This window comes from Clostridium sp. 1001283B150225_161107_B6 (assembly GCF_015556325.1).
Classification (GTDB): domain Bacteria; phylum Bacillota; class Clostridia; order Lachnospirales; family Lachnospiraceae; genus Enterocloster.
In genome coordinates this window covers 173,015-229,806 of sequence record NZ_JADNMD010000009.1, presented here as the reverse complement: position 1 = coordinate 229,806, position 56,792 = coordinate 173,015, and the positions used below count along the sequence as shown (strand labels likewise).

At 50.1% G+C, this 56,792-nt stretch carries 59 protein-coding genes and 1 pseudogene (2 of these 60 running past the window's edge); 25 read left to right on the top strand and 35 right to left on the bottom strand.

The genetic code is table 11. From position 1 onward, the window contains the following. The 5 genes from I2H39_RS20020 to I2H39_RS28925 form a co-directional block, all read left to right on the top strand. A protein-coding gene (locus tag I2H39_RS20020) for a glycoside hydrolase family 88 protein (protein WP_138311496.1) crosses the window boundary here: on the top strand, positions 1 to 1,055 show its 3' portion. It extends 76 nt beyond the left edge of the window; only the last 1,055 of its 1,131 coding nucleotides appear in the window; its start codon lies off the left edge, out of view; its stop codon occupies positions 1,053 to 1,055. Between the two features lie 98 nt (positions 1,056 to 1,153). Further along, the gene (locus I2H39_RS20015) at positions 1,154 to 2,002 is read left to right on the top strand and encodes an alpha/beta hydrolase (protein ID WP_195627363.1); all 849 of its coding nucleotides are present in this window, start codon (positions 1,154 to 1,156) and stop codon (positions 2,000 to 2,002) included. Between the two features lies 1 nt (position 2,003). After that, positions 2,004 to 2,753, top strand: a complete 750-nt coding sequence (locus I2H39_RS20010; RefSeq protein ID WP_002576844.1) for a DeoR/GlpR family DNA-binding transcription regulator — start codon at positions 2,004 to 2,006, stop codon at positions 2,751 to 2,753. 204 nt (positions 2,754 to 2,957) lie between these two features. Beyond that, positions 2,958 to 3,611: a fructose-6-phosphate aldolase gene (gene fsa, locus I2H39_RS20005; RefSeq protein WP_002569030.1), complete on the top strand. Its 654-nt coding sequence runs from the start codon at positions 2,958 to 2,960 to the stop codon at positions 3,609 to 3,611. After that, positions 3,601 to 3,816 carry a hypothetical protein gene (locus tag I2H39_RS28925; protein ID WP_171042730.1) on the top strand — a complete coding sequence of 72 codons (216 nt, stop codon included), beginning with the start codon at positions 3,601 to 3,603 and terminating at the stop codon, positions 3,814 to 3,816. Before fsa ends, I2H39_RS28925 begins: the two co-directional genes overlap by 11 nt. A gap of 9 nt (positions 3,817 to 3,825) precedes the next feature. Here the strand turns inward: I2H39_RS28925 and I2H39_RS20000 are convergent, their stop codons facing one another. The 5 genes from I2H39_RS20000 to I2H39_RS19980 all read right to left on the bottom strand — a co-directional run bounded on the left by I2H39_RS20000 (position 3,826) and on the right by I2H39_RS19980 (position 8,008). Continuing rightward, positions 3,826 to 4,077 carry a transposase gene (locus tag I2H39_RS20000; protein WP_227147533.1) on the bottom strand — a complete coding sequence of 84 codons (252 nt, stop codon included), beginning with the start codon at positions 4,075 to 4,077 and terminating at the stop codon, positions 3,826 to 3,828. 68 nt (positions 4,078 to 4,145) lie between these two features. Then, positions 4,146 to 5,129, bottom strand: a complete 984-nt coding sequence (locus tag I2H39_RS19995; RefSeq protein WP_138311498.1) for a D-2-hydroxyacid dehydrogenase — start codon at positions 5,127 to 5,129, stop codon at positions 4,146 to 4,148. Between the two features lie 57 nt (positions 5,130 to 5,186). Next, positions 5,187 to 6,494 (bottom strand): FAD-dependent oxidoreductase, encoded by a 1,308-nt coding sequence (locus I2H39_RS19990; RefSeq protein ID WP_138311499.1) that lies wholly within the window; start codon positions 6,492 to 6,494, stop codon positions 5,187 to 5,189. Between the two features lies 1 nt (position 6,495). Next, positions 6,496 to 7,128: an MBL fold metallo-hydrolase gene (locus I2H39_RS19985; RefSeq protein ID WP_178332005.1), complete on the bottom strand. Its 633-nt coding sequence runs from the start codon at positions 7,126 to 7,128 to the stop codon at positions 6,496 to 6,498. Between the two features lie 16 nt (positions 7,129 to 7,144). Next, positions 7,145 to 8,008, bottom strand: a complete 864-nt coding sequence (locus I2H39_RS19980) for an aldo/keto reductase (RefSeq protein WP_138311501.1) — start codon at positions 8,006 to 8,008, stop codon at positions 7,145 to 7,147. A 91-nt stretch (positions 8,009 to 8,099) separates the two neighbouring features. On the opposite strand from I2H39_RS19980, the gene I2H39_RS19975 reads away from it, so the two are divergent. After that, positions 8,100 to 9,032, top strand: coding sequence for a LysR family transcriptional regulator (locus I2H39_RS19975; protein WP_138311502.1), 933 nt, complete (start codon positions 8,100 to 8,102; stop codon positions 9,030 to 9,032). Positions 9,033 to 9,067: 35 nt separating this feature from the next. On the opposite strand, the gene I2H39_RS19970 is transcribed toward I2H39_RS19975, so the two are convergent. The 12 genes from I2H39_RS19970 to I2H39_RS19920 form a co-directional block, all read right to left on the bottom strand. Next, on the bottom strand, positions 9,068 to 9,895 hold the full coding sequence (locus tag I2H39_RS19970; protein ID WP_195627362.1) for a carbohydrate ABC transporter permease: 828 nt from the start codon (positions 9,893 to 9,895) through the stop codon (positions 9,068 to 9,070). Positions 9,896 to 9,898: 3 nt separating this feature from the next. Next, positions 9,899 to 10,582: a sugar ABC transporter permease gene (locus tag I2H39_RS19965; RefSeq protein WP_207740032.1), complete on the bottom strand. Its 684-nt coding sequence runs from the start codon at positions 10,580 to 10,582 to the stop codon at positions 9,899 to 9,901. Positions 10,583 to 10,628: 46 nt separating this feature from the next. Further along, complete coding sequence (locus tag I2H39_RS28920; RefSeq protein WP_207746901.1) at positions 10,629 to 10,808, bottom strand: hypothetical protein; 180 nt, start codon at positions 10,806 to 10,808, stop codon at positions 10,629 to 10,631. A 50-nt stretch (positions 10,809 to 10,858) separates the two neighbouring features. Continuing rightward, positions 10,859 to 12,205, bottom strand: a complete 1,347-nt coding sequence (locus I2H39_RS19960; RefSeq protein WP_195627361.1) for an ABC transporter substrate-binding protein — start codon at positions 12,203 to 12,205, stop codon at positions 10,859 to 10,861. Positions 12,206 to 12,693: 488 nt separating this feature from the next. Beyond that, the gene (locus I2H39_RS19955; RefSeq protein ID WP_243281827.1) at positions 12,694 to 13,416 is read right to left on the bottom strand and encodes a DeoR/GlpR family DNA-binding transcription regulator; all 723 of its coding nucleotides are present in this window, start codon (positions 13,414 to 13,416) and stop codon (positions 12,694 to 12,696) included. Positions 13,417 to 13,544: 128 nt separating this feature from the next. Further along, the gene (locus tag I2H39_RS19950) at positions 13,545 to 14,480 is read right to left on the bottom strand and encodes a ribokinase (RefSeq protein ID WP_195627360.1); all 936 of its coding nucleotides are present in this window, start codon (positions 14,478 to 14,480) and stop codon (positions 13,545 to 13,547) included. 21 nt (positions 14,481 to 14,501) lie between these two features. Next, positions 14,502 to 15,476 (bottom strand): ABC transporter permease, encoded by a 975-nt coding sequence (locus I2H39_RS19945; RefSeq protein ID WP_138311508.1) that lies wholly within the window; start codon positions 15,474 to 15,476, stop codon positions 14,502 to 14,504. Positions 15,477 to 15,478: 2 nt separating this feature from the next. Then, positions 15,479 to 16,966 (bottom strand): sugar ABC transporter ATP-binding protein, encoded by a 1,488-nt coding sequence (locus tag I2H39_RS19940; protein WP_138311509.1) that lies wholly within the window; start codon positions 16,964 to 16,966, stop codon positions 15,479 to 15,481. A 74-nt stretch (positions 16,967 to 17,040) separates the two neighbouring features. Continuing rightward, positions 17,041 to 18,132: a substrate-binding domain-containing protein gene (locus tag I2H39_RS19935; RefSeq protein ID WP_138311510.1), complete on the bottom strand. Its 1,092-nt coding sequence runs from the start codon at positions 18,130 to 18,132 to the stop codon at positions 17,041 to 17,043. A gap of 35 nt (positions 18,133 to 18,167) precedes the next feature. Beyond that, positions 18,168 to 19,088, bottom strand: coding sequence for a sugar phosphate isomerase/epimerase family protein (locus tag I2H39_RS19930; RefSeq protein ID WP_138311511.1), 921 nt, complete (start codon positions 19,086 to 19,088; stop codon positions 18,168 to 18,170). A gap of 185 nt (positions 19,089 to 19,273) precedes the next feature. After that, on the bottom strand, positions 19,274 to 19,438 hold the full coding sequence (locus I2H39_RS19925) for a hypothetical protein (RefSeq protein ID WP_195627359.1): 165 nt from the start codon (positions 19,436 to 19,438) through the stop codon (positions 19,274 to 19,276). A gap of 26 nt (positions 19,439 to 19,464) precedes the next feature. Then, complete coding sequence (locus I2H39_RS19920) at positions 19,465 to 19,827, bottom strand: hypothetical protein (RefSeq protein ID WP_227147536.1); 363 nt, start codon at positions 19,825 to 19,827, stop codon at positions 19,465 to 19,467. 304 nt (positions 19,828 to 20,131) lie between these two features. Here I2H39_RS19920 and I2H39_RS19915 point away from each other — a divergent pair, with 304 nt between their 5' ends. From I2H39_RS19915 to I2H39_RS29300, 4 genes are all read left to right on the top strand, one after another. Beyond that, the gene (locus I2H39_RS19915) at positions 20,132 to 20,650 is read left to right on the top strand and encodes a hypothetical protein (RefSeq protein WP_138311513.1); all 519 of its coding nucleotides are present in this window, start codon (positions 20,132 to 20,134) and stop codon (positions 20,648 to 20,650) included. 53 nt (positions 20,651 to 20,703) lie between these two features. Continuing rightward, on the top strand, positions 20,704 to 21,225 hold the full coding sequence (locus I2H39_RS19910) for a hypothetical protein (protein WP_195627358.1): 522 nt from the start codon (positions 20,704 to 20,706) through the stop codon (positions 21,223 to 21,225). Positions 21,226 to 21,364: 139 nt separating this feature from the next. Further along, positions 21,365 to 21,739, top strand: coding sequence for a BlaI/MecI/CopY family transcriptional regulator (locus I2H39_RS19905; protein ID WP_138311136.1), 375 nt, complete (start codon positions 21,365 to 21,367; stop codon positions 21,737 to 21,739). Next, positions 21,732 to 23,126, top strand: a complete 1,395-nt coding sequence (locus I2H39_RS29300) for a M56 family metallopeptidase (RefSeq protein WP_227147539.1) — start codon at positions 21,732 to 21,734, stop codon at positions 23,124 to 23,126. Before I2H39_RS19905 ends, I2H39_RS29300 begins: the two co-directional genes overlap by 8 nt. A gap of 102 nt (positions 23,127 to 23,228) precedes the next feature. Here I2H39_RS29300 and phoU read toward each other — a convergent pair whose 3' ends face one another. The 10 genes and pseudogenes from phoU to I2H39_RS19850 form a co-directional block, all read right to left on the bottom strand. Further along, on the bottom strand, positions 23,229 to 23,891 hold the full coding sequence (gene phoU / locus I2H39_RS19890; RefSeq protein WP_138311137.1) for a phosphate signaling complex protein PhoU: 663 nt from the start codon (positions 23,889 to 23,891) through the stop codon (positions 23,229 to 23,231). Positions 23,892 to 23,912: 21 nt separating this feature from the next. Next, positions 23,913 to 24,710 carry a phosphate ABC transporter ATP-binding protein PstB gene (pstB, locus tag I2H39_RS19885; protein ID WP_138311138.1) on the bottom strand — a complete coding sequence of 266 codons (798 nt, stop codon included), beginning with the start codon at positions 24,708 to 24,710 and terminating at the stop codon, positions 23,913 to 23,915. A gap of 3 nt (positions 24,711 to 24,713) precedes the next feature. Further along, entirely contained in the window at positions 24,714 to 25,619 is a 906-nt protein-coding gene (gene pstA, locus I2H39_RS19880) for a phosphate ABC transporter permease PstA (protein WP_195627357.1), read from the bottom strand. Continuing rightward, positions 25,609 to 26,547: a phosphate ABC transporter permease subunit PstC gene (gene pstC, locus I2H39_RS19875; protein ID WP_138311140.1), complete on the bottom strand. Its 939-nt coding sequence runs from the start codon at positions 26,545 to 26,547 to the stop codon at positions 25,609 to 25,611. The genes pstA and pstC overlap by 11 nt, the downstream gene beginning before the upstream one ends. 27 nt (positions 26,548 to 26,574) lie before the next feature. Further along, the gene (locus I2H39_RS19870) at positions 26,575 to 27,552 is read right to left on the bottom strand and encodes a phosphate ABC transporter substrate-binding protein (RefSeq protein ID WP_138311195.1); all 978 of its coding nucleotides are present in this window, start codon (positions 27,550 to 27,552) and stop codon (positions 26,575 to 26,577) included. Continuing rightward, entirely contained in the window at positions 27,552 to 27,791 is a 240-nt protein-coding gene (locus I2H39_RS28915; protein WP_207746900.1) for a hypothetical protein, read from the bottom strand. The genes I2H39_RS19870 and I2H39_RS28915 overlap by 1 nt, the downstream gene beginning before the upstream one ends. A 42-nt stretch (positions 27,792 to 27,833) precedes the next feature. Then, positions 27,834 to 28,940, bottom strand: coding sequence for an aminoglycoside phosphotransferase family protein (locus I2H39_RS19865; protein WP_195627356.1), 1,107 nt, complete (start codon positions 28,938 to 28,940; stop codon positions 27,834 to 27,836). Positions 28,941 to 28,948: 8 nt separating this feature from the next. Then, positions 28,949 to 29,872, bottom strand: coding sequence for a sugar phosphate nucleotidyltransferase (locus tag I2H39_RS19860; RefSeq protein ID WP_195627355.1), 924 nt, complete (start codon positions 29,870 to 29,872; stop codon positions 28,949 to 28,951). Positions 29,873 to 29,901: 29 nt separating this feature from the next. After that, positions 29,902 to 29,988 (bottom strand): annotated as a pseudogene (locus I2H39_RS19855) (carbohydrate ABC transporter permease); the annotation flags it as partial. Between the two features lie 65 nt (positions 29,989 to 30,053). Beyond that, on the bottom strand, positions 30,054 to 30,470 hold the full coding sequence (locus tag I2H39_RS19850) for a hypothetical protein (RefSeq protein ID WP_195627354.1): 417 nt from the start codon (positions 30,468 to 30,470) through the stop codon (positions 30,054 to 30,056). A gap of 586 nt (positions 30,471 to 31,056) precedes the next feature. Between I2H39_RS19850 and abc-f the strand changes: the two genes are divergently transcribed. The 6 genes from abc-f to I2H39_RS19820 all read left to right on the top strand — a co-directional run bounded on the left by abc-f (position 31,057) and on the right by I2H39_RS19820 (position 38,965). Next, positions 31,057 to 32,487 (top strand): ribosomal protection-like ABC-F family protein, encoded by a 1,431-nt coding sequence (gene abc-f / locus I2H39_RS19845; RefSeq protein WP_138311144.1) that lies wholly within the window; start codon positions 31,057 to 31,059, stop codon positions 32,485 to 32,487. A 107-nt stretch (positions 32,488 to 32,594) separates the two neighbouring features. Then, on the top strand, positions 32,595 to 33,494 hold the full coding sequence (modA, locus tag I2H39_RS19840) for a molybdate ABC transporter substrate-binding protein (protein ID WP_138311145.1): 900 nt from the start codon (positions 32,595 to 32,597) through the stop codon (positions 33,492 to 33,494). Beyond that, positions 33,478 to 34,311: an ABC transporter permease gene (locus I2H39_RS19835; RefSeq protein WP_330641130.1), complete on the top strand. Its 834-nt coding sequence runs from the start codon at positions 33,478 to 33,480 to the stop codon at positions 34,309 to 34,311. Before modA ends, I2H39_RS19835 begins: the two co-directional genes overlap by 17 nt. After that, the gene (locus tag I2H39_RS19830; protein ID WP_195627353.1) at positions 34,308 to 35,021 is read left to right on the top strand and encodes an ATP-binding cassette domain-containing protein; all 714 of its coding nucleotides are present in this window, start codon (positions 34,308 to 34,310) and stop codon (positions 35,019 to 35,021) included. The genes I2H39_RS19835 and I2H39_RS19830 overlap by 4 nt, the downstream gene beginning before the upstream one ends. 77 nt (positions 35,022 to 35,098) lie before the next feature. Beyond that, positions 35,099 to 35,872, top strand: a complete 774-nt coding sequence (locus I2H39_RS19825; RefSeq protein ID WP_195627352.1) for a hypothetical protein — start codon at positions 35,099 to 35,101, stop codon at positions 35,870 to 35,872. Positions 35,873 to 36,025: 153 nt separating this feature from the next. Next, on the top strand, positions 36,026 to 38,965 hold the full coding sequence (locus tag I2H39_RS19820) for a peptidase M16 (RefSeq protein WP_195627351.1): 2,940 nt from the start codon (positions 36,026 to 36,028) through the stop codon (positions 38,963 to 38,965). Positions 38,966 to 39,061: 96 nt separating this feature from the next. Here I2H39_RS19820 and I2H39_RS19815 read toward each other — a convergent pair whose 3' ends face one another. From I2H39_RS19815 to I2H39_RS19795, 5 genes are all read right to left on the bottom strand, one after another. Next, positions 39,062 to 40,414, bottom strand: a complete 1,353-nt coding sequence (locus I2H39_RS19815; protein ID WP_195627350.1) for a sodium-dependent transporter — start codon at positions 40,412 to 40,414, stop codon at positions 39,062 to 39,064. A 140-nt stretch (positions 40,415 to 40,554) separates the two neighbouring features. Continuing rightward, entirely contained in the window at positions 40,555 to 41,181 is a 627-nt protein-coding gene (locus I2H39_RS19810) for a PHP domain-containing protein (RefSeq protein WP_138311151.1), read from the bottom strand. A gap of 11 nt (positions 41,182 to 41,192) precedes the next feature. Next, entirely contained in the window at positions 41,193 to 41,930 is a 738-nt protein-coding gene (locus I2H39_RS19805; protein WP_240305746.1) for an ABC transporter ATP-binding protein, read from the bottom strand. A 10-nt stretch (positions 41,931 to 41,940) separates the two neighbouring features. Further along, a complete protein-coding gene (locus I2H39_RS19800; RefSeq protein ID WP_243281826.1) occupies positions 41,941 to 43,608 on the bottom strand; it encodes an iron ABC transporter permease in 1,668 nt (555 codons plus the stop codon). Between the two features lie 58 nt (positions 43,609 to 43,666). Further along, positions 43,667 to 44,806 carry an ABC transporter substrate-binding protein gene (locus I2H39_RS19795; RefSeq protein WP_195627348.1) on the bottom strand — a complete coding sequence of 380 codons (1,140 nt, stop codon included), beginning with the start codon at positions 44,804 to 44,806 and terminating at the stop codon, positions 43,667 to 43,669. 331 nt (positions 44,807 to 45,137) lie between these two features. Between I2H39_RS19795 and I2H39_RS19790 the strand changes: the two genes are divergently transcribed. Next, complete coding sequence (locus I2H39_RS19790) at positions 45,138 to 46,526, top strand: sodium-dependent transporter (protein WP_138311155.1); 1,389 nt, start codon at positions 45,138 to 45,140, stop codon at positions 46,524 to 46,526. Between the two features lie 17 nt (positions 46,527 to 46,543). Here I2H39_RS19790 and I2H39_RS19785 read toward each other — a convergent pair whose 3' ends face one another. Further along, positions 46,544 to 47,371 carry a hypothetical protein gene (locus tag I2H39_RS19785; RefSeq protein WP_195627347.1) on the bottom strand — a complete coding sequence of 276 codons (828 nt, stop codon included), beginning with the start codon at positions 47,369 to 47,371 and terminating at the stop codon, positions 46,544 to 46,546. A gap of 278 nt (positions 47,372 to 47,649) precedes the next feature. On the opposite strand from I2H39_RS19785, the gene I2H39_RS19780 reads away from it, so the two are divergent. From I2H39_RS19780 to I2H39_RS19765, 4 genes are read left to right on the top strand one after another with little or no spacing between them, the layout of a single operon-like run. Further along, positions 47,650 to 48,144 carry an NAD(P)H-dependent oxidoreductase subunit E gene (locus I2H39_RS19780; protein WP_138311164.1) on the top strand — a complete coding sequence of 165 codons (495 nt, stop codon included), beginning with the start codon at positions 47,650 to 47,652 and terminating at the stop codon, positions 48,142 to 48,144. An 18-nt stretch (positions 48,145 to 48,162) separates the two neighbouring features. Then, positions 48,163 to 49,488 (top strand): NADH-ubiquinone oxidoreductase-F iron-sulfur binding region domain-containing protein, encoded by a 1,326-nt coding sequence (locus I2H39_RS19775; protein WP_138311165.1) that lies wholly within the window; start codon positions 48,163 to 48,165, stop codon positions 49,486 to 49,488. Further along, on the top strand, positions 49,473 to 52,190 hold the full coding sequence (gene fdhF / locus I2H39_RS19770; RefSeq protein WP_195627346.1) for a formate dehydrogenase subunit alpha: 2,718 nt from the start codon (positions 49,473 to 49,475) through the stop codon (positions 52,188 to 52,190). Before I2H39_RS19775 ends, fdhF begins: the two co-directional genes overlap by 16 nt. A gap of 13 nt (positions 52,191 to 52,203) precedes the next feature. Further along, positions 52,204 to 52,926, top strand: coding sequence for a formate dehydrogenase accessory sulfurtransferase FdhD (locus I2H39_RS19765; RefSeq protein WP_207746898.1), 723 nt, complete (start codon positions 52,204 to 52,206; stop codon positions 52,924 to 52,926). On the opposite strand, the gene I2H39_RS19760 is transcribed toward I2H39_RS19765, so the two are convergent. After that, positions 52,910 to 53,917: an AEC family transporter gene (locus tag I2H39_RS19760; RefSeq protein ID WP_195627345.1), complete on the bottom strand. Its 1,008-nt coding sequence runs from the start codon at positions 53,915 to 53,917 to the stop codon at positions 52,910 to 52,912. The two genes, I2H39_RS19765 and I2H39_RS19760, sit on opposite strands and share 17 nt — an antisense overlap. A 409-nt stretch (positions 53,918 to 54,326) precedes the next feature. On the opposite strand from I2H39_RS19760, the gene I2H39_RS19755 reads away from it, so the two are divergent. The 4 genes from I2H39_RS19755 to I2H39_RS19740 are packed head-to-tail and all read left to right on the top strand — an operon-like array spanning position 54,327 to position 56,549. After that, positions 54,327 to 54,647 (top strand): PadR family transcriptional regulator, encoded by a 321-nt coding sequence (locus I2H39_RS19755; protein ID WP_195627344.1) that lies wholly within the window; start codon positions 54,327 to 54,329, stop codon positions 54,645 to 54,647. Beyond that, complete coding sequence (locus I2H39_RS19750) at positions 54,644 to 55,444, top strand: DUF1700 domain-containing protein (protein ID WP_195627343.1); 801 nt, start codon at positions 54,644 to 54,646, stop codon at positions 55,442 to 55,444. The genes I2H39_RS19755 and I2H39_RS19750 overlap by 4 nt, the downstream gene beginning before the upstream one ends. A 5-nt stretch (positions 55,445 to 55,449) precedes the next feature. Continuing rightward, positions 55,450 to 56,334, top strand: a complete 885-nt coding sequence (locus tag I2H39_RS19745) for a hypothetical protein (RefSeq protein ID WP_195627342.1) — start codon at positions 55,450 to 55,452, stop codon at positions 56,332 to 56,334. A gap of 29 nt (positions 56,335 to 56,363) precedes the next feature. Then, positions 56,364 to 56,549, top strand: coding sequence for a PspC domain-containing protein (locus I2H39_RS19740; protein WP_138311170.1), 186 nt, complete (start codon positions 56,364 to 56,366; stop codon positions 56,547 to 56,549). A 24-nt stretch (positions 56,550 to 56,573) separates the two neighbouring features. Here the strand turns inward: I2H39_RS19740 and I2H39_RS19735 are convergent, their stop codons facing one another. Next, positions 56,574 to 56,792 carry the end of a sensor histidine kinase gene (locus I2H39_RS19735; RefSeq protein ID WP_138311171.1) on the bottom strand. It continues 1,131 nt past the right edge of the window, so the window shows 219 of its 1,350 coding nt (coding positions 1,132-1,350); its start codon lies off the right edge, out of view — the gene reads right to left on this strand; its stop codon occupies positions 56,574 to 56,576.

Here is a 56,792-nt window from a genome sequence, read left to right as displayed (position 1 = left end):
AAATCCGGGAGGGTTCAGACTCCACCTGGAACTATATTGACGGCTGCATGATTAAAGCCATCCTGGAGCTCTACCTTATGACAAGGAACAAACGGTATCTGGACTTTGCAGACACCTTCATTGATTACTTTGTAAGGGAGGACGGTTCCATTAAATCCTATGACCCCAAGGAATACAACCTGGATAATGTAAATGCAGGAAAAACCCTCTTTGACCTTTACAAGCTGACAGGAAAGGAAAAGTACAGAAGGGCTATGGATACTGTATACAGCCAGTTAAAGGAACAGCCCCGCACCTCCACCGGAAACTTCTGGCACAAGAAAATCTATCCCAACCAGATATGGCTGGACGGGCTCTACATGGCCCAGCCCTTCTATATGCAGTATGAGGTGGAGTATGATAACTGTAAAAACTGCGATGATTCCTACCAGCAGTTTCTGCAGGTATATAAACGGATGAGGGACCCGCTGAACGGGCTGTACTACCACGCCTACGACGATTCACGCCAGATGTTCTGGTGCGATAAGGTAACCGGTTTGTCGGAGAACTTCTGGCTCCGGGCCATGGGCTGGTACGCCATGGCGCTCATTGACACCATGGAGGTCATGCCGGACTCCATGTCCGCACAGAAGGAACGGCTGAACGTCATTTACAGGGAGCTGATTGACGCCATGCTTCCTTACCAGGACCAGGCCACCGGCATGTGGTACCAGGTTGTGAACCGCGGGGGCATCGCCCCTAATTACCTGGAGGAATCCGGCTCCGCCATATTTGCCTACGCCATCATGAAAAGCGTGCGTCTCCGGTACCTTCCCGGAGAATACTTTAAATACGGCCAAAAAGCATTTGAAGGCATCTGCAGCACATACCTTTCCGAAAAAGACGGCAGACTCCAGCTGGGCGGCATCTGCCTGGTTGCCGGGCTGGGCAACACGGACATGCGGGAGGGCACCTTTGAATATTATATGAGGGAGCCGGTTGTGGAAAATGAGGCCAAAGGAATCGCACCCCTTATCCTGGCCTACATTGAGACCATGTTCCGCTGTCAGCCATAAACAGACCGTAAAAGTGATTGAACCCAAGGGCTGTTTTCAGTATAATAATACTGGAAACAGTCTTTTTCGCATTTTTCTGTTTCCGGAAAGGCAAATATATGAATATAAAACATTTTGATATTATAGTCACGGAGCAGGAATGCGGCCACGAAAGGGCCTCCCATGAGCCGGCGGACCTGACTGCCTATCTGCTGGACAGCCTGCCCCACAAACCGGAACTTCTCCGTCCGGCCGTCATCATATGCGCCGGAGGCGGGTACGGCTTCGTGTCCCCCAGGGAAGACCAGCCAATTGCCATGGAATTCCTGGCAGCGGGATGTCAGGTGTTTTCCCTGCACTACAGCGTTGCTCCGGACACGTTTCCCGTGGCCCTCATGGAGCTGGCCAAATCCGTGGCCTTTGTAAAAAGCCATGCCAGGGAATGGAATATTGACACGGAGCAGGTTATGGTGTGCGGTTTTTCTGCAGGAGGCCATCTGGCCGGCTGCCTGGGTATGATGTGGAACCGCGAATTCCTCTGCAGGCCCCTGAATATTGCTCCGGAGGATATACAGCCAAAAGGGATGATTCTGTGCTATCCGGTTGTCACGTCCGGAGAATTCGGGCACCAGCGCTCCTTTGAACAGCTTCTGGGCAGCAGGGCCGGCGACCCTGAACTCAGAAGCCTGGTTTCCCTGGAGCTTCAGGCAGGCCCCCAGACGCCCAGGACCTTCCTGTGGCACACCTGGACCGACCAGTCCGTGCCCGTGGAAAACTCCCTTTTGCTGGCCCGGGCCCTGCGAAAAGCCGGCGTCAGTCTGGAGATGCACCTTTACCCCCATGGACGCCACGGGCTGTCCCTGGCCACGGATGAGGTTTCCGACTCCACAGGCGACTGCCTTGTGCCCCATTGTCAGGGCTGGATGGAACTGGTAAAAGAATGGATAAAAGAAAAGGACAGGGAATGATATGTTAAAAGAAGAACGGCAGGCATTAATCTTAAACAAGCTCCACTCCTCCGGCAAGGTCGTGGTTAGCAGGCTGGCGGTGGAACTGAATGTATCTGAGGATACCATCCGCCGCGACCTGCTTGACCTGGACCAGAAAGGCCAGGTCAAACGGGTATTCGGCGGCGCCATTCCCATGGAGCGCCCGGTCATCAACTTCTTTGACCGCGAGACAACAGACGTGGAATTAAAGCAGCGCCTGGCGCTGAAGGCCCTGGACTTTCTGGAAAAAGACCAGCTGGTGGCCATTGACGGCAGCAGTACCAACCTGCAGTTTGCCAAGAACATCCCCAACGGCCTGAAGCTGACCGTGCTGACCAACAGCTATTCCATTGCCCATGCCTGTTCCATGAAGGACCAGGTGGACGTGATTGTCCTGGGAGGAAGGCTGTTAAAGGAATCCATGACCAATGTGGGGGAAACAGCAGCCAGCCAGGCAGCGCTTTACCACCCGGACCTGTGCTTTATGGGCGTATACGCAATCCATCCCGAATACGGCATGACCATCCCATATCCGGATGAGGTCAGCATAAAGAGACAGCTGATTCAGTCCTCCCGGAGGGTCATTGCCCTGGTAAACCCCATCAAGCTGAACACCGTGTCCAGGTACCATGTGTGCGGCATCGAAGCCTTTACCACCCTGATTACAGATAACGACGTGTCCGGGGAAATGGCTGTGGATTACAGGAATAAGGGGCTGGATTTCCTATAGGACTGCGATTTTTTGCGTTACTTTTGCGGTATTTTCTTCTCACTCCAGCACCTTTCTGTGTGCTTTTTAATAAAAATCGCATATTAACGCACTTTTTTGCAATATTTTGCTTGACATAGCATGTATATGCGCTATAATACACTTAGAGATAAAAAGGAAACGGGCAGGAGAGCCTGTCCCACACATTTTAGGAGGGTATTTACTATGAAATTTTTTGTGGACACAGCTAATGTTGAGGATATTAAGAAAGCCAATGATATGGGCGTCATCTGCGGCGTTACCACCAATCCATCCCTGATTGCAAAAGAGGGCAGGAACTTCGCCGAAGTCATCAAGGAAATCACCGATATTGTGGACGGACCTATCAGCGGTGAGGTTAAGGCCACCACAGTAGATGCAGAGGGCATGATTAAGGAAGGCCGTGAGATTGCAGCCATCCATCCCAACATGGTAGTTAAGATTCCCATGACAGTAGAAGGCTTAAAGGCTGTAAAGGTACTTCACGCAGAGGGTATCAAGACCAATGTTACCCTGGTGTTCACATCTGCACAGGCCCTTTTAGCTGCACGGGCAGGCGCATCCTATGTATCCCCGTTCCTTGGCCGTCTGGACGACATCTCCATGCCCGGCATTGACCTGATTTACGACATCACCGAGATTTTCCAGATGCACAACATTGAAACCGAAATTATTGCCGCCAGCGTGCGCAACCCGATTCACGTTATTGACTGCGCCAAGGCCGGTGCCGACATTGCAACCGTTCCTTACAAGGTTCTGGAGCAGATGACAAAGCATCCTCTGACCGACCAGGGCATTGCCAAATTCCAGGCTGATTATAAGGCTGTGTTTGGGGAATAAAAGGAATTGGGACAGTGCGAGGTTTGCAGATGGCGTGGGTGCATCCGTCCGTGAGCCAAACAGGGGCGGAGGAGCCGGAATAACTAAGATACATTCCACTCACCCGCTGCGTACTATGGCATCTGCATCGTTCATATTCCAAATCAAAAAAGAAAAACGGTATGCCAGGATTGACGGCATACCGATAGAGATAAAGGGGCTGTAAAATAAGTCCCTAATTAGGAACCGCCAGAACCGGAAAATGCCAGTTCTGGCGGTTCTTGGTTTTCTTATCACCACAAGGTTCGCATTCATAGAGTTCTTCCGTTCTCCCATATTGGTTCTTATAAACAGGCCGCTTGCATTTGAAGCAGAACCTCTTTCCGTTCGGGCAGAGCAGGCTTCCAGCGTCATCGGCAACTGGATATCCGGGAAAATGTCCATATATTTCACGGAACTTCTCCATCAGTGGTACAAAGCATTCCATGTCTGATACCCCTGGCAGGGCTGCACTGAAGTTTGACGCGCTCCCTGCCGGTCATTCTGCTTATTTCTTTATTGCTGCGGATGGTTCACTACACGAATCGGCTTCCCCTCTAAAAAAGCTCTTACATTCTCTGCGCACATCTCCATTATTCTCTGTCTGCTCTCCTTTGAAGCCCAGGAAATATGAGGTGTTATCAAGCAGTTCGGCGCTTTAAGAAGCGGATTATCCGCTCTGACAGGCTCTGTTGAAACAACATCCACCGCCGCAGCTGCTACCTTCCCCCTGGTCAGCGCCTCAGCCAGATCTTTTTCCACAATCAGCCCGCCTCTAGAATTATTGATAATGATGACCCCGTCCTTCATATTGTCAATATTTTCATTACAAATAATCCCTTCCGTCTCTGAAAACAGAGGACAATGCAGCGAGATAACGTCCGAACGTTTTAACAGCTCCTTAAGGGTCACATAAGCCGCACTTTCCATTCCTGTCATACTTGGTTCACGGTCATAGGCAATCACTTTCATCCCCAACGCTTTCGCAATTTTTCCTGTAGTCTGGCCAATTCTTCCAAATCCAATAATTCCCATGGTTTTTCCGGCAAGCTCAATCAACGGGTAATCCCAGAAGCACCAATCCCTACAGTCAGTCCATTTTCCTTCAGCCACTTTCTGGCTGTGATATCCTATGTGATGACAGAGCTCCAGCAGCAAAGCAATCGCAAACTGTCCCACCGCCATCGTCCCGTATGCAGGAATATTTGACACTGGAATGTTCCTCTGCTTCGCATATTTCACATCTACCACGTTATATCCTGTTGCCAGAATACCAATAAAGCGAAGCTGGGGACATGAGTCAATCACATTCTTTGTCAAAGGAGTTTTGTTTGTCAAAACAATCTGTGCTCTCCCGATTCGGCTTATAATCTCGGCCTCGTCCGTCACATTCGTGCGGTCATAAACAGTGAGCTCACCACATTTTTCAAGTTCCTCCCAGGATAGGTCGCCCGGATTTTCTGTATAACCGTCCAGCACTACAATTTTTGTCATATTCATGCTTCCTTTCTTCCATAACCACTCAGCAAATGCAGGCAAGTCCTTCTCCGCTATTAATTACCGAATCTTCACTCCATCGCTGACCAGCTGAGCCTGCAGCTTTGAAACATCCATATTGCGCAGAGATACACCTTCTTTTATGGATAAAGCGCAGGCTGTTCCTGCTGCCTGTCCGGTTGTCGCGCAGCAGACCATCATTCTCACGGTCTGGATGGCATCATCCTCACATGAAGCGCACCGTCCGGCTACTGCAAGATTTTCCAGTTTTTTCGGCAGAATCATTCTGTAGGGAAGCTGGAAATGTGCATCATCCTTTGACACAACCTCTCCGTCAATAAACGTTGTGAAAACGCCGATTGTATCATCAAACTCTGCGTGGCCTAAAACATCTGCCCGGCAGACGCTGTACTCCCCCCTGATTCTGCGCGTCTCCCGAATACCAATCTGTCCCGCCATGGAACGCAGTGTACAATTCTCAAATCCCATCTCCTTCGCGTAATCCCTCAGCACATCTACTGCCCACATGACCTGCTGACGCCCCATAATCTCCGCATGGGTCAAATCCCACACATTGGTGCCGTCAATTCCATTTTCCAATGTCAGATTCAGACTTGTAAATTCACCGTTAGGCGTAAGCTCCTTCCAAGCTCCTCCATCGCGGTCTACAGGCCATCGGCCATCCTGTTTTGCCCGTCTGAAAGGAAGCTTCAAACCGTGTGTATCCGGATTGGTTGTTTCAGGATTGCTCTCAATATAATTGCGGAACATTTTTGTATCCACACCCGAAACTCCAAAGACCATTGTTACAGGAAGCACCTGTCCATTATTGTCTTTTCCCTGTTCAAAGTCAGCTCCTGCCCTCGCCGCAACATCACCGTCTCCGGTGGCATCTACAATCCGGTCGGCAAGAATTGCACCACGTCCAGACTTGCTCTCCACAATAACTCCCTTTAGGACATTTCCCTCCATAACAACATCTGTTACAAACGCATGCAGCAAGGGACGGATTCCTTCCTCCGCGATCCAGCAGTCCAGCATATATTTATATTTTTCCGGATTAATAAAATTTCCTGTGCCGCGGTCATCATGCTGGGTACCGCCGCAGGCAACCATACGGTCATCAATCTCCTTTGATATTCCCTCAGCAGTATATGTATTCTCATTAAAATACCATGTATAAGATTCCACTTGGCCGACGGAAAGCGCTCCGCCAAAGCACCCGTATCTCTCAACCAGCATGGTCTGTGCCCCGCAACGTGCAGCTGCAACAGCTGCCGCTATTCCTGCCGGACCGCTTCCTACAACAAGCACCTGTGTTTCTGCAATTACCGGTACTTCTCTACTTGCACATACAACTGTTTTCATTCTACTTAATCTCCTTTTTTATAAATTTTACCGCAAATGTCAAAAAATAATTGTCATGTCCTGGTATGACAGCATCTGCGTGCTCCGATATCCAATGTATTGTTTTTGCCGAAGCTTCCTGGTTTTCACTTTTAAAATACCCTTTCTGATGGGCGTAATGCTCCTGGGTCATCACTGCATCTCCTGCGATTAGCATATGACCTAAATCAGTATCAAACAAAAGCCCTGCAGACCCTACAGTATGTCCCGGCAGACCGACCACCTCAATTTGAGGACTGATTCGCTTTTCCACGCCCTGGAGCCTCATTCCGTCTAATCCCACATCATTAATTAAGGCTCGGAGTCGATCCTGTTCTTTTATTCCGCAGCACCATCTGGCATGAGGAAACATTCCAAGCCCCTCAAAATGGTCTGTATGTCCGTGCGTAACAAAAACCGTATCCACCTGTTCCGCTTTCAAACCTGTATGGCTATCCAAAAGGCGAATCATTTCTTCCCCTTCACGAGGCGGATCCACCAGAATCACATGCCCGCTGTCCCACAAAACCGTACTGCTGCAAATTCCCGGACGAAGCGGTTTTTCCTCCGCTTCGCCCCAATAGCGGTTTCGGCTTACCTGACCGATATTTAACATTTTCCAGCTAACCATGTCAGTTTACCTTTCTTCTGTGCAGGTCATCCAAGCTGATCCTATTCTTCTCATCCATGCAGACAGCCACGCTCTTTTCAACCTGCTCCACACTTCTCATTCCCAGCAATGCCGTATTTACGAAGGGATTAGACAGTACAAACTGAATCAATGCAGGCGCATAATCAAAGGTATTCTGCGGGTTTACCATCTGGATCCACTTTTGAAAAATTCCAGATGTAAGTGTACGCATGGTAACTATACCCATGTTTTTTCGTTTACAGTATTCCATGCTCCCGCACTTAAAAAACGGATCGTAGGGGTGTTCAAACATCAGATTATACTGAACCTGCACCACATCGAACATACCTGTATCTATCATTCTGTAAAATTCAGGGTTCTGACATTCACCGGTAATACCCAGGTGGCAAGTCAGCCCCTGTTCCTTCGCTCGAACCATCTGACTTACCATTCCTCCGTCTTTCAGGAGCTCATCTGTCAGCTCCGGTGTGTAATAGTCGCCATGCACCTGCAGCAAATCCACAGAATCCATGCGCAGCCTTTTTAAGCTTTCTTCCAAAGATTTAAACACATTCGGTTCTTCCGCATACCTAACCTTAGTTGCCAAAAACAACCTATCTCTTTGTATTCCATCCAAAGCTTCACCGATAATCCGTTCACTCATGCCGTCTCCATATCCGGGTGCTGTATCAAAATAATTAATCCCCAGCTCAAAGGCCCGTTTTACCGCCCTTAAACCGCAGTCATAGTCATCTGAGTTCTGCGGATCATACTCCTCTACGTAATTTTTTACGCCAGCCGGTACACCGCCAAAGCCAATCCGGCTGACCCTTTTTCCGGTATTTCCTAAAATTGTATATAGCATAGACCAAATCTCCTTACATTGACAATGTCTGTGAACCAAATTATAATATATTCATATTTTTTCAAATTTACTTTAACCTGATGGAGGCATCATGAATTTCCTTCAATTAAAATATTTCCTCACAATTTGTGACTATCAGAGTATCAGCAAAGCCGCTCTCAAGCTGTATATATCCCAATCAGCCCTCAGCCAGCAACTCATCCATATGGAGCATGAGCTGGATGTACAGCTTTTCAACCGCCATGGCAGTACCCTGACCCTGACAGAAGCAGGACGCCATTTCTACGAAAGCTCCCACAAGATACTTTTTGAATTTCAAAACACGCAAAATATTATGGAGTCTCTGAAAGAAAATGGAAGCAAAACAGGAAAAGGACATATTACCATTGCTGTAACCAAAACAAAATCCTTTATGATCCTCGTCTATCTGCTCCCCAGCTTCCAAAAAAGATATCCTGACATTGAAATTGAAATTGTTGAAGTCGACTCCGGTGAGGTCGAAAAGCTCATCAATAACGGCTCCGTGGATCTGGGCTTCTGTTTTGGCAACTCCACCACCTCTATCATCTACGAGGAAATTTACAAGGAGCCCATTCTGCTTGCAATTCCGCCTCAGACCGAGCTGAAGTGTACGCCCGCAGAAAACAGTTTCTCTTTTCCCTCTATCCATTTTGACAGCTTTTTCCAGGAGCCCTTTATTATAGGTACAACCGGATATCTACGGGATTTCACCCTGGAAATCTTCAAAAGCCACGAGAAACCTCTTAACCTTGCACTGGAAACCGCAGTTCCGGCTTTCGCTCATCTGCTTACTGCGGCAAATGTTGGATGCACCTTCATCGGAAAGCTATCCACATTTATCGAACCCATGCACATTGACAAGCCCCATTACTGCCTTCTTGACCCTCCATTTTATCAAAAAGTATGTATTGGCTACCACAAGCAGCGGTATGTCACAAAACCCATGCGCTACTTCATCAGCTATGCTAAGGATGCCATGAGCCTTCCTCCTTTTAATTTTTAGAAAACAATGATTAAATAATGCTGCGTAAAATAAACTTAACCCTTTACACCGCCTTCAACCATGCCGGAAACAATTCTTTTTTGCAGCCCCAGAACCACTAAGATCAGAGGTAGGGAAGAGATAACCGCCGCCGCAGATATGACATGCCACGGAGTATACGTTTCCGTTTCAAACATTGTGAGCGCAATCGTCACTGTTCTTGCTGCTTTGGACTGGTTCAGTACAGAGGCAAATATAAAGTTATTCCACACTGCCAAAAATGTGGTAATGCTGACCGTAAAAACACCTGGCATCACAAGAGGCATTATAATTTTTGTAAAAATCTCAAGTACCGAAGCGCCGTCAATCATGGCGCTTTCTTCTATTTCCATGGGTATGCCTTGAAAATAGCCTGTCAGCAGCCATACCGCGGAAGGAAGTTCCACTGCCGACAGAACCAACGCAAGCCCGGTCTTTGTGTTCAGCATTTTAAGATTGCTCATCATCTGATAAATCGGATTGAGCAGTGTAACCGGAGGCAGCAGTGAAACCGTCAAAATCAGTATAAGAATCAGCTTTTTTCCTCTAATTTGGATTCGAGCCAGAGAATAACTGGCCATTGAGGATGCGATTACCACCAGCAGCGTAGCTATTACGGCAACAGATACACTGTTTACCAAATACTCCCCAAAAGGCTGCGCCCTAAAAACATCCCTGTAATTGTCCAGAGAAATCTTATCTGGGAAAAAAACAGAGGGCACTGCAAACAATTCTCTCATGGATTTAAATGATCCTAAAGCAAGCCAGAAAAAAGGAAATGCAATCGCAATAATGAAAACCACCGTAAATATACCAGTGCCGATACTTCCTATTTTTTGTTTCACGACCTACACCTCCAATTTCGATCTCATGCCATCATAAAACAGGAATGCAATTCCAAGGGATACTACAAATGTTATTACAGCTAGCGTTGAGCCATATCCGTAATTACCAAAGGAAAAATACTGCTGCATCGTATACATCGTCAGACTTGTAGTCGCTGTTCCCGGACCTCCATTTGTCAGCACCTTAATCAGATCATATATGCGAAAGCTGGAGATTGTCCTGAACATGATAGCCACTAAAAGCACCTGGCGAATACTGGGTATGGTAATATAGAAAAACTGCTTTATCTTTCCAGCGCCGTCAATGGATGCTGCCTCATAATATTCCAGAGGAACCATTTTTAATCCCGACAGCATCAAAAGCCCCATATACGGCGTCGTCTTCCATACATCCGCAATAATAACGGACCAAAATGGGGTTCCCCTTCCGGTAATCCACGATGCCGGCGGAAGTCCGAGCATTTCTAGGATTTGATTGATGATTCCGTATGACTCGGCAAACATATAGGACCACATAAGTCCAGAAACGATTGTGGGAATACACCAGGGTACAAGGATTGATCCGCACACAATGGACTTCCCGCGAAATTCCCGATTCATGATTAGTGCGCACACCATTCCAATAATCGTTTCAAGCACCACGGAAATCAGTGTGAAAAACACAGTAAAACGCAGTGACTGCCACATATTCCCATCAGACAGTACTTTTTTATAATTTGCAAGCCCAACCCATTTACCGCCGGTTGCAATGTTCTGAACACGCAGAGAATAAAAGCTTGTCTTCAACGTATTCAGAACAGGATATGCAACAAAGACAAGAAATAAAATCAGAGACGGTATCAAGAAGAGATATCCCATTATAATTCTTTTCCTTTTTTTCATTATCTATCTTCACTCCCTTTTCTTTCTTCATCCCCGGCGGTTATGAGTTGTACCCGCATACCGCATTTAGGTCAGAATCCTTTAACGGCTGTAAATCTCCGCTTCTGTCTCCTGAAGTTCATCAAACACTGCATCAAGTTCTCCTTCGCCAGTCAGAACCTTGGTTACAGCCTGTTGAAGCCCGGCTGAAACCTCTTCATAGTAAGCGGAGCCCGGACGGTTGCGGCAGGACTTTGCGTAATTGATTAGTTCCGCCATGTCCGGTACTTCCTTAATCATTTCAGGATTTTCATATACAGAAGCACGTGCAGGCATTTTTCCACCCATCAAAGCGCCTTTCAGCATGGCATCCTCACTTGTCCAGTAACGAACAAGCAGCTTTGCCTCCTCTTTATGACTGGAAAATGCTGAAATACCAATGTTCCAGCCTCCGTTACAGTTATACTGCATCATATCAGGTGTATCTGCCGGAAGTTCTGCTACCTTCACTTTACCAGCTACAGAAGACTGCTCCGGGTCGTTCGCTGCTGCCAGTGCTGCCGACCAGTCTCTTATATATAAAACCTGTCCTGCAAAGAACGCAGCCTTTACATCCTTAGACATCATTCCCAAAATTCCGTCTATCGCAACATTTTCATCTAAGATTTTCTTCATTGATGCTACTCCGGCTTTTACCTCTTCTGTATTAAATGTAGGCTGTCCAGCCTCATCCAGAACGCTTCCGCCATAATTCCAGATATGCTCCAATGCGCAGCAGGTTAATGCTTCTGCATTCTGCCATGCGGCTGCGTATCCGTATACTCCTGGTTCCCCGGCCATTACAATCTTGCTCTGTTCAATTAACTCATCCCAGGTCTTTGCCGGTTCAAATCCGTACTTTTCCAAAAGGTCTGCCCGATAAAGCATAGCTCCCGTATTTAAAAAGGTGGGCATACACACCAGAGAGCCATTAACACGGCAGCCATCCAAAGCTCCCTGTGTAAAATCTTTTAACTCTTCTTCGGTATAAATGTCATCCAACGGCTCCAGCCATCCGGCTGATGCAAACATTTCCGGCCAGGTACAGTCAATCAAAAAAGCATCCATGCTGTCATCCTTTGCCTGTAAAACCGTACTTAGAGTGCGGACACGATCAGAAGAGCCGGCCGGCATTTCCACAACCTCAACTGTAATCCACGGATACAGCTCCTCAAAAGCTTCCACCTTTGCCTCATTCGCTCCATTTGTAGCGGAATCAGAATAAAGTGTAATGGTAACAGGTTTATGCTCCTCCTGTGCCTGCGTTGCCGCTTCATCCTTCTCTTCTGCTGCTGTCTGGGCTGCCGCCTCTGTTTTTGCCTCAATCGGCGCCTGCGCTGAAGAACATCCGGCAAGTGCTGTCATACATACCATACTGACGGCTGTGACCACTGATAACGTTTTTTTCATTATAACTGACCTCCTATTAAGCAGTTTATTGCCCCAGAATAATTCAGGACGAAGAGCATCTCATCCTGTCATTCCTAGCGGTTATGGCATTATTATATTCCGATGAACACCTTAATGCAAATTCGATATCTCGATATTACTATTAGCAAAATCTAATAGTAGCTTCTGTCTGTCCACGAAAAAAAAAGAAAGAGAATCTCTTGAAATTCAAGAACATTCTCTTTCTTAAACTTAACCGCATTAGAGGCTTCGCGTATGATTGCGGATAAAAGCATCTCCGCAGGCACGCTCTGTTTAATGGCACCAGAACTGCTGTCCTCACTGCAACAAAAGGTGTACGGGTTACGACCATGCAGCATCTCGAATCAAGATTAGGAGAGGATTGGACCGGAGAGGTATCCTTGTCAAAATCGAAGCATCCACAAACCGTATTACATGCTCAGAACACAGTATTGGTACTGCTGCTGTTCCATGGGCTTATCCTTTACCTATGTATCTTCTTCCTCCGTAATCAGTATCGCCTCCCCCAATTCAAACACCTTGGAAAAGGCATACTTATTCTTCTTGGATGTATCCATCAATACATAAACCACCTTTGAATGGTCTTTGACAATTACCTTTTTCCTGGCCTCCCTGTCATCATAGGTGTAGATGCCTCCGTCCGGAATATATCCGTTGGCGCCAATGAACGCCTTATCAAAATACATGTCGGATATCATCTTTTCCGTCAGGGCGCCCAGTACGGATTCCAAATCATCCCTCACCTCTCCCCCCAGCAGGATACACTTTGCGTTCTTGATGGGCAGATTGTCCAGCAGCTCCGTACTGCTGGAAACAATGGTGATTCGTTTTCCCTGGAGATATTTGAGCATCCCCACCGTGGTGGTGCCTGAATCCACATAAACGCAGTCTCCGTCCTCCACCAGGGCGGCCGCCTTCCTGGCAATGACCTCCTTTTCCTCGCTGTGAATCAGTTTTTTCTTGACCACAGGTTCGTCGAAGTCCTCCACCTTATATTTAACCGCGCCTCCGCGCATCACAATGACGCTGCCCTCCTGTTCCAGAGCAGCAACATCCCTGCGCACAGTGGACAGCGAAATGCCAAGTTCTGCCGCCAGGTCTTTTATATAAGAGATGTCCCTCTTTTTAATGCTTTTCAGTATCTCTTCTTTTCTCAACTCAGGAACCATATGCTTACCCCGTTGTTTCAATCCATGCACATTTTGCCGAACTGTAATACTCCTATTATACCAAAGGGCCTGTCCTTAGTTCAACCATATTTTTTGCATTTTCTGTCATATTTTTTCACTTTTGTCCATGGGCAGGCTGCAAACAGGATTCAGACACCGGGAACCAGGCTTTCATCTATCTCGTTTAAACAGGGCATGGCCTCCTGGGCTCCTATCTTTGTCACAGTTATGGAGGCTGCCCTGGCTGCAAAGCAGCAGGCCCGGCGGTCCGTCATACCTTTATATTTCCCATAGGCAAATGCTCCTATATAGGAGTCCCCTGCCCCGGTGCTCTCCGTCACATGCTCCACCTTTACGGGTTCAATGGATACCGTTTCTTCCTTACCCAACAGCATGCTGCCCTTGGAACCCAGGGTGACAATGACAGTACCCTCTGTCAGCTGGCTCAGCCTGTCTGCATGGGCCCTGACCATTTCCCCATCCGTTATGTCTACTCCGGCGTAAAAGGACGCCTCTGTCTCATTGACTATCAGGCAGTCCACCAGCTTAAGCACTTCCCTGTCCAATTCCTTGGCCGGAGCAGCGTTCAGTATGGTGTATACATGATACTGTTTTGCCTTGCGGATAATATGCTCCACCACATTGGTGGGAATCTCAAGCTGGAGAATGATGATTCTGCTGTTCCTGACCAGTTCATCCAATCCGTCTATTTCCCTGGCCGTGATATCAAAATTGGCGCCTGTGATGATGGAAGCATACACAGTCCCATCCTCCAGGGCGTGGACCACGCCCACTCCCGTGGGGCTGCTGCTCCTGCCGATGCAGGAACAGTCCACGCCGTAATCTCTTAACTTTTCCACCAGTGTATCGCCAAAGGAATCCCTCCCCACCTTGCCGACCATAATGGTATCAATTCCCAGTTTGGCGCACTGCACTGCCTGGTTGGCGCCCTTTCCTCCTCCGGAATAGGTTATGCTGTCAGCCGTGTATGTCTCCCCTAAAAAAGGCATACGCTTCTGCTTCATGATAATATCATAGTTAAGGCTGCCGATAACACAAATGTAATCTCTCTTGCAATCTCTCATTGTTGCCACCCCCACATGCGGTTATTCTGCCTTTGCCTTTTTATTCAGTCTCATGGCTGCCAGTTTTTCCTGGATTACATCCACGTATACCGCAAATACTATGATAAGACCTGTGGCGATATACTGCCAGAATGTATCCACACCGCAGACCACCAGCCCCACCTTAAGGGCCTGGAGAAGGATTGCACCCAGAAACGTGCCTATGATGCTGCCCTTACCGCCGGCCAGGCTGGTGCCTCCGATGGCCGCCGCCGCAATGGCATTGGTTTCGTAGCTGGCTCCTGCAGCCGGCTCGCCGGTTCCCAGCTTTGCCAGCATGACCATTCCTGCAAAAGCAACGCAGACACCGCAGATAGCATAGGCCATGATTTTATTGAAGTCCACATTGACGCCTGACAGGCGCGTGGCCTCCTCATTGCTCCCAATGGAGTACAGATAGGTGCCGAACTTCGTGTGCTTCAGCAGGATATAGGCTGCCACGGTCACAATCAGGAACAGAATCATGGATGAAGACAGGGTGCCGATTACATCGCCGTCCATGATATCCCTGAAGTTCTGGGGAATGTTAAGCACAGGCCATCCTCCCGTTATCAGGTAGGCAACGCCTCTGTACACAGACATCATGCCCAGGGTTGCCACAAAAGGCTGCAGCTTCATCTTAGCCACAAGGATTCCATTGACAAGCCCCAGTACAAACCCTATGGCTGCGCCTGCAAATACAGCCGCAAAGGGATTCAGTCCCATGACCAGGAAATTACCCACGCTTACAATTACAATAGCCAGTGTGGAGCCCACTGTCAAGTCGATTCCGGCCGTAATGATGACCAGGGTCATACCAATGGCCAGAAGGCCGTTGATAACGGACTGGTCCAGGATATCAAGCAGGTTGGACGGCGAAAAGTAAATGGGCTGTATGACCCCAAACACCACCATGATTACAGCCAGCGCAGCAACTACTTCTAATTCCCTTGAAAACTTCTTAATCATATTCTTCATAGTCAGCCTCCCATCGCAAAACTCATTATGACTTCTTCATTCAGTTCGTCATGGTTCAGAAATCCCATGATTTTTCCTTCCCTCATGACCACGACCCTGTCGCTCATGCCAATCACCTCCGGCAGCTCTGAGGACACCATGATAATGGCCTTTCCTCCTGCTACCAGCTCCTCCATCAGGCGGTAGATTTCCGCCTTGGCCCCCACGTCGATACCCTTTGTGGGCTCGTCAAATATAATGATATCGGCATCCGTGGCCATCCACTTTGCGATAATGACTTTCTGGGCATTTCCGCCGCTCAGGCTCTCTGTCAGGTAATCCGGATCCGCCGGGTGCAGGTTCATTTCCCCGGTGTAATACATACAATTGTCGTATATTTTCCTGGCGTTCACAAAGCCTCTGGTGCAGAAACGGTTCATGGAAGCCAGGGCCATGTTGCGGGCATTTGTAAAGTTTTTTACAAAGCCCTGGGTCTTCCTGTTCTCAGGTATCAGCCCCAGACTGTACCGAAGGGCATCCTTCGGACTCCTAATGTCCGCCTTTTTACCTTTTATGTAAACTTCCCCGCTGGTATAGGGGTCAGCGCCGAATATGGCGCGCATCACATCTGTTCTCTTGGAACCCACCAGCCCTGCAAAGGATAAAATCTCGCCCCTGTGGAGTTCAAAGCTTATGTGTTCAAACACGCCGTTTCTGCACAGGTCCCTGACCTCCAGCACCACCTCCCGGGAAGCGCACAGCGGATTGTTCCTTACAGCATAGGCGGACACGTCTCTCCCTACCATGTGGCGTATCAGCTCTTCCTTGGATGTCTCCTTCATGTTCAGGGTGGTGATGTATCTTCCGTCACGCAGGATACTGGCCCTGTCCGCAATGGCGAACACCTCATCCAGACGGTGGGTGATGTATAAAATAGTGATGCCCTGGGCCTTCAGCTCCATAATCATCTTAAGCAGGCGGTCCACCTCACGGTCTGTCAGGGCAGAGGTGGGCTCGTCAAAGGAAATGATTCTGGCATTGTGGAACAGGGCCTTGGCAATCAATATCATCTGCATCTCACCGGTGCTTAGGGAGTTCACCCGGTCCCTGCTCCGGAACTTGCATCCCAGCTTTTCCAGAATGACATCCGTCTTCCTGTACATGGCGTCATAGTCCACCAGGAATCCCCTGGTCACCTCATAGCCAAGGGCGATATTCTGCCCAACCGTCAGCTCCGTCACAAGGTTTACCTCCTGATGCACCTTGGCAATGCCAAATTCAATGGCATCATTGGCATTCTTAAAGTCCACCTTTCCCCCGTCAATCTCCACGCATCCATCATACTCCGGGTATATGCCGTGAAGGATATTGAGAAGGGTGGATTTACCTGCGCCGTTTTCCCCCAGAAGGGCGTGTATCTCCCCTTTGTCCACTGTAAAATCCACATTGTCCAGCGCCTTATTGCCGGGGAACTGCTTTGTTATATTGGAAAAATGTATCATTGTCGCCATATTTTATCCCCTCTTTGAAATATCAGCCAGGGGTTTGACCCTCTGGCTGATGATGGTTACCATGCTGTCTTTGTCTATTTTGCGTATACAGGGTCGGTCCAGCCAATGATTTCTTCTGCCGGTTTGTCCACGTTTTCAGCATCAATCAGGGCCTGGGGCGTCCAAAGCACTCTTGGAATCTCCTGTCCGCCCAGGCTTCTGAGCATTACCTCGCCTGCAATCTGGGCCTTATAGAACGGGAAGGAGTCAATGGTTGCGTCCAGCTCACCCCTGCGGATGGAATCATAGGCCTCTCCAATGCCGTCAACGCCAACCACCAATATATCCTTGCCGGAGGACTTCACTGCCTCCACTACGCCCAAAGCCATGGTGTCGTTGTTGCAGAAAATAGCATTCAGGTCCGGATACTGTTTAATCCATGTATCTGCCAGGTCCTTGGACTTCTGGCGGTCCCAGTCAGCATTCTGTTTTGCCACAATCTCAATGTCCTTTGCATTGGCCGCCATCCAGTTTTCAAAGCCCTCTGTCCTCTGTCTTGCCGCAAACGCCTTAGGCATTCCGATAACAATGGCCACCTTGCCCTTGCCTCCCAGCTTATTGGCAATCCACTCCGCCGCCAGTTCCCCGTTCTGGTCCGCCTTGGGTCCTACGAAGGAATCCGCGTTGGCAATCAGTCCGTCGTTTACATTGATAACCGGGATACCGGCTTTCTTTGCATCCTCCACGCCAGGCGTCAGGTTTCCGTCGGAAATAGGAGAAAGGAGCAGTCCTGTGTACTTCTTATTAATCATATCTTTTACAATGGAAAGCTGTCCCTGTTCATCGTTCTCGCCCTGGGCAGAAGTCACGTCTATGGTAATGTTATAACCGGCTGCTGACGCCTTGGTCTGGTATTCGCCGTACCCCTCCCGCAGTGTCCTCCAGTACTCATTGTCAAAGGATTTTGCCACTGCGCCCAGCTTGACTTCGCCGTCCAGCTTCGGAACATCCCCCAGCTTCTCCCTCAGTTCCTCGATGCTGACGCCTGCCTCCTTGTCCGGATTAAAGGTGTCTGCCGCTGCCTCTGTCTGGGCCGTGGAGGCTGCCTGCTTATTCGTACATCCTGCCATGATTCCCGCCGCCATGGCAATTGCTGTCATGGATAAAACCAAACCTCTTTTTTTCATCTTTTCTTCTCCTTTTACATTAAAATAGTTTTTGTTTATAGGAAAGCAACCATCATGTTGCTCACAGCTACTGCGTCATTCTGTTCCACTACCTTCTCCATCCGGCAGAGCCCATAGGTGTCAATGAGCTGCTCAATCCGCCGGCACATCTTTATATTTGCCTCGCATTCCTCCACTGCCTTCTCCCGTTTGGGGAATGTGTCAAAATATATCACGCCCTGGAAATCGTATTTCTTAAGGTAGTACATGACCTCCACTGTCTTCCAGAAATTAACGGTTCCCACCATAAGGCCGTCGTCCGTGGAGCCCTCACCGTCATTGAGGTGAATATTATAAAGCTTTCCCCGTTCCAGCAGCCAGGCCGCTGCAAATGCAGGATTTTCCTTCTTCATCAGCATATGGCAGAAGTCCAGGGTAACGCCCAGGTTCTCCCTGTCCACGTCATGGAGGATGGAAACCGCTGTCCCAAAGCTGTCAATGAATGCATGCACCCTTTCCTCATAGGGCTTATACTCAATGCTCACAGGCACCCCGGAATAATCGCACACATCCCGGAACGCCTTCACAATCCGGTTCCAGTAGCTCACATAATCAATCTGAAAGGAATAATCAAAACCGTCAAACCCCAGCCAGATAATCATCTGGTTCCCCCCCAGCTTCCTGCATGCGTCCGCCGCTTCCCTGCACAGGGTTATGGCGTCCTGGGATATGGCTGGTTCCCGGTTTCCAAATTCACCTCCTATGTACTTGTCCCTGAATCTGAGGTTGATGGCGTTGCACCGCAGTCCGCAGTCCTCCATCTTCGCCTTTATCACCTCTATATCATAGTCAGCAAAATGTTCCGGATAATTCAAATCCACATAGTCCACGCCCTCAATGGCTCCTATGGACCTGAATGCATTCAGCAGGTTGCTGTCAAATCTCAAAAATGAGTTAATCCGTGTGGCATACTTCATATGATTGCTACCTCCTTGTAGCTTCATAATAGCATTTGTTTCAAATTATGTCAATACTTTTCAAATTATTTTATTTCATTTTTTGGCACTAGTTTCTATATTTTTTCATTTGCATTCAGACGCATACAGCATTTTTTGTTTGTACGGGGTGGTTTTCATGGTTTTTCAGGTAGTTTTAACTAATTTTATGACTCTTTTCTGCGTTTTAATGGAATTCGGCTTTTCTCTATGTGCCATATTTTTTCATTTATTTTCATTTCACTGTTATCCATGGTTATCCGGGGGCATCCGGTCATAAAATGATAAATGCCGCAGAAAACAGCTGGACTCCCAGCATCTTTCTGCGGCATTTATTGCCCTCTTACTAAATCTCCAATTAAATTCCAAAGGTTTCAAAGAGCTGTTTACGGTACTCCCTGTCCTTTGAGGCTCTTTCCAAATCATCATACCGTTTCTCAGCCATGAGCAGCAGGTTCAGCCTGCTGACCCGCTCTTCACCTTCTTTTTCTCCTTCCTCTTTTCCCTCTTTTCTGCCGTCCTCAATCAACTCATCAATTGCCCTACACACATCCATCCCCTCCTTCTCACCTTGATTTTCCATTATAGCAGCCAGTCTTTTCTGCTCTCCCAGCAGCGCCAGAAGGGCATTGGCCTCATTCCGGTTCAGCCTGCCAAGTGCGTCGCGATTTTCTTTCACATACTCATACAGCCTCTTTTTATCTGAATTATATTTTATCATACTGAATATCTGCTGTAAACATATGAAGAATACACTCAGATTCTCCATGTTTTGGGGATTAATCTTATAATTGGGTATAAAGTCCCGTATAGCCCCGACCTCCTCCAAACAGTTGTCAAATCTCAACATCTGGTGAAGGCCACATAAAAATGAAGCTTGCTATTTATATAATTTGTATTACCACTTTATATTTTTATATATTTAATAAAAATATAAAAATATTATTGACTAATATCCCCCCCGTGTATTATACTTATAACAAAGTTTAAACCGATATTTTCACACACAAAAGGAGCGGAACGGTATGAGAATCAAATTAAAAGAGGGTATAATAATAGCAATGGCATTATCCTTGTGCATGCCACTCCATGCAGCTGCCGCACAGGGAGGGTATACCGAATCTTTTCAGGAGGAAAACAAGGATACCGAAGCTATCTGCATCATTGATATGACAGAAAAAGTCTATAACTCGCTAACAAGAATGCCAAGCGTCGTGGATGGCAAAACACAAGTTATGGCTTTTTCTGTTGAAAACCTCAAGAGCAATTCTTATGTAGATGGTTATGACTATGGAAAATCACTCAATCCCGGTACAAGACAAACATATTATGTGGTTTGCACTGCAAGAAGCTCCGGAACCACTGCTGATGTTGGTTTGGCATACTATAATAGTAAGGGAAAATATATTATCAACAGCAAAACATCCTTAAGTGGATATGATAGCTACGGGACAGTTTCCGCGACACCAACATTTAAAAATTACGGATACGTAAAAAATACTGGCTCAGCTAAGCTTACCGCATCATATGTATACATGAAATAAAGGAAAACCCCTAATAACTATCGGCTTAAATTTTATAAGGGAGCATCTCAACTATGAAATTAAAATGCAGCATTGTTATATTGGCCACCCTGGCATCTTTTCTTTTTTTAGTAAGCTGCCAAAATACTAGCGGAACAGCAGAAAAACAACAAACCAAATTAATTGAATCCTATTTGCAAGACTTAAAAAACGGTAATACGGAGGAGGCTTCTACAAAGGTCCGATTTACAAAAGCAGAAATAAATGCCGGTTTACCAGATATATTCTGTGATGCCATGCAAGGATATGATTATAAAGAATTAACGATTCATGAAATTAAAAAACTGAATGATTCTATTTATCTTGTAAATGCCACGGTCAATACAAACTTTGACAGCGAGGATAAATCTGAATATATCGATGTTGAATTCAATCCTTTTATTGTATTCTATGATAACGAATATAAAATCGCTTTTGTCAAAGAGCAGGTTCCCCAAAGCTTATATGGAGACTTAAAGGCACTGCCGGATAATTATGATGATAATTTAGACTACATCATATTTGAGGATGGTGATGAAACCTTTAACCTAGAATAGCCCATATGCGCCTGGCAGACGATACAATGATAACACAACATTTTCTGCAATACTACCTGACAGCTATCATCGATAAAAGCAAATATATGTTTATATTTTTATTAAGATGTATTAAAATATAAACAGGAGGTTGTATTGTATGGGAAAAAAATTATCACCAATGGAATATAAGTTCATGGAATTTATTTGGAAATTCCCCCAGGGGGTATACAGTAACTTAATATACGACGAATTTCCCCAGGCACAGGGCACAAAAGGGGCTATTTTATTTCATATCAAAGAAAAAGGGTATGTATCAGTCCAGCAGAAAGGAAAGCAGACCCTCTATACCCCGCTGATTAGCAAACTGGAATATGATAAAATGGCAATTAATATGAGGTTGAAGGATAAATTCGGAAGCAGCCGGTTGGAAAATCTGATTGCAGCATTATGCGGTAAAAAGAGTTTAACAGAACAGCAGGTAGATAAATTATATCAATTGATTGAAGAACTGAAAGAGGAGGATAATGATTAATTGGCTTGAACTGATATTTGTTATGTCAGTTGTATCCAGTATAATGTTCGGAGCTGTCCTTTTGATTGAACGCTTTTATAAAACTGAATACATTGAATACGTATTTTTTATGATGAAAGTAGTTCTAATTATCTTTCTAATCCCCATGTTTATATTGATAACGAAGATTGTCATGGACAGCATGGGGTATACTGTCCATGATATTCATGGGGAAGATATAATGAGTGTCATTTGTTTTAATCGCTACAATATTGCCATGCTTCCCCATATTCAGACTGCTGCAATATGTATGTTCGCCATATGGGGATTGGGGGCTATCTTAACTTTTATAAACTCTTTTATCAAGGGAAGGCGGCTGTTACATCATCTTATTAAAAGCTCTGAAACTATTTCAAAAACAGAACTGGACTGCATAATAGAAAAAGCAAAAACAGAACTGGACATACGAAAGCTGCCTGTGTTATATAAATCTCATCTCATAAGCACACCATTTTTGACAGGAATCTTCAATCCAAAAATCATATTTCCAGGCAGGGATTTTTCCGAGGAAGAATGGGACTTAATGCTAAGGCACGAATTGATGCATCTTAAATCGAATGACTTGTTGTTTAAAGCCATTATTGGCATTGTACACTGTATCCATTGGTTCAATCCCATTGTATATCTATATAAAATAATCTTTTTTGATTTCAGCGAATATGCTTGTGACAAGCGAACAGCAGCAGCTTTTAACTCCAGACAAAAATCGCAATATGCGGGCCTCATCATCAGCCTGGCCGCCACAAGACCGGAATATGAACAGACGGTCACATTCGTTGATCGAAATTACAGGGTGATTGAAAGGAGGGTTAAAGAGATTATGAAAAAACCAACAAAGGAAAAAAGTGCATTATTAATCGGAACAATGGCACTTTTTATATTACTATGCCCAATGGCCTCATATGCTGCGGCATCCGGAGTAATGGAAGCCCAATCTATAGCGGTAAAGAATGAGCTTACGAAAAACATTGAAGAGAGCACTATTTTTCTAAGCCAGGAATCATCCGTAAACATGAGAGCAGATGCAGTAAAGGTCATATTAGTTAATCCCAGAGGAATTAACAATATTGACATGTCTCTCGAAGCAGGCAGCACATATATGTTTGACTCTCTTTCTTTGAAAAAGGGACAGGAAATAACGCTATCAATCGTATCCGATAAGTCTTCCGACCGTTTCTCGGTCAGTATCACTGATAAATCTGGAAAAGGAAAACTCTTCTCATCCAATAAAGGCATGGTATCCGCTGCCTATACCGTCCCTCAGAATGGCGATTATAAGATTTATATGAACGGACCAAATAGCGACAGCGACGATATCCATATCAGCGGAACGATACGGATTGAATAGTGGACGCACAGCAGCACCTGAATTTAGATATTTTACCTGTCTGTTTGACAAGGGACATATCGTAATTAACAGGTGCTGCATTTTTCTATCTGCAAATAGATATTACATAATCCTCACATTTTTAAGCGCCCCGGTCTTGGAAAACTGGGTCCACTCACACACATTCACAGCGTGGTCGCCTATCCGTTCCAGATATTTTGCCACCATCAGCAAATCAATCCCCTGGTCCGCCTGGTCAGGGGAGGATTTGAGCAGATGAATCACATCCTCCTTTACCTGGTTAAACAGCGTATCCACCTCGTCATCCCGGTCAATGATTTCCATGGCAGCATCCAAATCCTGGTCAATGAATGCCTCTATGGCGTCATGGACCATCCTGCCGGCCGATGCAGCCATAACCGGAAGATGCTTCACAATGTGGTATGCATGCTCGCTTTTAATCCTCAGAATCAGCTCCGCGATATCCGAGGCATGGTCGCCTATCCGTTCCAGGTCAGTCACCACCTTAAGGGCCGTGGACACCTGGCGCAGGTCGCTGGCAACAGGCTGCTGGCGCAGTATCAGGGACAGGCATCTGGACTCAATGGCCCGTTCCATGTCATTGACAGTCCGGTCGCCCTTAATCACATCCTCAGCCATCGTATAATCCTGGTCCTCAAATGCCGTAAAGGTCTGCTCAATGGCGCCCTCCACCATGTGGGCCATCTCTTTTAAATCCTGCTTCAATACTTCCAATTCATGTTCGTACGTAACCCTAACACTCAATCTGATTCCTTCCTTCTGCCATCATCCGAAACGGCCTGTAATATAGTCTTCTGTCCTTTTATCCTTTGGCATGGTGAAAAGTTCATCCGTAGCCGCATACTCCACCACCTCTCCCACCAGGAAGAATGCAGTGTGGTCTGCTATACGTGTGGCCTGCTGCATGTTATGGGTCACGATGGCCACCGTGTATTTATTCTTAAGGTCATCCATCAAATCCTCAATCTTCAGGGTGGATATGGGGTCCAGGGCTGACGTGGGCTCATCCATCAAAAGGACCTCCGGCTCCACAGCCAGCGCCCTGGCAATACAGAGACGCTGCTGCTGGCCGCCGGACAGCCCCAGGGCTGATTTTTTCAGGCGGTCAGAGACCTCATCCCACAGGGCCGCCCCCTTAAGGCTGTTCTCCACGATTTCATCCAGCCTGGCCTTGCTCTTAATGCCATGGATTCTTGGTCCGTAGGCAATGTTGTCATAAATGCTCATGGGAAATGGATTTGGCTGCTGGAATACCATTCCTATTTTCTTTCTCAGCAGGGTGGTATCCACCTGGGAATCGTAGATATCCTCATCATCCAGGAGAACGGTTCCATCTATCTTAACGCCCGGCACCAGGTCATTCATGCGGTTTAACGTCTTCAGGTAGGTGGACTTTCCGCAGCCTGACGGCCCTATGAAGGCAGTTATTTTATGTTCATACAAATCCAGGTTTATGTTTTTAAGGGCATGATTTTCCCCGTAGTACAGGTTCAGATTCCGGGTTGAAATCTTTGTTTTGCTTTCCACGCTTAATCTCCTTTGCTGATTGAAATGGTCCGTCATATCCTACGCCCCTGCTTCCACATTAAACCGGCGGGACATGTATTTTGCCAGACCGTTGATTCCCAGTACAATGACCAGAAGGACCACGGCCACGCCAAAGGCTTCGTTATACTTTGCTTTCTGCATGAACAGGTAGAGCTGTATGGTAAGGGTGCCTCCTGATTCAACTATTTTTGAAAACAGGTTCTTTGGAAGGTAATAGCCGCTTCCTGCCGTGAACAGCAGGGCAGCTGACTCTCCCACAATCCTTCCGATAGCCAGAATTACGCCTGTAAGGATTCCCGGCATGGCGCTGGGAAGCAGTATGGTCCGTATCATGTACCATTTTGTGGCCCCGATTCCAAGGGCTCCATGGCGGTAGCTGTCAGGCACGGTCTTAAGGGCTTCCTGGGTGGTTCTGGTTATGAGGGGCAGAATCATAATGGTCAGGGTCAGGGCTCCTGTAAGTATGGAATACCCCAGGCCCAGGGCATTTCCAAAAAACACCATTCCAAACAGGCCAAATATGATGGAAGGGATACCGGACAATGTCTCTGTGGTAAACTCAATCATGCGCACCACTTTTCCCGGCTTTGCATATTCGTTCAGATACACGGCGGAGCCAATGCCCAGAGGGGTGGCCATAAGCAGGGTGATGATTACAATATACAGTGTGTTTATAATATTTCCCAGGATTCCAAAAGTACCCTTTGTGGCGCTGGAGGCCGTGCTTAAAAATGCCCAGGTTACATGGGGAATTCCCCGGACAAACACATAGCCCATTATGCCTGCCAGAAGAAGGATGGAAAAACCAGCGCAGATGTAGATGACAACTGTAAGAAACATATCCAGGCCGCGTACACGCTTACCGTATATGCTGTCCCGGACAACAGACTCCTCATGGACCTGGACTGCAATATCATTTGTCATTCCTGTTTCCTCCCCTCTTTAAAATCCTGGTAAGGCTTACATTGATTATCATGATGAAGGCAAACAGGACCAGACCTATGGTAAAGAGCACCTGTCTGTGAAGCCCTGCCGCATACCCCATCTCCGACACAATGGCTGTTGTCAGGAAGCGGACGGAGTTAAAGGGAAGGGGCAGGTTTACGGAGCTTCCCGACACAAGGCTGATGGCCATGGCCTCGCCGATAGCCCTGCCTGTTCCCAGCACAACAGCTGTTATAATGCCGGATTTGGCAGCAGGCACAATTACCTGGAATATGGTCTGTATCTTTGTGGCGCCCAGGGCCAGGGAAGCGCTCTTTAGATGGGCCGGAACAGACCTGATGGCGGATTCGCTGATGTTGATGACAGTGGGGAGAATCATCAGGGCAAGTACCAGCACAGCTGATATCAGGTTGGCCCCGCCTGTAAACTGGTGGGTTTCAGACCCCTTAAACAGTATCAGCTCCAGTTTGTACATCAGAGGATTGAGAATCAGGATTCCCAGCAGGCCGTATATGACAGAGGGAATGCCGGCCAGAAGCTCCACCGCCGGACGGACCATGTCGCTGAGCCGTTTGGGAGCTACCTCTGCAAGGAATATGGCAGTCATAACGCCGATGGGAACACCAATCAGGATTGCCAGAAACGTTCCTGCAACAGAGGTCAGGATGACAAACAGTATACCGAAGCTGGGGGAAGCTGCGGCAGGCTGCCACAGGGTCCCGAACAGGATTTCCAGCAGCCCCACCTTAAACAGTGCCGGCGTACCGCTGATAAGCATATATAATGTGATGGAAGCAACAGCCAATACGGCGAAAAAGCCGCAGGCAGTAAAGATGCCCTGTGCAGCTTTTTCGACGGCGGACTTGCTGCCATGACAGGAACGTATGGAACATGTCTCCGCTCTCATGCAGGAAGTCTCCTTTCTCTATTCCGATTATTTGTCAACCGCAATCAGTCCAACAGACCTGACAATTTCTGCGCCTTCATCGGAGTAAACATAATCGAAGAGGGCCTTTACAAGGTCATTCTGCCCGCTAATATCTCCCTTGGTAGCCATTACGAACGGACGGCTCAGGAAATAGGTGCCTGCCTTGATGTTTTCCTCTGTGGGCTCGGCGCCTTCCAGCTTCACGGCCTTTACCGTGTCATCCAGTACATCCAGGGAAACATAGCCAATAGCGCCCGGGGTGGAGGCCACCTTTGCCATCACTGCGCCGGTGCTGTCCAGCTCGTTGCTGTATTTGCACATGTCTTCCAGCTTTAACAGTTCCTCAAATGCGCTTCTGGTGCCGGAACCGGACTCCCGTCCAACCACTACGATGGGCGCGTCATTTCCGCCCGCATCCTTCCAGTTGGTGATTTTTCCTTCATAGATATCAGACAGCTGCTGCCTGGTCAGGTCCTCCACTGCGTTGGCCGCATCAACCACCACTGCAATGCCGTCAATGGCTACAATATTCTCAGCCACACCGTCAGCCTTCTCCTCATCTTTTAAGTTCCTGGAAGAGTTGCCGATATCGGCTGTTCCGTTGCTGACAGCCTCCACGCCTGCGCCGGAGCCAACAAATTCAGCTGTCACCGTTACATTGGGATATTTCTCCATAAAGGATTCGCTCAGGGCATTGGCAAACTTCTCCATAGAGGTGGAGCCCACCATGCTGATGGTGCCGCTTAAATCAGCTGAGGGAGCGCTGCCGTCCTTTTCCGCCTCTGCGGCTGTACCCTCTGTGCCGCCGGCAACACCGGATGTACCCTCAGATGCCGGGACCGTCCCTGCTGTGGTTGCGGCAGCCGCTGTGCCTGCGGGCGCTGCGGTTGTCTCTGTGCCGGTACCGCCGCATCCGGCCAGTATGCCCATGGCCAGAACTGCCGTGCCTAACAGCGCTGTTACTTTCTTTCCACTCATTCTCATCAAACATTTCCTCCTGAATCATTTCGTTTATTGTCATGTTTGTTCTTATCTTTTCTACAGTTTGGAGTATACATAAGATTTACATCCGGAGAAATCATGATATGGTATAGTTTCTGTAAAATGTGTGTAAAGCCGCAGCAGCCGTCCGCTAATCCTGCATGAATCATTAACGTGCATCCCCGGGCACGGCAACGCCAAAAGGCACCTGCCGCGTCAAAAACAGCAAGTGCCTTTTCCATTTAGGTTCATTCTATCCGCTTTTATTCTGTCCGCATCCTGTCTCAGCCTTTACAGACATCCTCCACAATGCGTTCCATCTCTCCCCACTTTTTCTCCATATCCGCCACCAGTCCGAACTGGGTACGGCAGCGGTCCAGGTTGTGCTTCTCCCTGGCTGTCTTAAAATAAGTGTCACCGGACAGATAATCCGCCAGGAACCGGATTCCGCATTCCAGGGTCATAAGCCTGGCCCCCTGAGGAAGCATCCTGACCTCGGCCTGGGTAAGGCTTCCCGCACATCCCTCCAGAAATCCCTTTGTGTATGTCTCAAAGAGAGAAAGGGACAGGGATACCTTGCTTAAATCCGTTTCATCCTCCTTCGCGGTATTGGCGCCAAAGCGGATGGAGTCTCCAAAATCAAAGATAGAAAGTCCCGGCATCACGGTATCCAGGTCAATGATGCAGATGGCCTGACCGGTCTTGTCATCAATCATGATATTGTTTAATTTGGTGTCATTATGGGTCACTCTCAGCGGAAGCTCCCCTCTGGCCAGCATATCCATGGCCAGCCCCATATCCTGCTCCCTGTCCATGACAAACTGAATCTCATCCCGGACCCCTGACGCCCGGCGGCAGATATCCTCCTCCGCTGCCTTTGTAAATGCCCTGAACCTGCCCGGAGTGTCATGGAAACCCGGAATGGTCTCTGCCAGCTCCCTGGCAGGATAGTGGGACAGAAGCCTCTGGAAATGTCCGAAGGCCTTTCCGCTCTGGTAAAAATCATCCGGCTTTTCCACCAGGTTATAGCAGGTGGCTCCCTCAATGAAGAGATACATCCTCCAGTAATTTCCCTGACTGTCCACATAGAATGGGGCTCCCTCTCCTGTCTTTATAAGGTTCAGCGTTTCCCGGTCCGGGTCCCCTCCGTTTTTAATGACCTCCTGCCTCAGGAAGGTGGTAACCCCCTCAATATTGTGCATAAGGGATACCGGGTCCCGGAAGATATCCGTATTCATCCTCTGAAGGATATAAGGATGGTTCTCACATATGAGGCGGAAGGTATCATTGATATGGCCGCTTCCATAGCGCTCGCAGCTTACCGCCGCACCATCTGTGACAAAGGCCGCAGCTGCCTCCCTAAGTATATGTTTATCAATTTCTGCGCTCATTTTCCTTATTACTCCCAAAGTTTCTCCGGATATAATCCCTTATGCTTAAGGTCCTTAATGGCGTTTACCACTGTATCCTTATCCTCCTTATAGGTGACCCCGTACCAGCGGTCCACGCTTTTTAAGACAGTCACCTCCGCCAGACCTGCTTTGAGAAGTTCATCCACCACAAAGGGAAGAAAATACTCACACTTCATGGGATTTACAGGCAGGTTTTTATCCAGGAAGGCTCCAAATCTGTTTTCCAGCTCGCCCAGGATACTCTTTGTGAAGCCCCACATGTTCATGGAAACAATGGTGGATTCCGGAAGCTCTGTCCATGTGGCGCCGCCGTCCTCCGTATATTCAGCCTGATTCCCGTGTTTTTCAATTCTGGTCCGCTCACGGATATCCACCAGACGGCTGCCTGCATCGGTCCGGCACACCCCTCTTGCCACATATCCATTCTCTGTCAGGGTATTGTACAGTTTATAGCCCACCATGGTGTACTGGTACCGGTCCGTGTCCTCCACGGAGGCCAGCTGGTCATAAATCATACGGAAGGCTTCTTTGCCATAATAATCATCTGCATTGATTACCGCAAAGGGTCCGTCAATCAAATCCCTGCAGCAAAGGACTGCATGGCCTGTACCCCAGGGCTTCACCCTGCCCTCAGGCACCCCGTATCCTTCCGGAACCTTATCCAGTTCCTGGTAAACATAGGCCACATCCATATATTTGCTGACGCGGTTTCCAATGTGAATCTTAAAATCTTCCTCAATGGCTTTCTTGATAATGAATATGACCTTTTCAAATCCCGCTTCCCTGGCATCATATATGGAAAAATCAATGATGATATTCCCATAGGGGTCCACCGGGTCAATCTGCTTTAATCCTCCGTAACGGCTTCCCATTCCGGCCGCCATGATTACTAATACTGGTTTCTGAGACATGCTGTCCTTCCTCCTCACACAATACATTCTTATCCCTTTACACTGCCTCCGGTCACGCCTGCTAGAATCTTTTCTGACAGGAAGATATACAGGATGAAGGCGGGCAGGAATACAATCCAACAGCCACCGGCCGTACCTTGCCGGAGAAGCCTTAGGGGCGTTGCTTTGTCTGCCTATTTAATCAGCTCTTCCTTATAAAATCCGTGCCGCACTTCGGGCAATGCACACTTACCTTCCCGTGCCCCCTGGGTATACGCACTTTTTGTCCGCATCCCGGACACTTAAAGACGCGGTACTTCCGGCCTTCTGTAAAACGGAATTTAATTTTCCTGAAATACTCCGTTACATAGAACCGAAGACGCAGATATACCTGGTTTTCCTGGTAACGCTTTCCCACGTTCTTTGAAAACATCCGGGCATACAGGCAGATAATACCCGCCAGCTCCAGAAATCCCAGGAACGGGGACAATATCCTTACCCTGACAAAAGCATTTAAAAAAATCAGCGCAAGCACAGCATACATAATGAACTGGCCCAGCTGGTCCATACCATATCGTCCTATCATGAAACGCTGGAATTTTTCCCTCAATTTATTCATCTTTAAACAATCCTTTCCCAATTATCCGGCCTGCCGCCAAGACGCTCCGCCGCAGCCGCGAATCATTCATCCGAGAGTAACTATAACCTAATTTTTGCGGGAAAGCAATGTACAGCCAGGGTTTTAATGATTATTTTATAAATACGGACAGAATGCCTCCTCCCAACAAAATATTTTGCCATCTTGACATTATATACCCTATCTTCTATAATCAAAATTGGTCTTAGGACCGCATTCCATGTTTTAGACATGATAAGAGAGAAAGGCGGCTAACTGAAATATGATTATTAAATGATTGAACAGCAGCAGATAATTTACACACTCCCTTCCCGGACTGTATAAAACCCGGGCGGATTTTGTGTGTCTTTGTCATTTCGTTCAGTCATTCAGGGAATCATATTCCATACGGCCGTATTTTTGCATACCGGGATGTATCTGTATATCCATATACATCCATTGCAGCGGACAGGCATGTCCCGGCAGGCGCACACGCAACGCCCTGACCTGTACATTCCCGTTCCTTCTGCGCTCTTGCAGGCCAGGTTTATTCCCTTCTGAACGAAGTGCGTTCAGGAGGGTTTTTTTTATGTTATTAAATGCACTGAATATTAAAAAAGAATATGGAATCCAGACTGTGCTGGATATAGAAAAACTGGAAATCCGGGACGGGGACCGGATTGGCCTCATCGGACGCAACGGGGCGGGCAAATCCACCCTGTTAGGCGTTCTGTCCGGAAGGATTGCCTGCGACCAGGGCATTGTAAAACGAAATTGCGCCATTGCCGAGATTCTCCAGACCGGAGAGACAGAGGATGAACCTGAGGCCAGGCTTTTAAGCCGGTTAAAGCTCCGGGACAGCGCGGTGAAAAGCGGAGGCGAGAAAACCAGACGGGCCATTGGGGCCGCATTTTCCAGCCAGGCCCCCCTGCTCTTTGCCGATGAGCCCACCACCAACCTGGATATGGAAGGCGTGGAGCTGTTGGAAAAAATGATGGGCGGATACCGGGGCGCCATCCTGATGATATCCCATGACAGGACCCTTTTAGACCGGGTCTGCAATCAGATATGGGAGCTGGACAAAGGAGCCCTGCGGGTCTTTGACGGCAATTATTCGGATTGGGCGGCCCAGAAAGAACGGGAACTGGGTTTTCAGGAATTTGAATACCAGCAGTACCAGAAGGAAAAAAGGCGCCTGGAACGGGCTGCCGACGCCCTGCAGAGAAAGAGCCGGAAAATGGCAAAACCGCCCCGCCGCATGAGCAGCAGCGAATGGATGCTCTACAAGGGCGTGGCCGCTGTCCAGCAGGGTCATGTGCAGAGTAATAAATCTTCTGTTCTGAGCCGGCTGGAGCATCTGGATAAAAAGGAACGGCCGGATGAGCTGCCCCAGGTGTCCATGAAGCTGCCGGATGCAGGGCGGATACGGGCCAGAAATGCGGCCTCGGTCCGGCACCTTACCGTGCGCTACGGGGAACGCATGGTACTGAATGATGTGAGTCTGGAAATAGAAGCAGGCAGACGTACCTTCATCACCGGCAATAACGGGGCGGGAAAGTCCACCCTAATCAAGGCCCTGACTGACAGGGTCCCTGAAACCTTTATTACCTCCGAAGCAAGGGTCAGCTATTTTTCTCAGGACCTGGACACCCTGGACCCCCAAAAGACGGTGCTGGAAAATGTGGCTGAGGACGCCGCTTATCCCCGGCACATCTGCCGGGCCGTGCTGTCCAATCTCTATATGACAAAGGACGATATGTTCAAACCGGTCAGCGTATTATCCGGAGGCGAAAAGGTCAAGACAGCCCTGGCCAAGGTACTTGTCTCCGGCTGCAATTTTATGATTCTGGACGAACCCACCAACCATATGGACGTGTATACCATGGAGGGTCTGGAAAAACTGCTGGGAAGCTATGACGGGACACTGCTGGCCGTCAGCCACGACCGTACCTTCATAAGCCATACAGGGGACGTGGTCTGGCGTCTTGAAGGGGGAACCATACAAAAAGGAACCTTATAGCGTGTTTTTATGTTTCAGGAGATGCTAACCGTTATATTTTCTTGACAATAACGCTTTTCCATTATATGATAGGTTTACTATAATTATCCATATGGAGGAGAAGTATCATGAAAAAAAACGTATTGGGGATTCTACTGGCAGGCACCATGGGGGCCGCCCTTATAACAGGCTGCGGTTCCGGTTCTTCCGGCACTGCACAGTCCTCTGCCACGCAGCAGGCACAGGAATCATCCGCTGACTCCGGGCAGGCAGGGGACTCCGGACAGGCAGCGGACTCCGGGCAGGCAAAGGAAACAGAGGCCGCCGCTTCAAAAACCACGGACCTTCCCGGCCTGACCGGCCATACCCTGATGATTTACTGCGGGGCGGGCATGACCAAGCCCTTTCAAGAAATTGCCGACAGCTTTAAATCCGCCACGGGCTGCGTTATGAACGTAACCTACGCCAATGCCGGACAAATCCAGTCACAGATTACCACATCTGAGGAAGGCGACATGTTCATAGCCGGCTCCGCCGAGGAGTTAAAACCAGTGGAGTCCTATGTATCTGAGAGCAAGGCCCTGGTAAAACACATACCTGTCCTGGCAGTGCAAAGCGGCAACCCGAAAAACATTACCTCCCTGTCAAGTCTGGCTGGGGAAGGTATTGCCCTCATCATAGGCGATGTGGACTCCACTCCCATTGGAAAGATTGCAAAAAAAGCCCTGACCGACGCAGGCATCTTTGACAAGGTACAGATAGAAGCATCCACTACCACGGCGCCCCAGATGGCAACTGCCATTGCTGCGGGAGAGGCCGACGCAGCCATTATCTGGAAGGAGAACTGCGATGCAGCGGGCGTGGAAATCGTGGACAACAGCGGTTTGGAGGATTACATAAAAACTATCCCCGCAGCATCCCTGAGCTGTTCCGGGGACAATGAGGCCAGACAGGCATTTCTGGACTACTTAAATTCAGAGGATGCACAGGAAATCTGGATGAAGTATGGATATGAGATTGCAGAATAAACAAAAGAGGCACAGGGGAACAGACCTGTTCTCGGCCGTGACCATTGCAGTAGCGCTGCTGGTGATTCTTTTCATCGGCAGCGCCATCTGCGCTATTGCAGCCGGCGGAATTTCCTCCTTTGCAGGAACCATCCGTCAGAAGGAAGTGCTCTCCGCCCTGCGCCTCAGCGCGGTTACCGCCAGTCTGTCCACCCTGATTGTCATGGCTCTGGCTCTCCCCACTGCCTATGCCCTGACCCGGACCTCCATGCCCTTTAAGGAGCTGTCCGGCATCATCATTGAGCTGACTTTATCCCTGCCCTACCTGCTTCTGGGACTCAGCCTGCTTATCATGTTTTCATCGCCTGCAGGCAAATGGCTGAAGGAACAGGGTTTTAAAGTGGTATTTGCTCCTGCGGGCATTGTCATGGCCCATATCCTGGTAAACCTTCCCTACGCCATCCGGCTCATCCGTACTGCCTTTGAGGCGTCTGACCAGCGGATGGAATTCATTGCCCGGACCCTGGGAGCTTCCCCCTGGAAATGCTTCCTGACCATCCTCCTTCCCCTCTGCCGCAGAAGCCTTGTCAGTACCTTCATCCTGACCTGGTCAAGGGCCCTGGGGGAATTCGGCGCCACCCTTATGCTGGTGGGAATCACCCGGTTTAAGACGGAAACCCTGCCCGGCAGCATTTACCTGAGCATATCCACCGGCGACAACCAGGCAGCCATGGCAACAGCCATGCTGATGCTGATGATTTCCGGGCTGACCCTCTTTCTCTCCCGTCTGCTCAACAGTCCTGCGGACAGGAGCAAAAGGCAGGTGTACATACGATGAATGAAATAGTTATCAACAATTTTTCCGTGAAAAGAGGCAGTTTTACACTATCCCCCATCTCCCTAACCATCCAGAAGGGGGAAATCTTTGCCATCCTGGGCCGCACGGGTTCAGGTAAGACCGTACTGCTGGAAGCCATCAGCGGCATGTTTCCCGGCAGTACCGGCAGTATTCTATATGACGGAGTCAACATACGGGACATACCGCCCGGCCAGAGGAAGCTGGGCCTTGTATATCAGGACTACGGCCTGTTTCCCCATATGAAAGTAAGAGAAAATATTGGCTACGGGCTGAAGATGCACGGATTTTCAAAACAAGAGCAGGAGCGCCGCGTACAGGAGCTTATGGAAATGCTGTCCATCTCCCATATAAAGGACCAGTACCCCGGTACCCTGAGCGGTGGCGAGAGCCAGAGGACAGCCCTGGCGAGAGCTCTGGCACTGGCTCCCCAGGTTCTTTTATTAGACGAGCCATTTTCAGCCCTGGACCCGGCCACCCGCCGTTCCCTGTATCAGGAACTGCGCCGGATTCACCGGCATTTTGGCTGCACCATCATCTTCGTGACCCATGATTTCCTGGAAGCCCGGACCCTTGCAGGCCGTGCAGCCATCCTTTTGGAAGGGGAGCTGAAAACAGTCACCGACACCTCACGTCTCATGGACGGTCATTTTACCGATGAGGTGGAACGGTTTCTGGGAAGGAATCCGTGATATTGGATGGGGAGTACGGAGCATGGGTACAAATTAATTCTGCGCCCAAGCGCAAGAAAGAAAAGAGGATTATCACAATGACACATATCAATGATGCGCCGTCATTTTACAGAGAATTAAAATCACGTTTCAGGGAGCTGCTGACAAAAGAAGGGATTCTGGGCCAGCAGGTGGTAATCAATACCAAATCCCTTACGCCTGAGGAAGCCATTGGGATTACCGGGCGAAGGGATTTTCCCATCATAACCGGAAAGGACGTGATGGTCCAGGCAGAATGCATGGGCTCCCTGGGACAGGCATTCACCGACGCCCCATCTGCCTTTTGCGGTACGTTGGAAGAAATATGCTCCCTGGACCTGACAGAGGACCCCCACAGCCGCGGATTATTCATAGCTGCCCTGAATGCTGTCATGAAACACCTGGGCAGGGCGGACTGCACGGTCCACTGCCGCAATCAAGGACCGGAATCCTGCGCCATGGATGTGGTCCGGTATATTGCCGGGCGCTGCGGCCGCCCAAACATTGCGCTGATAGGCTACCAGCCCGCCATGCTGGAACAGCTTGCAAAGGAATACCAGGTAAGGGCGGTTGACTTAAGCCCTGCCAATATCGGCCAGGAACGCTTCGGAGTCCTCATTGAGGACGGACGCATCCCAGAGGTAAGCCAGGACCTGTGCCGTAGAGCGGGCCTGATTCTGTGCACAGGAAGTACGGTCTGTAACGGTTCCATCGTGAACTTCCTTCCATATAAGGACAAAATCCTGTTCTACGGCACCACCCTGGCCGGGGCAGCCCCTCTTATGGACCTGCCCAGACTCTGCTTTGCCGACCGGTATCAGGACCTGCCGTAATCCCCTGTAACAGCCTGGCCAAAGCGGCTCCGGTACTCCTGGAGCAGGAACACATTTTTATAAATTTGCGGTCCTTCTTGCAAAATACATCCGCCTGATGCTATAGTATAGAAAGATTTCATCAGAACGATTACAGATTGAAGGAGGACTACCATGGCATCACTGCCAAGGATTGGCGAAACCATAAGCGGTTTCACTGTCACTGAACTTGGGACTATACACATGCTGGGCACCAGGACCGTTCTGTTTAACCACGAAACAAGCGGCGCCCAGCTTTTATATATTCAAAACGATGACCGGGAACTGGGTTTTAACCTGATTTACCGGACGCCGCAGATGGATGAGCTGGACAATTCCCATATACTGGAACATCTTATTTTGTCATCCTGCAAAAAGTATCCCAGCAGGGATATTTTCTTTGATATGGACAGCAAAAGCTATACCACCTTTATGAACGGCCTTACGGACAATACCTTTACCTGTTACCCGGTGTGCAGCCAGAGCCAGGAACAGCTTCTAAAACTGATGGATGTATTCCTGTGCTGCATGGAGGAACCGGATGCCCTTAAGGACAGGAATTTTTACCTGAGGGAGGCCATACGGTATGAGCTCTCATCTGCCGGCGGTCCCCTGGCCATGCAGGGCACGGTGCTCAGCGAGGACTGGGGCCATCTGACCGATATCCTGGAAAATGCAGACAGCGCCATGTCCCATACCCTGTATGAGGGAGGACGCACTGCCAATCTGCTGGGGCGGGCACACCTTCATTACAGGGAACTGTCCTACGAACAGGCCAGGGAAACCTTTGGACGATGCTACAGCTACGCCAACTGCCTGATAACCTTATATGGGAATCTGGATTACAGGGCCGTGTTACATTTTCTGGACAGAGAACACCTGTCTAAAGTCCTCTCAAAAGGCAGCAGCCTTCTTGGGGAATTTGGGGAACCGGTGAAACCGGGTTTCCGGACCTGTACGGCGCAGAGTCCCGCTTATCAGGGCAGTCCCTCGGAACACGCCTCTGTGGTGGATTATGGCATCGACCTGTCCGGCTGCACAAGAGAAGAGCTGATATACTGGGACCTTTTTGCAGATATTCTGGATAACGACACCTCTCCCTGGCACAGGCATGCAAGGGAAATGGGACTCAACCATGTAATGGAGGTTTATCTGGACATTCTGCTTCCCCACCCCTCCTTAAAGTTCCGCCTGCGCAACGGGGATTCCTGTTTGAAGGAAGTGTTTTTGGATTCCATAAGGAAAGCCCTTGAAGATATCAGCCGGGACGGCCTGTCCTCCAGACTGTACCAGGCTTCCATGAAGGAAAACCGTCTCTCTGACGCCCTTACCCGCGAGGCCCCCCATCTGGGCTTTAATCTGTCTGAAGAAATCGGACGTTTCTGGAGCACCACGGGCCGGACTGATTATTTCCAGCTCTATGAGGATGCCTTCCGGCGCTTTGAAACAGACCCGGACCAGACCATCATAAAGAAGCTGGCTGCTTCTGCCCTTCATCCCGCAGCCAGCGCCCTGGTGGTAACCGTGCCTGTACCCGGTCTGGCTGAGCAGCTGGAGGAGGAAAAGGAACAGTATCTCAGGGAAAAGCTGGATTCCATGACTGCCGCTGAACGGGAACAGCTGATAAATGAGACAGACGCCTTCCGCCTCTGGAACTCCATGGAACGGAGCAACATGGATTTTCTCATACAGCCAAAGGAACTTCCTGAGCCGGCAAACCCATGCCCGTTCACCAAACGTCAGCACGGGACCATCACATGCTACACCTCTCCCGCCCCCTCCCCGGGCGTGGGCAGTTACCAGCTCTATTTTGACATCAGCCGGATTGGTAAGGAGGACCTTAACTACCTTACGCTCTATCAGATGCTTCTGACGGAACTGGACACAAAACGCTTCACGGTGGAACAGCAGAAAAACCTGGAACAGGAATATCTTCACGACTGTACCTTTGATGAACTGTTTCCCGAACATAACGCCGGTCCCTTAAGCCATCCCATGATGAGCGTATTCTGGTACGGACTGACCGGCGATTTTGAAAAGGGACTGGATTTTCTCCTAGATGTAATGGGCGGAGGAGATTACAGTGACACGGACACCATTATACAGGTACTGGAAAAATATCTGCCTGACTATGACCTGTCCAAGGCGGACAATGCCTCTGCCCTGGCCTTCAGCCTGGCCGAGGGCTATATGAGGCAGGACTGCAGATTCCGCAATATGTTAAACAGCCAGGAAAATTATTATTTTCTGAAGGATGTGCTGAGACGGCTGAAGGAAGAGCCTGACTTTGGAACCGCAGCAGCCGCCAGGCTTGGCAGCATTGCCCGTACCATATTGAACCGTGACGGCCTGGTATTCCTGGCAGCTGCTTCACCGGATGTATTGGGAAATGTGGAGCAGGCCGCTGTGGAAATACTTGGAAGGCTTCCGGCTTTTCAGGATAGATACAGCGCCCCTGCGCCATCCATCTGGCTCCCGGACCAAAAACAAAGGCTGGCCGTGTGCGTGGAAGCCTCCTGCCAGGAGACGCGCCTCATAGGTGATTTTTATGGAAACACCTGCTTTAAAGGGCGTTATCTCCCCTTTCTCATGGCTGCGGCGGACAAATATTTAAAACCTGCTGTCCGGTACCAGGGCGGGGCTTATGACAGCGGCATTGATTTCTATATCCCTACCGGCTATTTCTCCCTGTGGAGCACCGCGGACCCTGAGGTCAGAAGCACGCTGGAGCTCTTCCTGGCAACCGGCGCCCGGCTCATGGAACTGCCGCTGACGGATGAAGAACTGGACGGCTATATCCTGAACACCTATGCCCAGGCGCTTCCGCCCTCAGGAACCTTGAGCACCCGTATGCGGCACATGCGAAGGGACATGGTGAACATAGATTCCCGCAAAATAAATGAGATGATTTCAGACATCAGGAACGCTGCCCTCAGCCACCAGCAGGAGGCTGCCCGGGTCATTGACGGAATATTGCGGCGCGGGGCCATTGTCACCGTGGGGAATGGAAAATGTATCATGAGGGATAAGGATGTGTTTGACCAGGTTCTGGTTTATCATACGGATGAGGTTTAAATGGACTGACCGGGATAAACCGGCCGTGCGGACAGAAAGAAAGCCCCGGAGTTTTTCCGCCTCCGGGGCTTTCCTTTTATATCATGGATTCCATCTTCATCCAATCCCGCCATACACAATTCCCAGTATAAACACCACCACGGCCAGGGGCACATAGACATACCTGGCCAGAGGTCCGAAGAATCCGCTTAAAGGCTTTTTCCGCCCTTCCTCCAGTTCCTTCCTGATTTCCTTATAGCCCAGAATATAATAGATGGACACAGCTCCCAGCACAGCGCCGAAGGGAACCACAATGATGGTGATAAAGTCCATCCATGACCCTACCTTGGGCTCTGACTCCAGGAAAATGCCCACCAGCAGGGCTATGCCGCTGCACAGGGCCACGGCTGCTTTTCTGGAAAGCTTAAACCGGGTCTGCCATGACTCGCTGACCGCCTCAAACATATTAATCAGGCTGGTAATGCCTGCAAAGGCCACGGACAGAAAAAATATAACTGCAAAGAGCCTTCCCATGGGCATCTGCCGGAATATGCCCGGCAGGGTAATGAACATAAGAGGCGGACCAGCGTTGGGCTCAATGCCGAATGCAAACACAGCCGGCATAATGGCCAGAGCAGCCATCATGGCAGCCACCGTATCAAAAAACGCGGTCCGGATGGATGCCTTTGGTATATCCTCCGACTTGGCCAGATAGGTTCCGTAAACAATCATTCCTGAACCTGTGATGGACAGTGAAAAAAATGCCTGTCCCATGGCCATAACCCAGGTATCCACCTTTAACAAATCGCTCCAGTCCGGAGCAAAGAGGAATTTATATCCTTCTGCCGCCCCCGGCAGAAAAGCTACCCGCACAGCCAGTATGGCGAACAATACAAAGAAGGAGGGCATCAGGACCTTATTGATTTTCTCGATTCCCTTGGTAGCCCCAAACATAAGGATGCCGGCAGCTGTCACAACCACCAGCACATGCCAGGGAAGACTGCCGAACTCGCCTGTGGCCTGGCTGAAATAGACCGCTGCATCTGTTGTGAGGATAGCCCCTGTGACGGAACCGGCCAATGCTCTTACCACCCATCCTACGATGATGGCATATCCGATGGCAATACCCAGGGAACCCAGCAGAGGAATCCATGCCAGGAAATATCCCAGCTTACCTCTGCCTATCTTTTCCCAGCAGTATTCATAAGCTCCCAGGGTGCCGGTCCTGGCCCGGCGCCCTATGGCAAACTCTGCCGAAAGCCCTACCAGGCCGAATAATACAATGAATAAAATATAGGGCACCAGAAACGCGCCGCCGCCGTATTGTCCCACACGGTACGGGAACATCCAGATATTGCCCATTCCCACTGCGGAACCCACACAGGCCAGCACAAATCCCAGGCTGCTTCCAAAGCCGCCGTTCTGGTGCACGGCTGCCGGTGAGGAATCCGTTTTTTTCTGCTTGCTCATAACTTCTCCTTTATGGTGTATGTTTCAACGGCCTGCACGTCCTGTGAGGAAGGAAAACAGGACAGTCCAAAAGCCATCTTTACTATACTACCCCAATAACACCATTTAGTCAAAGCTTTAAAGCAAAAAAGTGACAATTGTTAAAACCCATCAACCACATCATAACTGCTTCCGTTCCACAAAGCCGGCCGCACCTGCCTGGTTTTAAGCTGCTCCACAAAATCGTTCAGCCGGTCCACCTTCTCCGGCAGCCAGGTAACATACTTTCCAATCTGGCCCGTGGTGTGGGCATCGCTGGCTCCGATAGCCTTAAGCCCTAACTCCCGGCAGTATGAAAGAGCTGTTCGGTTGGCTTCCAGGGTCGTGCTGCCGTTGAGCACCTCCACCCCGTGAAGCCCTGTGACCGCGCGGAGATTCTCCTCCAGCCCCCGGTTATTGTTCCTGAAGGGATGGCAGGAGACACAGAAACCGCCGGATTTATTGACATGGTCAATGAAATCCTGGGCATCCACCCGGCGGTCCGGATACTGTTCAATTCCCCATGCCGTGATATCGCCCTGGAGGGAAAAGAATTCTATACCCACGAAAATGGGAAAACCGGTTCTGTCCGAATATTCTGCGGCATATTCCCTGAGCCCCATGCTGTCATGGTCCGTGATGCAGACAGCGTCCAGTCCCCTGCCCCGGGCTATGGTCACGATTTCCTCCAGACTGATTCGGCTGTCCGATGAATAAGTACACTCATGAAGATGCATGTCAACCAGCATTTTGATTTCTCCTATCTCTTGATGATTTTAAGCAGCCTGCCGTCCTCTGTCCATACCAGGCTTTCCAGGTCCATGAATTCAGCTACAAAGGCGCTGGCTGGACGGCGGCAAAGGTCCAGGGGCGCATCATTCTGGACCAGCTGTCCCTGGTCCATGATTGCAATGCGGTCCGCCAGGATAATGGCCTCCTCCTGGTCGTGGGTAACAAACACCATGGTCAGTCCCAGGTCCTTCTGAAGCCGTTTAAGTTCATGGCGCATTTTGGTGCGCAGGGCCGCATCCAGGTTGCAGAAGGGTTCGTCCAAAAGGCACAGCTTCGGCTCCACAATCAGCGCCCTGGCAAGCGCCACCCTCTGCTGCTGTCCTCCGCTGATTTCCTGTATATAGGCTGAGGCATAATCTGAAAGACCTACCATTTCAAGATAATGCATTCCCTTCTGCCGGGCCTGTTCCCGCTTTACTCCCCGGAATTTCAGGCCGTAAACCACATTCTGGAGCACTGTCATGTGGGGAAACAGGCCGTAGGACTGGAATACGGTTGTAACCGGCCGCTGTTCCGGAGGGATATGGGTGATATCCTCGCCATCCAGCCGCACGGCTCCGCTGTCCGGCGTCAGGAAACCGCCTATCATGTTAAGGGTCGTGGTCTTCCCGCATCCGGAGGCACCAAGGATGCAGAGCAGCTGGCCCTGTTCCAGGGTAAGGGACAGGTCCCGCACCACTTCCCTGCCGTCAAAGTGTTTTTTCAAATGGTCCAGTTCAAGATACACGTCGCTTACCTGCCTTCCATGTTATAAAATAAGCCAGCCCTTCCACTGCCAGCACTACCAGTATGATGCTGGTGGCAATCAGGGAGGCCAGGGCGTAATCCCCTGTGTATACCGCATCAAAGAGTTTGAACACTGCCAGCTTCCGTCCAGGGTCAATGAGGAACAGGATTGCTCCGGCCGTGGTCATGCTGCTGGAAAAGTTATAGACAAAACAGCTGAGAAAGGCTGGTCTCAGTCCGGGAAGTATTACGGTTTTCAGCACTGAGAACTGTCCTCCCCCCAGGTCCCGCACTGCTTTTTCCTGAGCCCTTGGCACCTGGGTCAGGGTAGCCGCGCAAATCTTTGTGGCTGTGGGAAGCTGTTTGAACAGCATATTGGAAATAACAATCAGGGCTGTACCGGTCAGCTTTAAGGGCGGTGAATGAAATGCCAGGATATAACCGATTCCAAAGCAGGTTCCCGGCAGCATATAGGGCAGGGTGACCAGACAATCAAAAAAATTCCTGCCCGGAATCCGCCTGCGTTCCATGTAATAGGCGAACAGCATGGCGAAAAGGGTCCCTGCCAGGGATACAATCAAAGCATATGTCACGCTCCGCCCCATGGTCCCCAGGTCAAAACGGACCAGCTGTTCCAGATACCGGGCGGTAAAGGAGTACACCCCCCTGGTGCTTTTCAGGAAGCCTGATATAAATATGCATCCGTACTGCAGCGCCATCATCAGAAAAAAGACCAGGCTTCCCAGGTTGGCCAGATTTCCTGCCAATCCGCATTTTCCCAGTGAAAGGGCCAGGGGTTCCTGCCTCCCCCTGCTGCCCTCTGTCAGCATATCCGAACGCTTCATCAGCTTACGGTAAATAAAAAATGCAGCGATAGACGGAAGCATCAGGACCATGTTCATGGCAGACGCCTTCTCCAGGTTGGAGTATCCCACCAGCTGAAGATATATCTCCGAAGCAATGGTGCTGAACCGCCCGCCGATAATGACCGGAGTCCCAAAATCCGCCAGGGAGCGGACAAAGGAGAGAAGCAGGGCCACCCATATACCCGGCCGTATAAGCGGCAGCACAATGTCTCCCAAAATGGCTTTAGGGCTGGCCCCCAGGTCCCTGGCGGCCCGGATGCTGTCCCCGTCCAGCTTGGTCAGAATTCCCCCCAGGAACAGGGCGTTTAACGGTACAAAGGAAAGGCTCTGCATCAGGATGACGCCCCAGCAGTTATAGGGGTCCCAGCCCAGCCCCAGCAGCCGGTACGTAATCCACCCACGGCGTCCATAGAGCTGGATATAGGCCAGGGAGGATACAAAGGGCGGGGAAACCATGGTAATCAGCAGAAGCGCCATACAGAACAGCCTGACAGCTCCCCTTCTGGTAGCTAAAAACAGGGCTGCCGCCGTGGAAAAAGCAGTACAGAGAAGGGATGCGCATACGCCCACGAACACGCTGTTCCAAAGGTTTCCCCTGTATTGGTTCCAGACAGCGGCATATGCATCATAGCTTAAGGATTTCCCGTCCCACAGACTTCTAATCAGAATACAGAGCATGGGCCAGAATACGAACAGGAATACACCGGACAGCAGGAAAGCCAGCAGCAGCTTGTCCGCCCCGTATCCTGCAATGCCAAAAAGGACATCTTTCGATGCCCTTTTGCCATACATGTCTCCATGTATATTCCTGTTTGTATTTCCATTCATGCTTTCATGAGTGTTTCCAAACTTATTCATCTGCTGCCTTATCTCCCATCAGCGCCTCAAAGTGCTCCAGGATTTCCGTACGCTTTTCACCGAACAGGGACAGGTCCTCCTTCATCAGCATACCTGTGTCATATCCCAGGTCCAGTCCTTCCAGGGATGGCTTAATGGTCTTCACGCTGTTCTTCTGGTCAATCTCCGCCAGCATCTGAAGATTCTCATCGCTGCTGAACAGCCACTCTATAAAATACCTGGCTGCGTCTGCATTCTCGGCATTCTTAAATGCAGCCACTCCCTCGGGAACCCACGGAATGCCATCTGCCGGGTAAACGATGGACACATCATACTCATCTAACAGGGACTCAATGGTGCCGTCAATATATGTGATGCCAATGGCATATTCATCTGTGGTCACCTTATTCTTGGGGTCGGAACCGCGTTTTGCATAATATGCAATGTTCTTATTCAGTCCTTCCAAATAAGACCAGCCGCCTTCTTCTCCCTTAGCCTGCAGCAGGGCGTTGACCACTGCATAGTTGGTACCTGATACAGCCGGGTTGGACATGATGATTTCGCCTGCATATTCTTCCTTCAATAAATCATCCCAGCTGGCAGGAGCCTCCAGATTCAGCTCCTCCATGAGGCCGTCATTGAGCAGAAAACCTACAATGGTAATTCCCTTGGAATACCAATAGCCTTCTGAATCCTTGAACTCATCCGCCAGGCCGGCTGATGCGTCAAAGGTAACCTGCTCTAACAGCCCGTCATCCTTTGCGCTCATGAACGCGTCAATACCGCCTCCAAACCATAAATCGGCGGATGGTGTTCCGCCCTCTGCGCGGAGCTTGGAAAGCACCTCGCCGGAAGACATGGACAGCAGTTCTACCTTAACACCTGTATCCTCCGTGAACTTGTCAAACAGGGTTACGTAATTCTCACTGGTGGCAACCACCTTCATGGTACCGGTAAGAGCCGGAGCCTCTGCCTTTGTCTCCTCCTGGCTTTCAGTCTCTGTCTCTGTGGCTGTTTCCTCAGTCTGGGCCTCGGCAGAAGCTGCTGCGCTGGTATTATTGCTGGTATTATTGCTGGTATTATTGCTGCCGCAGGCTGCCAGGGCCGGTACCATGGACAATGCCGTTAGCAGGGCAATCATTTTCTTTCTCATCTGTGTTCGTATCCTTTCTCTCATAACCGTATTTTGCATCACAGTCCTTTATCCTCCTCTTAAGGACAGTAATTACCATTGTTGAATTATAATAAGCAGCTGTCTCTAAGTCAATATGAATACTGTTTGCATAGAAAAAAACGAACAGATGAGAAATCAGATAGAAAAAATCTATTCAAGGGTTCCGGCTGCCAGTCTCCGCCCAAATCATTCCCGGCATCATTTTACAAAAAGGAATGGACGGTGCCAGGGCATTGTGATAGAATAAACGAGGTTATTTTCCCGGCATATGGCCGGGATTTTTAATGGATATAACGGAGGGATTTTGAGAATGGAACATAAAAGGAGTCAATGGGCCAGCAACATAGGATTTATACTGGCTGCCGCGGGAAGCGCTGTGGGACTGGGGAATATATGGAAATTCCCGGGAAAGGTGGCCGCAGGAGGAGGCGGGGCGTTTTTAATCTGCTATGCCCTGATTGTTCTGCTGGTAGGATTTCCGGTCATGCTGGCAGAGCTCTCCATCGGACGCAGCACCCAGAAAAACGTAGTGGGCGCGTTCCGCCGGCTGAACCCGCGCTGGAGCTTTGCCGGGGGCATCGGCGTCCTGACCCTGTTTGTAATTATGTCCTACTACAGTGTGGTGGGAGGATGGGTGATGAAATACATTGCAGTGTATCTGACCGGAGCTGATTTCAGCGCCTTTGGAAATGACAGCAGCAGATTTTCCGCCTACTTTGCGGATTTCATATCCCGGCCGGGAGAGCCCCTCATATGGGGCGCTGCCTTCCTGCTTCTGTGCATCTACGTGGTTGTGCGGGGCGTGTCAGAAGGAATTGAACGGGTCAGCAAATTTTTAATGCCCGGCCTGTTCGTACTGCTGACCGGCATCGTCATCTATGCAATGACCCTGGACGGGGCTGCTGAAGGTCTTAAGTATATGCTGGCCGTGGACCCGGCAAAATTCAACGGCGGAACCGTTGTGGCTGCCCTGGGCCAGGCATTCTTTTCCCTCAGCGTGGGAATGGGCATTATGGTGACTTACGGCTCCTATGTGCCCAGGACAGAAAACCTGTCCAAAAGCGCGGGCTGCATCTGCATTCTGGACAGCCTTGTGGCACTGCTGTCCGGATTAGCCATCGTACCGGTGGTCTATATCACGGCCGGACCCGAAGCCATGGGAATGGGAGGCGGCTTTGCCTTCATGGCTCTTCCGGAGGTATTCAGCCGGCTGCCCGGCGGCGTGTTCTTTGGCTTTGCCTTCTTCCTGCTGCTGTTTGTGGCTGCCCTGACCAGCGCCATCAGCATCCTTGAGAGCTGCATCGCATGGCTTACGGAGGAATTTGGACTGTCCAGGCTGAAAGCCACCCTGCTTCTTGTGATTCCCATGTCATTTTTAAGCGCAGGCTATTCACTGTCGCAGGGGGCCATGGACATAAACCTGCCCTGGTTTGATTTCACCAACGGCGTACAGTATCTTCCCATGAATGCTGTCATGGAAAAATTCACTGACAATCTGATGATTCCCCTGGGAGCCCTGTGCTTCTGCCTGTTTGTGGGATGGGTATGGGGAACGGACAATGCCTCTGGGGAAATTGAAGCCTCGGGCCACAGCCTGGCCTGGAAACGGCTGTGGGCCTTTCTGGTGAAATTCCTGGCTCCGGCGGTTATTGTGGTCATCTTATATTTTACGGTTGGACGCGGGCAGGGCCTGTCCTAAAGGACCGGCCCCGCATATCATGAATCAATGGTTCCGGCATCTGTTTTTCCGGAACCTGTATTTTTTTCTTCCCGGTCTTCGTCAGCACGGTCTGTCCCGGCCTGCAGATTATCCGCCTCCCGGTTTTCTTCCAGCGCATCCATGCTCTCCTTAAGACTCTTTCCCTGGCTGTCTCCAAGCTCCGCAGCCTGGTCCCGCAGAGACGCAATCTCCATTTCCTTTCTCTTTATGGCGCTGGTCTCATTGTCAATCATATCCGCCACATTGGCGCCCCCCATGCCCTTACTGACCAGGGCATCCACATGGACGCCGCTCTGGCTGGCTTCCGCTTCCTTCACATGCATCTCACCTTCAATCCGGTCCTTTACGGATGCTATCCTCTCAGCATTTCTGATGCCGTCCGATACATTGGCAAGGCTGCTTAAACGCTCTGCTTCCCGCTGGTCCTCCGTCTTATTGGGGTCAGGCTTTCCGGACTTTTTTTTGTCATCCTGTTCCACACACGCCTTGGCCTGCTGGGCATACAGTCCGGCTATCTGTTTGTCCAGGTCCGCCAGCTGCTTCCCGTAATTTTTCAGCTGGTCCTTGATATCATCCACCTTGCCGCCGTTTTTCAAGGTACTTTCTACCAGGTCATTCTTTCTGTCAATAATGGCCTGCTTCTGCTTTGTCAGATTCTCTATCATACTCATAAACTTTCCCTGAGGCGAGAACGTGGCCCTGTCACTGCGCCCTGTTCCGGCTGCTTTTCTGGTTCCGGCCTTATTTTTTGCAAAGGAGGCGTTTACCCTTGCCGCATTGATGATGGTGTTTTTAGGCTGAACTGAATTAAAATTAATTCTCATAGTCTTTCCTCCCGCTGGGATTTTTTGTTCCTGTCTATGTTATCGTACGGTTGCTGTTAAAGTTTACAGTCCGCGCGTCATATCTTTTCCCTCAACTGCTGCCATTATAGCCGTTCCAAAGGCAGATAGCAACCCGGGGCCGGTCACTTTCCGCCCTCGCAGTTTCAACAAATTCCGCGTTATTAATTTAACTTTTATTGACTATTTTGCCTATATTTGTTAGGTTAGTCTTTATGGATACATATCATTTCAGAAATCAGACATAAGGAGAATAAAGCATGGAAATCACCAGCCAACTGACCGCCGAGGAAAAGAGGGCTATCATCCGGGACAACGGAGGGGACAAAGAACACCTTCTGGCTATCCTCTATGAACTGCAGAACGCCTCAGGCTACAACTACATTGATGAGGAAACCGCCGCACTGGTGGCAGAGGAAGTGGGTATGAATCCCACACGGGTATATGACATCATAACATTTTACGCCATGTTAAAGACAGAACCAAAGGCCAGGTTTGTGCTGAAGGTATGCAACAGCACCCCATGCCATTTCTCCCGCTCCGAAGAAATCGCACAGATTCTCAAGGAGGAACTGGGGGTGGGCATAGGCGAGACCACAGAGGACGGACTCTTTGCCTACCACTATATCCCCTGTGTGGGGGCCTGCGACATAGGACCTGTTATCAAGGTAAAGGACACGGTCTACGGAAATCTGGACCGTGAAAAAATCCGGCGGCTTCTGGATGACCTGAGGTCCGGAAAACGCAATCAATAATTGAGGGAGAACACTTACATGGAAATAAATGAATCCGTTTTATTAAGGCGCGTGGGCAGAATGAACCCTGTATCTGTTCCTGAGTTTGAAGCTCTGGGAGGATTTTCAGGCATACGCAAGGCTCTGGCCATGGAAAAAGAAGAAATCCTGGAGGAAATCAGCCGTTCCAATTTAAAGGGACGCGGCGGCGCAGGCTATCCTGCGGGCCGGAAATGGAAAAGTTTATACAGGATTGAGGGCGATACAAAGTACATTGTATGCAATGCAGACGAGGGAGAGCCGGGCACCTTCAAGGACAGGGTGCTGTTGGAGGAAACGCCCCTAAGCGTCATAGAGGGAATGCTCATTGCAGGATATGTGTTCGGCTCCAAACAAGGTTATATTTACATACGCGGAGAGTACCGGAGAATACAGAAGATTTTTGAGGAAGCCATACGGAATGCCGTGGATGCCGGGTATCTGGGAAAGGACATCATGGGGGTTCCGGGCTTTGACTACAGCATCACCGTTGTCTCAGGGGGCGGCGCATATGTGTGCGGCGAGAATTCCGCCATGCTCAACTCCATTGAAGGGAAAATAGGGCGGCCCAGAATCAAACCGCCTCATCTGGCCGAAGTAGGTCTGTACGGCAAACCCACCCTGGTCAACAACGTGGAGACTCTGTGCTGCGTCCCCGTCATCCTTGATGAGGGCAGTCAGAAGTTCCTCTCCTACGGCACGCCTGAAAGCGGCGGAACCAAGCTGGTATCCATAAGCGGCCATGCAAAAAACAGGGGCGTGTTTGAGGTGGGTCTTGGTATTTCCCTGGGCAGCCTGATTATGGACCAGGAATACGGCGGCGGCACGTCAACCGGCAGAAAGCCCGGTTTCTTCCACATGGGCGGCCAGTCCGGCCCCATTGGATTCCCCGAACAGCTGGATACGCCCTATACCTATGAGGACCTGGCCCGGGAGGGGCTGGCCGTCGGTTCCGGCGCCATTGTGGTTCTGGACGACAGTGTCTGTATTGTGGAATATATACAGAAGGTCTTTGAATTCTTTGTCCATGAATCCTGCGGAAAGTGTACCCCCTGCCGTCTGGGAACCACCCGCATACTGGAACTGCTTACGGATTTCGTGGAAGGAAGGGCCAGGGAAGGGGATGTGGAGCGCCTGGAATACATGGCCAATCAGGTGTCCCAGCTTTCGGCCTGCGGTCTGGGCCAGTCTGTAAATGTAGCCCTGATGTCCGCCCTCCGCCACCGCAGAGGCGATTTTGAAGCGCATATAAACGGAGGCGCCTGCCCTGCGGGAGCCTGCGTATGTCATGAGAACGGGAGGAATGAAAAATGTCTCACCATGTAAATCCGGATACCAGGATACATATAGAAATCGACCATATACCATGCCAGGTCCCGCCTGAGACCACCATTCTTACAGCCGCGGCCGGACTGGGCATCCAGATTCCCACCCTGTGCTACATGAAGGAACTGGCTCCTGACGGTTCCTGCCGCATGTGTGTGGTGGAAGTGGACGGAGGACGGAAAAAGGGCCTTGTCACTGCATGCTCCGAGCACTGCACCGAGGGCATGGTTATTTCCACCCGTTCAGATAAAGTAATTGAAGCCAGGCGCTTTGTCCTGGACCTCCTTATGAGCAACCACAAGGAGCACTGCTTCTCCTGTCCGCAGAACGGTTCCTGCAAGCTTCAGGACTACTGCATGGAGTACGGCGTGGAATACACCAGCTATGACAGGGGAAAACGCGTAAATGCCCCAAAGGATACATCCAGTCCCTTTTTTGAATACAATCCGCAGCTGTGCATCATGTGCCGCCGGTGCGTACGGATATGCGAGGAGCTTCAGTGCAGGAACGTAATCAGCCTGAAGGACCGCAGCTTTGATACCATCATCACCACTGCCTACGGAAAGCCCTGGTCTGAAACCACCTGCGAATCCTGCGGCAACTGCGTCTCCCATTGTCCCACAGGGGCCCTGTCAGCCAAGGACCATAAGAAGTACCGCAGCTGGGAGGTCAGGAAGGTCAGGACCACCTGCCCCCACTGCGCCACCGGATGTCAGATGGACCTGCTTGTCAGGGACAACCGGATTGTGGGAGCAGAACCGGCCGACGGGCCTTCCAACCACAATCTGCTGTGCGTAAAGGGCAAATTCGGCTCATACAAGTTCGTTGGCTCCGGCGACCGTCTGACCCATCCCCTCATCCGCAGGAACGGACAGCTGGAGCAGGCTTCCTGGGACGAGGCCCTGGATTACATGGCAAAACGGTTCAGGGAGATTCAGAACAAATACGGCAATGACGCCATCGCCGGTTTCTCCTGTTCACGGGCTCCCAATGAGGACAATTTCGTGTTCCAGAAAATGATGCGCGCTGCTTTCCGAACCAACAACGTGGATAACTGCGCCCGTATCTGCCACTCAGCGTCTGTGACCGGTCTGGCCATGACCCTTGGCTCCGGCGCCATGACCAATCCCATTGCAGATATTACAGGGGATGTGGATGTGATTCTCCTTGTGGGTTCCAACCCCACCGAGGCCCATCCCGTGGTGGGCACCCAGATACGCCGCGCCGTCAGGCGGGGGACAAAGCTGATTGTGGTGGACCCCAGGAAGATTGACCTGACAAACGACGCAGCCCTGCACCTGCAGATTAAGCCGGGCACCAATGTGGCCTTTGCCAACGGCATGATGCACATTATTCTGAAAGAGGGCCTGGCTGACATGGATTTCATTTCATCCCGCACAGAGGGATTTGAAATCCTGGAACAGATTTTAGAAGATTATCCCCCTGAGAGAGTGGCCGAAATATGCCACATCCGTCAGGAGGACCTGATACAGGCTGCACGGATGTATGCGGGCGCCGGAAAGGCTCCCATTATATACTGCCTGGGCGTGACAGAGCACTCCACGGGCACGGAGGGCGTCATGAGCCTTTCCAACCTGGCTATGATGACAGGCAAGCTGGGAAGGCCCGGATGCGGCATCAATCCCCTGCGGGGCCAGAACAATGTACAGGGCGCCTGCGACATGGGATGTCTGCCAACGGACTTCCCCGGCTACCAGAAGGTGGCGAATCCGGACGTTATCCACAAGTTCCAGATGGCCTGGAGCGTGGACTTAAATCCCAGGCCCGGCCTTACCTCCACCGAGGTCTTTCCTGCTGCCATTGACGGAAGAGTAAAGGGACTGTATATCTTCGGGGAGGACCCGGTCGTAACAGACCCGGATACAGGACATATTGAAAAGGCGCTGAAGAGCCTGGATTTCCTGGTGGTGCAGGAGCTTTTCATGACAGAGACAGCTGCCTACGCGGACGTGATTCTTCCGGGCGTCAGCTATGCTGAAAAGGAAGGCACCTTTACCAACACGGAGCGCCGCCTCCAGCGGGTCCGGAAAGCGGTTGAACCTGCGGGGCAGGCAAGGGATGACATACAGATATTCTGCGACGTCATGGGACGGATGGGATATCCCTGCCATTATGAGGGCGCAGCCCAGGTCATGGACGAGATTGCGTACGTAACCCCGTCCTACGGCGGAATCAGCCACGCCAGGCTGGATGCAGGCGAAAGCCTTCAGTGGCCCTGCCCCTCTAAGGACCATCCGGGCACGCCCATTCTTCATACAGGCAGATTCTCCAGGGGCCTTGGATATTTCTATCCCGCTGTGTACAAGGAATCCAGGGAGCTTCCGGATGAGGAGTATCCAATCCTCCTGACCACTGGACGTATGCTCTACCACTACAACACCCGGGCCATGACTAAGCGGACCGAGGGACTGAATGAAATCTGCAACGAATCCTATATCGAGGTCAATGAGGAGGACGCGGCTTCCCTTGGCATCCGCAACGGAGACAAGGTGCTTGTATCCTCCAGAAGAGGACAGATTTCCAGCACCGCCAGGGTGGGGCAGAAGGTACACCCAAGGGAGGCATTCATGACCTTCCACTTTGCGGACGGCAATGTGAACCGCATTACCAACGCCGCACTGGACGACCTGGCCCGGATTCCTGAATATAAAGCATGCGCCATCCGTATCAGGAAGGCGTAATGAGGTGCTGATAATGGAATTCACCAAACAGTATCCAATCATACGGTATGAGGACGGCAGGGAGGAGCCCTCCGCAGATGAAGTACTGGCGGAATGCGCCCTCAGCGTGCGCATCAACGGCCGCTTAACGGAAGTCCTTCACTGTATTCCGGAATACCTGGAGGAGATGCTCTTAGGCAGGCTGTATACCTCAGGCGCCATCTCCTCCCCTGAGGATATAACGGATTTAAACATTCATCCGTCTCTCTGCCGGGCAGACATAAAAATCCGGGAAACGGACCGTACCATGGTCCGCCTCCCGGATTCACACATCTGTCCCAATGACATACTCATGCTTTCCCAGCGCCTTCTGGACGCCTCGGAGCTGTTCCGCAAAACCGGCAACGTCCACAGCGTAATGCTGTGCCGTGATTCCGAGGTTCTGTACCTGACAGAGGACCTGGACCGCGGCCGGGCATTTGAAAAGACAGTTGGCCGGGCCTTAAAAGACCATGTGGACTTTGCAGGCACCAGCGTGTATACCACCGGGCGGATTCCCCTCCCCATTGCGCAGAAGGCCATATGGGCCGGCATACCCGTCATTGTATCCCGCTCCGCCCCAACAGACCTGACCCTGGAGCTGGCCGCTGCCTACAACCTGACGGTCATCGGATTTGCCCGCAGAAACAGGATGAATATCTACCGTGCAGCCCCTAATGGCTCCTCTGCCCCATCCCCGGTCAGGCCAGATATGTAATCACAGGAATGGTAAGCACAGACAGGATGGAGGTCAGCGCAATGCTTTTGGCTGAAATCCTTCCATCCGTGGCCCCGTATTCCTTCTCAACCAGCATGACCACGCTGCCCACCGGCATTGCAATCAAAAGGATAAAGATTCCGTAGGAAACCTTGTCAATGGGCAGCATCCTCAGAAACGGGATGCAGACAGCAGGTATGACCAACAGGCTGATAAAGGCAAAGAGCAGCTGCTTCCTGTCGGTGACCAGGGACTTTAAGTCTGACTGGGCCACCATGATTCCCACGGTCATCATGGACAGGGGCACGGCTGCATTTCCCATGCTGTCCACAAAAACAGCCGCGGGTTCCGGCACCCGGATATGGAATGCAAATATAAGAATTGCCAGGATACAGGCGCCCATGCCGATATTTAGCATCTTCTTCCAGGGGAGCCCGGTCCGGTCCGTCCTGCTGTTTTGCGCCCCGTCTTTTCTTTTCTGTCCGTTTCCAGCCTTTCCTTGCGGCCTGTCTCCTGTATTTTTACTGTCATCCCTTGTCCCCATAGCCAGAAGAATACCATACGAATAAACCAGAAGATTATAACCAACAATATAAAAGGCCACGAATATCACAGCCTCTTCCCCATACAGACTGCGCACCAGCGGGATTCCCATAAATCCCAGGTTGGGGAATATCATCATAAGGCGGTAGCTGTTTACCTCCCCGGGTTCAAGTCCCATAAGCTTTGTAAACAGCCGGCTCAGGAGAATGAGAACCAGGAAAAACACAGCCACCAAAACCAGGTTCTCCGCCACCATGTGAGGACTGTATGTGATTTTCTTATTCAGTACGCCGGATATAATCAGACATGGATTAAAGATATTGATGATAACGGAAGACAGACTCCTAGAGCCTTCCTGGGAGACGATGTGCGCCTTAAAGGCAATAAAACCAGCCAACATCATAAAAAACAAAACCAGCATCTGCCCGGCAATAATTCCTGCGTTCATTTCTATTACCTGCTTTTTTCTTGATTGTTCCATTGTAGCTGATTCCATTGCTATTTTCAATGATAACTCCAGAAAACAACCGCTGTTTATAATGACTGTTCCCCTGTCTTCCCCATAAATTAGGTTGAGCCGGCAGGAAAGGCCCTCTGCCAATCCCACCGGCTTATTTTGTATGGTATCTATATGAAAAGCTCTGACTGCTTGTTTATGTCTCATAGTATACCGGCTATTTGTGTCATAAGTTTGACCGATTGCTAAATAGTTTCTAAAGAGGCTTAAGAAAATATAACAGAATCTTTTGATTTTCTTGTGTTGACATATAATACTATATGCTGTATAGTATAACTATATTATACATTGTATAATATGACGCGACTAATAATATTGTTTTCAGAACAGAGGTGTGCTTATGATATTTAACACTGGCTCCGCACTTTTAGACGCCATTGTACTGGCGGTTGTCTCAAAGGATGCGAAAGGGACTTATGGATATAAAATCACCCAGGATGTCCGGCTGGCCATTGATATCTCGGAATCCACCTTATATCCGGTGCTGAGACGCCTTCAGAAGGAGGATTGTCTGGAGGTGTACGACATGGCCATTGACGGCAGGAACCGCAGATATTACAGGTTAACGGAAAAAGGCAGGGTACAGCTGAATTTGTACCGGGGGGAATGGGCAACTTATTCACAGAAGATATCCCAGATATTTAAGGAGGCGAAGCTATGACCAGGGATGAGTTTATGAAGGAGCTTGCATATCTTCTGCAGGACATCCAGGATGAAGACAAGGACGATGCGGTCCAATACTATACCGATTATTTTGACGAGGCCGGTCCTGATAAGGAAGCAGAGGTCATACAGGAATTAGGAAGCCCTGAGCGGATTGCCGCCATCATTCGGACCGACATAGCAGGACACCTGGAGGACGGCGGCGAATTTACGGAACAGGGCTATCAGGACGAGCGGTTCCGGGACCCGGGCTATGCCATGGCAAAGCGTCTGGACCTGCCACAGGAGCAGGAGGGCGGCAGCCAGGGAAACGGTCAGGCGGATGGCCAGGATGACTTCAGACAGAGCCGGGGATTTAACCAGGGACCGGAGGACCGTTATACAGATGCCGGAAAACGGGCCTCCCAGACGTCTCCGCCCAGAACCAGCAAGGTGATAAAGCTCATATTATGGGCAGTCCTCATCATAGTGGCATTCCCCGTGTTCCTGGGGGTGGGCGGCGGCCTGCTGGGCCTGGCTGCGGGAGTCCTGGGCATTCTGACAGCCATACTGGTGGGGCTGGGAGTCACCACCTTTGCGGTACTCATGGGAGGAATCGTTATGCTTCCATATGGCGTGTTCCACATGTTTTCCCACCCCCTGGACGGACTCATGACATCCGGTACAGGACTAATCCTTCTGGGCGCCGGGGCCCTGTGCCTGGCCCTTTCCGTATTGTTCTACGGAAGGTTTGTCCCTTTTGTCATACGAAGTATCGTCAATGGGCTTAGCCGCCTGCTCCACCGAAGGAGGTAATGAAAATGAAGAGATTCATAAAAATATGCGCTGTCACCGGACTGATACTCCTGTTCCTTGGATTGGGCATCACCGCTGTCTCAGCTGCTATGGGAGGACGATTCACAAGCACCCTGCCGTCCCGGATGGCCTCCAGGGTCTGGCACAATCATATGCCATGGACGCTCCGCTGGGACAATGACCGTATGGATGACTGGGATGACCTGTATAACTGGGATAATTGGGATGACCGGGATGACTGGGGTGACGCGGATAACCGGGAAGATACGGATGTCACAGACCGGGACCATGACCCTTCACAGATGGCCACGGTATCCGACCCCTCCTTTAAACAAGCCAGGAAGCTGGATTTGGATGTAGATAAGGGCGTAATACGCATTGCTGAAAAGGAGGGCATTTCCCAAATCCAGGTCAATGTACAGGATATCTATGGCCGCACACGGTGCTACATGGACGAATCCACCTTAAAAATCAAGAGGGAGTCCGGGCGCAGCCGCGGCAACGATGCTCCCCGGATTGAGGTTCTGATTCCGGCCGGAAAAGAACTTGATAAACTGTCCCTGGATATGGGGGCAGCGGAATGCAGGGTCCTGGGCATCACCCTCTCCAAACTGGAGATTGACACTGGCGTGGGAGCCGTTACATTTTCGGGCACTGTCAATGGGGATGTGGAAATTGAGACAGGAGTGGGAGATGTGACCCTGAACCTGACCGGCTCCCAGACCGGCTATAATTATCAGGTGGAATGCGGCGTGGGAACCATTGACGTGGGCGAGGAACACTACACCATGCTTTCCCATGAGACACACATAAACAACAAGGCTCCCTACACCATGGAACTGGAATGCGGCGTGGGAACCATTGATGTAAATTTTGACCAGACCCTATAGGGCCTGCCTTCAGAAAAGGAGATAACATTATGGATAAGAAATTATACCGTTCCAATATAAACAAAATGCTCTGCGGCGTATGCGGAGGCATAGGAGAGTACTTTAACATTGACCCTACCATCGTCCGCCTGATATGGGCCATATTTGCCTGCTCCGGCCCGGGAATCATAGCTTATTTCGTGGCGGCCATCATCATTCCCCTGGAGCCCAACTAAGGCCGGGACAACACCGGCCCCGGCCTAATCATCAGCCTTCTCCGGAAGCTGCAGCCATACAGACGCATAAAACATGCCGTCTTTTTGTTCAAACAGGGCCTCGCCTTTATACCGGTCCGCAATTTCCCGAATCGAGGCAGCGCCGATTCCCACCCCTTTCCGTTTTGAGGAAAGGGGTGTTTTGCTGTCAGCGTCAAAGGCCACGGTCCTTGTGCAGGTATTGTCTGTGAGGAATACAAGGCT

Bases quoted from the DNA above. Each gene is read 5' to 3' on its own strand.
- I2H39_RS20015 (WP_195627363.1), top strand. From the start codon at position 1,154: ATGAATATAAAACATTTTGATATTATAGTCACGGAGCAGGAATGCGGC.
- I2H39_RS20010 (WP_002576844.1), top strand. From the start codon at position 2,004: ATGTTAAAAGAAGAACGGCAGGCATTAATCTTAAACAAGCTCCACTCC.
- fsa (WP_002569030.1), top strand. From the start codon at position 2,958: ATGAAATTTTTTGTGGACACAGCTAATGTTGAGGATATTAAGAAAGCC.
- I2H39_RS20000 (WP_227147533.1), bottom strand. From the start codon at position 4,077: ATGGAATGCTTTGTACCACTGATGGAGAAGTTCCGTGAAATATATGGA.
- I2H39_RS19995 (WP_138311498.1), bottom strand. From the start codon at position 5,129: ATGAATATGACAAAAATTGTAGTGCTGGACGGTTATACAGAAAATCCG.
- I2H39_RS19990 (WP_138311499.1), bottom strand. From the start codon at position 6,494: ATGAAAACAGTTGTATGTGCAAGTAGAGAAGTACCGGTAATTGCAGAA.
- I2H39_RS19985 (WP_178332005.1), bottom strand. From the start codon at position 7,128: ATGTTAAATATCGGTCAGGTAAGCCGAAACCGCTATTGGGGCGAAGCG.
- I2H39_RS19980 (WP_138311501.1), bottom strand. From the start codon at position 8,008: ATGCTATATACAATTTTAGGAAATACCGGAAAAAGGGTCAGCCGGATT.
- I2H39_RS19975 (WP_138311502.1), top strand. From the start codon at position 8,100: ATGAATTTCCTTCAATTAAAATATTTCCTCACAATTTGTGACTATCAG.
- I2H39_RS19965 (WP_207740032.1), bottom strand. From the start codon at position 10,582: ATGTGGCAGTCACTGCGTTTTACTGTGTTTTTCACACTGATTTCCGTG.
- I2H39_RS28920 (WP_207746901.1), bottom strand. From the start codon at position 10,808: ATGAAGAAAGAAAAGGGAGTGAAGATAGATAATGAAAAAAAGGAAAAG.
- I2H39_RS19960 (WP_195627361.1), bottom strand. From the start codon at position 12,205: ATGAAAAAAACGTTATCAGTGGTCACAGCCGTCAGTATGGTATGTATG.
- I2H39_RS19950 (WP_195627360.1), bottom strand. From the start codon at position 14,480: ATGAGAGATTGCAAGAGAGATTACATTTGTGTTATCGGCAGCCTTAAC.
- I2H39_RS19945 (WP_138311508.1), bottom strand. From the start codon at position 15,476: ATGAAGAATATGATTAAGAAGTTTTCAAGGGAATTAGAAGTAGTTGCT.
- I2H39_RS19940 (WP_138311509.1), bottom strand. From the start codon at position 16,966: ATGGCGACAATGATACATTTTTCCAATATAACAAAGCAGTTCCCCGGC.
- I2H39_RS19935 (WP_138311510.1), bottom strand. From the start codon at position 18,132: ATGAAAAAAAGAGGTTTGGTTTTATCCATGACAGCAATTGCCATGGCG.
- I2H39_RS19930 (WP_138311511.1), bottom strand. From the start codon at position 19,088: ATGAAGTATGCCACACGGATTAACTCATTTTTGAGATTTGACAGCAAC.
- I2H39_RS19925 (WP_195627359.1), bottom strand. From the start codon at position 19,438: ATGCCGCAGAAAGATGCTGGGAGTCCAGCTGTTTTCTGCGGCATTTAT.
- I2H39_RS19920 (WP_227147536.1), bottom strand. From the start codon at position 19,827: ATGATAAAATATAATTCAGATAAAAAGAGGCTGTATGAGTATGTGAAA.
- I2H39_RS19915 (WP_138311513.1), top strand. From the start codon at position 20,132: ATGAGAATCAAATTAAAAGAGGGTATAATAATAGCAATGGCATTATCC.
- I2H39_RS19910 (WP_195627358.1), top strand. From the start codon at position 20,704: ATGAAATTAAAATGCAGCATTGTTATATTGGCCACCCTGGCATCTTTT.
- I2H39_RS19905 (WP_138311136.1), top strand. From the start codon at position 21,365: ATGGGAAAAAAATTATCACCAATGGAATATAAGTTCATGGAATTTATT.
- I2H39_RS29300 (WP_227147539.1), top strand. From the start codon at position 21,732: ATGATTAATTGGCTTGAACTGATATTTGTTATGTCAGTTGTATCCAGT.
- pstB (WP_138311138.1), bottom strand. From the start codon at position 24,710: ATGACGGACCATTTCAATCAGCAAAGGAGATTAAGCGTGGAAAGCAAA.
- pstA (WP_195627357.1), bottom strand. From the start codon at position 25,619: ATGACAAATGATATTGCAGTCCAGGTCCATGAGGAGTCTGTTGTCCGG.
- pstC (WP_138311140.1), bottom strand. From the start codon at position 26,547: ATGAGAGCGGAGACATGTTCCATACGTTCCTGTCATGGCAGCAAGTCC.
- I2H39_RS19870 (WP_138311195.1), bottom strand. From the start codon at position 27,552: ATGAGAATGAGTGGAAAGAAAGTAACAGCGCTGTTAGGCACGGCAGTT.
- I2H39_RS28915 (WP_207746900.1), bottom strand. From the start codon at position 27,791: ATGGAAAAGGCACTTGCTGTTTTTGACGCGGCAGGTGCCTTTTGGCGT.
- I2H39_RS19865 (WP_195627356.1), bottom strand. From the start codon at position 28,940: ATGAGCGCAGAAATTGATAAACATATACTTAGGGAGGCAGCTGCGGCC.
- I2H39_RS19860 (WP_195627355.1), bottom strand. From the start codon at position 29,872: ATGTCTCAGAAACCAGTATTAGTAATCATGGCGGCCGGAATGGGAAGC.
- I2H39_RS19850 (WP_195627354.1), bottom strand. From the start codon at position 30,470: ATGAATAAATTGAGGGAAAAATTCCAGCGTTTCATGATAGGACGATAT.
- abc-f (WP_138311144.1), top strand. From the start codon at position 31,057: ATGTTATTAAATGCACTGAATATTAAAAAAGAATATGGAATCCAGACT.
- modA (WP_138311145.1), top strand. From the start codon at position 32,595: ATGAAAAAAAACGTATTGGGGATTCTACTGGCAGGCACCATGGGGGCC.
- I2H39_RS19835 (WP_330641130.1), top strand. From the start codon at position 33,478: ATGAGATTGCAGAATAAACAAAAGAGGCACAGGGGAACAGACCTGTTC.
- I2H39_RS19830 (WP_195627353.1), top strand. From the start codon at position 34,308: ATGAATGAAATAGTTATCAACAATTTTTCCGTGAAAAGAGGCAGTTTT.
- I2H39_RS19825 (WP_195627352.1), top strand. From the start codon at position 35,099: ATGACACATATCAATGATGCGCCGTCATTTTACAGAGAATTAAAATCA.
- I2H39_RS19820 (WP_195627351.1), top strand. From the start codon at position 36,026: ATGGCATCACTGCCAAGGATTGGCGAAACCATAAGCGGTTTCACTGTC.
- I2H39_RS19815 (WP_195627350.1), bottom strand. From the start codon at position 40,414: ATGAGCAAGCAGAAAAAAACGGATTCCTCACCGGCAGCCGTGCACCAG.
- I2H39_RS19810 (WP_138311151.1), bottom strand. From the start codon at position 41,181: ATGCTGGTTGACATGCATCTTCATGAGTGTACTTATTCATCGGACAGC.
- I2H39_RS19800 (WP_243281826.1), bottom strand. From the start codon at position 43,608: ATGTATGGCAAAAGGGCATCGAAAGATGTCCTTTTTGGCATTGCAGGA.
- I2H39_RS19795 (WP_195627348.1), bottom strand. From the start codon at position 44,806: ATGAGAAAGAAAATGATTGCCCTGCTAACGGCATTGTCCATGGTACCG.
- I2H39_RS19790 (WP_138311155.1), top strand. From the start codon at position 45,138: ATGGAACATAAAAGGAGTCAATGGGCCAGCAACATAGGATTTATACTG.
- I2H39_RS19785 (WP_195627347.1), bottom strand. From the start codon at position 47,371: ATGAGAATTAATTTTAATTCAGTTCAGCCTAAAAACACCATCATCAAT.
- I2H39_RS19780 (WP_138311164.1), top strand. From the start codon at position 47,650: ATGGAAATCACCAGCCAACTGACCGCCGAGGAAAAGAGGGCTATCATC.
- I2H39_RS19775 (WP_138311165.1), top strand. From the start codon at position 48,163: ATGGAAATAAATGAATCCGTTTTATTAAGGCGCGTGGGCAGAATGAAC.
- fdhF (WP_195627346.1), top strand. From the start codon at position 49,473: ATGTCTCACCATGTAAATCCGGATACCAGGATACATATAGAAATCGAC.
- I2H39_RS19765 (WP_207746898.1), top strand. From the start codon at position 52,204: ATGGAATTCACCAAACAGTATCCAATCATACGGTATGAGGACGGCAGG.
- I2H39_RS19760 (WP_195627345.1), bottom strand. From the start codon at position 53,917: ATGAACGCAGGAATTATTGCCGGGCAGATGCTGGTTTTGTTTTTTATG.
- I2H39_RS19755 (WP_195627344.1), top strand. From the start codon at position 54,327: ATGATATTTAACACTGGCTCCGCACTTTTAGACGCCATTGTACTGGCG.
- I2H39_RS19750 (WP_195627343.1), top strand. From the start codon at position 54,644: ATGACCAGGGATGAGTTTATGAAGGAGCTTGCATATCTTCTGCAGGAC.
- I2H39_RS19745 (WP_195627342.1), top strand. From the start codon at position 55,450: ATGAAGAGATTCATAAAAATATGCGCTGTCACCGGACTGATACTCCTG.
- I2H39_RS19740 (WP_138311170.1), top strand. From the start codon at position 56,364: ATGGATAAGAAATTATACCGTTCCAATATAAACAAAATGCTCTGCGGC.